The sequence below is a fragment of the Nocardiopsis sp. NPDC055879 genome (genome assembly GCF_053615935.1).
Genome location: NZ_JBSHCT010000015.1, coordinates 1 through 56,055, shown reverse-complemented (window position 1 = coordinate 56,055; position 56,055 = coordinate 1). Strand labels below are relative to the sequence as shown.

Here is a 56,055-nt window from a genome sequence, read left to right as displayed (position 1 = left end):
CGGTGGAACGCGACGGTGGCCACCCCGAGCAGGGAGACGGTGAAGGCCCCGACGGTCAGACAGAGCGAGGTGGGGTCGAGCTCGGGCAGGTCCGAGGAGGATTCCGCCACGGCGTTCCCCATCACGTCATGGGCGGCCGCCGGACCCGCGGCTGCGTGGGCCTCGTGTTGGACGTGTCCCAGCGTGTGCATGGCTCCGAGTCCGAACACCAGCGCGACCAGCGCCAGGACGCGCGCCCACGCGCGTCCCGTGCCCTGCTGCCGCCGTTCGGATCTCGACATGGGCATCACCCTACCCGTACCCCACCGGGGTATGGGATCAGGGGTGTCCGCGCAAGTGTGTCAGCGCGTGGTCCAGGGCCAGGGGCGCGTGGCAGGCCAGATCGGGTTCCAGGCCCGTTCCCTCCCAGCCCTGCCCGCTACGTGGATCCCTGGGGGCTCCGGTGGAGACGAACACGCTCAGACCCGATGAGGCGGCGAAGTAGTCCCCGGGGTTGGCCGCGCCGGCGGTCCGGTGCCCCACCAAGATGGCACGTCCCAGTGTGCGCAGGGCCAGCGCGAAGCTCTCCGCGGCCGAGGCCGTGCCCGCGTCCACGAGCACGCACACCGGTACGTCCGGGCGACGGGTGTTCTCCGGATCCGCCGGAGTCCACGACCGCCACACCTCGCCGTCGCGCGGGTGGAAGGCGACCACCTCGACCGGGGTGTCGGGCACCAGGTGGTCGATCAGGAACTCCACCATGCTGGGAGCGCCTCCCGGGGTGCCTCGCAGGTCGAACACGACGGCCTCGGCCTCAGCCAGGGGCCGCAGTCGTTCCCGGGCGAGTTCGGTCAGCCGTCGCCCCGACTCGGTTTCGGGAGCCAGGTGTGTGAACTCGGCGACGTCCACCACGAGCACACCCTCCCTTTCGGTGACGTCGAACCCCACGTCGTCCACCCGGGCTCGTGAACGGCGGTCCCGGCGGCGGATCTCGGCGGTGGGCACCACCCGGAAGTGGCCGTCGTACGGGCGCAGCACCTCGGTGAGGGCGGCCGCCACGGCGGGCAGCGAACGCGCTTCGCCGAGGGCACGGCCACGGAGCCCGGCCGCGGCCCGCGACGCGATCTCCGGGTGGACGTAGTTCCTCTCGACCAGGTCCGCCACCTCGTCCACCAGGGCGGGCGTGTCGATCCCCTCCGCGTCGGACCCGCCGGAGTCCCGCGGTAGGAAGGGGCGCCGCTCCAGGACGTCCAGCGCGGCGGAGACGGTCCCGTTCAGGTCGGTTCCCAGCTCCCGATCCAACTCCAGGGCGGCCTCGGCGGTGAGTCGCCACCGCCGTTCGACGGCGGGCAGTTGTTCCAGGCAGGACGGGCTCAGTCGCACCCGCCGTTCCCGACCGTCCTCGCTGTCGGCCGGGACGAGGAGGTCGAGCCGGCGCATCTGGGCGACGGTCTGGCTGGTGGCCGAACGCGTCATGCCGGTCTCCCGGGCGAGGCCGCCCACGGACAGGGACAGGTGGCGAAGGAGCGCCCTGGTCACGGGGGTGAAGGCGGCGCGGAAGGCGAGGCCGTCGGCCTCATAGGCGCGGTCGACGGCCCCGTCCAGGGTGGTGACGAGCCGACGAAGATTGGTGCCGAGCGTGGGGGAGGCCATTCACAAATCATGACAGCGCTGTCGCTTTTTGGGAATACCTCGACCGAACATGAGGGGCCCGGTGGTCACCGGGCCCCTCACGCGCTCTTCGAATCGGTTCCTAGGGAAGCCGTACCGCTTCGCCCACCTGGCTCTCGTGGTGCAGGCGGTCCAACGCGGTCACGTAGTACGTGGTGTCCGAACCATCGGAGACGTCGAAGGTCGCCGCCCCGTCCGCGTCGGCGCGCACCGTGCCCAGCATGTTGCGCGGGTCCTCGATGCCGCACTCGCCCTGCCCCGGGTCGGTCTCTCCTTCGAAGCCGTACACCGCGTAGTAGGCGGGGGCCTCACTCGAGCCGGCCGTGATCTCCAGCGTGCCGTCGTCGGTCGCGCTCGCCGCCGGCGACTCGGGCGCGGCCCCGCCCAGGTCCTCCTTGATCGGGATCAGCGCCGGGCTGGAGTAGTGGTCCGCCACCAGGACCTCCATGGCCTCCTGGGCATTGGTGCGCAGCGAGTTCGCGCTGAAGTACACGTCACCGTGCACCCCCGCGTGATCGCGGTTGAAGTCCAGGTGCGAGGAGAGTTCGTTCGGGTCCGACCAGGCACCCTCGTTGCCGACCTTGTAGGCGGCCTGCCCGATGTACAGGTGGGTGTCGGTGCTCGCGGCGACCTCCTCCCACCAGGGGACCAACGCCGCGTAGTCGGCCACGGGGAGTCCGATCTCCCAGTAGACCTGCGGGTTGATGTAGTCGAGCCAACCCTCGGTGACCCACTTGCGGCTGTCCGCGAACTGGTCGTCGTAGGACTGCGAACCGCTGGTCTCGGAGCCCTCGGGGTCGGTGGAGGAGTTGCGCCAGATCCCGAACGGGCTGATGCCGAACTTCACGTGCGGCTTGGTGGCGTCCACCGCCTCGCTCATCTCCCGGACCATGGTGTCGACGTTGTCGCGCCGCCAGTCCTCGATGTCGTCGAAATCGCCACCGTGTTCGGCGAAGGTGTCCTCGTCCGGGATCTCCTGCCCCTCCGCAGGATAGGGGTAGAAGTAGTCGTCGAAGTGGACGCCGTCGATGTCGTAGTTCTCCACCGAGTGCATCATCGCCTCGATCACGAACTCGCGCGCCTCGGGGATCCCGGGGTTGTAGTAGAGCTGACCGTTGTACTCGAAGACCCAGTCCGGGTTCTGTCGGGCGGGGTGGTCCTCGACCAGCTGTGAGGGGTCGTCGTGCATGGCGACCCGGTAGGGGTTGTACCAGGCGTGGAATTCGAGGTTGCGGGCGTGCGCCTCCTCGACCGCGTACTCCAGTGGGTCGTACCCGGGGTCGCCGCCCTGCTCTCCGGTCAGCCACTCCGACCACGGTTCGTGGGGTGAGGGCCAGAACGCGTCAGCGGTGGGCCTGACCTGCACGAACACCGAGTTGAGGCCGTTGTCGACGGCCTCGTCGTAGAGGCCGTCCAGTTCGGCCTTCTGCTCGTCGGCGCTCAGACCCTGTTGGGAGGGCCAGTCGATGTTCTGCACACCGGCGATCCACTCGGCGCGCATCTGTCGTTTGGGCGGCGCCTCGGGGTCGGTCTCGCAGGCGTTCCGCCCCTCCGGGGAGGGGTCCGCGAGGGCCTGGGGCGCGTGCAGGAAGGCCGCGGTGAGTGCGGCGGTCAGGGCACCGGCGAACAGCGCCGTGCGTGCGGCGGTGCGGGGGATCGGAACCGTGGTTGATCCGGTGCGCGCCGTGGGGCGGTTCCGGTTCGGGTACGCCAAGGTTGCTCCTTTGGGCTTTCTGTCGTGCGGGCGGGGCCCGGAAGGTCCTGGTGGGTCCGTTCGGGGTTCCCTGTGCGACGGTCAGCTCGGGCTTAGGAGAAAACCTTCATGATTTGGCCCTTGAATGCAACACTCCTACGCAAGGTTGGTCGCAATGCGTCTTATGAGGCGTATGTGGCATTCAGGATGCTTGTGTCAGTTTTTGTCGTGGTCGGATCGTGTGCTTCGGTGGCGGAAGGTCCGTTCCCGGTTTTTACGCTTCCTGCGTGAGCAACAGGCCGGCCCCGGTCTGCAACCCCGCACCGATCCCCTTCAACGAGAGCTCACGCAGCCGCTCGCCGTCCACCACCCTGGCGAGCCCGTCGAAGTGGTATCGGGCCGGCCGGCCGCCCAGGTGCTTCCACCCCACCGAGGTCACCTCCAGCGCGCCGTCCAACCGCCGGTCCAGCCACGCCTCGAACCCCGACTCGGGAACCGGGACGCGCTTGCCGCTCTTGCCGTCCTCGCCACGCCGCTCCGTGGGGGCCGAGATCAGCTCCCACTCGACCGTCTCACCCGCCCGGTGCAGGGGCATCGGATGGAACGTGGCCGAGACCGCGCCGGGCAGTTTGCCCCAGGCAGGGGCGGTGTCGGAGCTGACCAGCAGCATGTCCGGGGCCAGCCGCGCCCACAGCACCCGGGCCTTCGCCTCCGGGTCGGGTTCGACGGCCCCGCGCACGGCCTTCCCCATCACCGTCCACTCCTGCATTCCGGTGGCGCGATACGGGTCGAGGCGGATGTTGGTCAGGTACAAGGAGATCCGTTCCGGTGTTCGTCCCCGCGGGGAACTCGTGGGGGCGAGGCCGTCCGACCCCGCCACGTCGACCCTCCACTCTAGAGGTCCGGACCGGCCGGGCCGGTTCGGGCCTGGAATGATCCCCGGATGGATCAGGAACCCGAATGCGCCGAATGCGGTGGCACCGTCGCCCCCGACGGGCACTGCTGGGACTGCGGCGCCGACCAGGAGGACTTCCACGCCCACGGGGAGCTCACCGTCGAAGGAGGCGCGGGGGTCACCGACCGGGGGCGTCGGCGTCGGGTCAACGCCGACGCCCTGGCCCTGACCGAAGCGGGCCCCTGGCGGATCGGGGTCGTCTGCGACGGGGTGTCCATGTCCCCCAGACCCGAACGCGCGGCCCGGCTCGCCGCCGACGTCGGCGCGCGGGTCCTGATCGAACGCCTGTCCGTCGGCGAAGTACCCGAGACCGCCTTGACCGACTCCGTCCACATCGCCGGGAGGGCGGTCACCGCGCTGGCCGGACCCGAACCCACCGCTCCGGCCTGTACCTACGTCGCGGGCGTGGTCGGGCCTTCGGGACTGTGGGTGACGTGGATCGGCGACAGCCGCGCCCACTGGCTCCCCGAACACGGACTCGGCCTACCGCTCACCCGTGACGACACCGCCGACTCCGGGGCCATCTCCGCCTGGCTGGGAGCCGACGCCGACCTCCCCGAACCGAGGACGCGCAGCCTCGTCCCGGGTGTTCCCGGAACGCTGCTGCTGAGCACAGACGGACTGACCCGCTACCTGCCCGACGCCGACGCCCTGCGCGACGCCATGCGGGCTTCGGAACCGCTGCGCGGAGCGCGGGCCCTGGTCGACCACGCCCTGTCCGCCGGCGGGCACGACAACGTCACCGCGCTCCTCCTGCGAGTCCCCGCACCACCGACGGAAAACTCTTTGTGAGCCCGGTTCCGATTCGGCGATAGTGGCCCGGACACGAACACCACCCCCAGGAGGTTCGAGCATGTCCACCCTTCGGGTGACCGCCGAGCGACTCACCATCCTTCCGCACCCCAACGCCGACGCCCTGGAACTGGCCAAGGTCGGCCTGTTCCACGCCGTCGTGCCCAAGGGCGCCTACCGGACCGGTGAGTGGGCGCTCTACATCCCGGAACAGGCCATCCTGCCCGAGGACCTCATCGACGAGCTCGGGCTGGCCGGCCGCCTCGCCGGTTCCAAGGCCGACCGGGTCAAGACCGTGCGGCTGCGCGGTCAGGTCTCCCAGGGCATCGTGTGCCGCCCCACGAGGCTGGCGGGCCGGGACCTGGCCGCCGAACACGAGGCCGGCACCGACTTCGCCGACGACCTCGGGGTCACCAAGTGGGTGCCGGAGGTACCCATCCACATGAGCGGCGACGTGCTGTCCGCGCCGGACCTCCTGCGCTGGATCGAGATCGAGAACGTCAAGCGCCATCCCGACGTCTTCGTGCCGGGGGAACCGGTCGTCGCCACGGAGAAGATCCACGGCACGGCCTGCCTGTACACGCTTGTGGCCGACACCGACGAGGAGTTCGTGTCCTCCAAGGGACAGGGCGGCAGAAGCCTCGCCCTGGTCGACGACGGCGAGAACCTGTACTGGAGGTCGGTGCGCGCCCACGCGGTCGGTGCGGCCGCGCGAGCGCTGGCCCGTCGGTTCGGTGCCCGCCGGGTGGGCGTGTTCGGTGAGGTGTTCGGCGCCGGGGTCCAGGACCTGAAGTACGGCGAGACCGCCCACGGAGACCGGCCCGGGTACGCGGTGTTCGACATCGCCCTGGACCTGGACGGCGAGCGGGTCTGGCTGGACGCCGTGGACCTGCGCGACGTGCTCACCGAGGTGGGCCTGCCGGTGGTACCCGTGCTGTACGAGGGGCCCTACGACGAGAAGGCGCTGTTCGAGGCGGCCGATGGCAAGGAGACCTGGAGCGGGAAGGAGACCAACATCCGTGAGGGTCTGGTGGTCCGACCGGCCCGTGAACGGTTCTCCGAGGTACTGGTGGGACGGACGATCGCCAAGTTCGTCTCCGACGTCTACCTGACCCGCAAGGGCGGTACCGAGTACGAGTGAGGCGGCCGGGGCCGACCGCCTCACCCGTCCACGTTCAGGGACGCTCCTCCCCGGCGGGGGCCGGGGAGGGCTCGGCCTCGGAGGTGGGGGACTCGTCGCGGTGCCGCCGCGACAGCAGGTACCCCGCCCCCAGCGTGATGGCGGACCCGATCGCGGTGTACCAGGTGAAGCCCACCAGCTCCGGCTCGAACAGGAACAGCCAGGCCATCGTCGCCACGGCCACCGCGAAGGCGATGGCGGCGTCGGCCTGCCGGGCCCGCCGAACCCACAGACCAAGGAAGAACGCGCCCAGCAGGCCGCCGTAGGTGATGCTGGCGACGGACAGTCCCAGTTCCACCACCGGGTTGTCGGTGCCGGTGAACATGGCGGCCGCCCCGATGAACACCAGCCCCCAGCCCAGGGTGAACAGACGGCTCATCCGCAGTGCTCTCCCGTCCTCCAAGCGGCGACGGGAGAACTTCTCGTACAGGTCGGCCATGGTCGAGGACGAGAGCGCCGACAACGACGACGACAGGGTGCTCATCGCGGCCGCCATGATCCCGGCCAGGAGCAGCCCCGACAGTCCCGCGGGCAGCCCCTCGGCGATGAACACCGGGAACAGTTCATCGGAGGTGCTCATCCCCAACTGTTCCACGGTGGCGCGCTCGAAGTAGGAGTACAGGGCCAACCCCACGGTGAGGAACAGCGCGAACTGGACGAACACCACCACGCCGCTGACGATCACGGCCTTCTGGGCGTCGCGCAGCGTGCGGCACCCCAGGAGCCGCTGCACGATGAGCTGGTCGGCGCCGTGGGATGCGGTGGAGAGCAGGGCGCCGCCCAGTACCGCGGTGACCGTGGCGTAGGGGGCGGAGATCGGGTTCGAGGTGAAGTCCAGGAACCTGGTCTTGCCCTCCTCCGCCGCGACCGTCAGGAAGTTCACGTCGAGACTGGTCGCGATGACGACCAGGGCCACCACACCACCGACGCAGTACAGGCCCATCTGGAGGACGTCCACCCAGACCACCGCGCGGATGCCGCCCACCAGGGTGTACAGGATGGTCACCACGCCCATGGCCGCGACGATCGTGAAGTAGGAGGCCTCCAGCCCGATCGAGTCCAGGATGATCTTCATCGGGATGGCCGCCGCGAACAGACGCACACCGTCGGCGAGCAGCCGGGTGAACAGGAAGGTGACCGAGGCGGTGGCCTGCATGCCTCGGCCGAAGCGCAGCCCGAGGTAGGCGTAGGCCGTGGTCATCTCACCCCGGTAGTACCGGGGCAGCAGCAGGTAGGCGACCACGATCCGACCGATCAGGTAGCCCACGGCGACCTGGAGGAAGGTGACGTCGCCCAGGTAGGCGACCCCGGGAACGCTGATCACGGTGAGCGCACTGGTCTCGGTGGCCACCACCGAAAGGCACACGGCCCACCAGGGCAGTTCACGGTTGCCGATGAAGTAGTCCTTGACGTCGCGTTGGCGACCGGACAGTTTCAGGCCCAACCAGGCCGAACACAACAGGTAGACGATGATGACGACGATGTCGACGGTCTGCACCGGCGGCTCCTCCGGGCGATCATGGTGCGGGATGGACACGACCGCGGGGGCGTGGCGGTCCGGGTCAGCCCCGGGCGGCCTCGATCCGAAGGCGCGCGGGTGCCTGTGTGACGGGTTCGGGAAGGCGCAGGGGCTCGGCGCCAGGGGTGAAACGACCTGCCACGGTCGAGCGGCGGGCTCCCGTGCAGCCGGTGACCACACAGGGGATCCCGTACCAACTCAGGAAACCGATCAGCGCGAAAAGGTACGCCTCCTTGGCGTCCCCGTCCACCCCGATCGCGTCGCTGAAGGTGAGCCGCGCCGGCTCCAGGTGGGCGGCCAGACGCTCCACCAACACGGGGTTGCGGGTGCCGCCACCGGAGGCGATCACCTCCCGCACCCCGTGCGGGCGCAGGGCGTCGGCGACGGTGGTCGCGGTGACCTCGACCAGCGTGGCGAGCAGGTCCCCGTCCTCGGGGCGGCCCACCTTGTGCAGCGCCTCCTCCAGGTAACCGGGGCCGAACAGCTCCAGCCCGGTGCTCTTGGGCGGGGCCAGCCGGTAGTAGGGCTCGGCGAGCAGGTACCCCGACAGCTCCGGATCGGGGGTCCCGGTCCGGGCGAGCGCGCCGTCGACGTCGAGGTCGCGCTCTCCGTCGCTGATCAGACGCATCGCGGCGTCGAGCAGGGCATTGGCGGGCCCGGTGTCGAAGGCCAAGGGTGGGGCTCCCTCGCGCACCACGGTCACGTTGGCGATGCCGCCCAGGTTGAGCGCCGCCGTGGGCTCGTCTCGGTCACCCAGCAACAGGGTGTCCATGACGGCGGCCAACGGTGCGCCCTGACCGCCCGCGGCCACGTCCGCCGAGCGCAGGTCGGACACCACGGGAAGCCCGGTGGCCTCGGCGATCCAGGCCGGTTGACCCATCTGGAGGGTGCCGTGCACGGTGGAGCCGGTGACCCAGTGGAAGAGTGTCTGCCCGTGGGAGACGACCAGGTCGGCGCGGCCACCGCAGAAGGTCCGTATGGCCTCCGACGCCGCCTCGCCGAACTCCTGGCCGATGCGGGCGTCGATCTGGCACACCGTCTCCAGCGTGGTGTTCGCCGGTGGCAGCGCCGCGCGGATCTGCCACCGCAGCGCGGTCGAGTAGGGGCGGGTGAGGTGGCCCAACGGGGTCAGCCGGACCAGGTCGCCGTCCAGTTCGAGCCGGGCGGCGGCGGCGTCGATGCCGTCGGCCGAGGTACCGGAGGACACGCCGATGACGATCATGGTGCTCCTGCTTCGGGGAGATAGGGGGTGTTCGGTGCCGCTCGCGGCCCCGACGCCGGCCCGGACCGTTCGGAGAACTCACCGTGTGCCACCGATATACCGTCCGTCGCGGGTGCGTCAACCTTTTTCGGGACTCGGCCGACGAACGGTGTGCGGACGTCCCGCGAGTCGATCGGTACGTCGTCCGATGGCGGCGGGATGACCAGGCTCACAGCAGCGGTTCGCGATCCGAATTGCATGTTCATTCATAAGGGTGCATGCTTATATTCATGTCCAAGGTACTCACTTCCCTCCCCGCCGGCGAGCGCGTCGGAATCGCCTTCTCCGGAGGCCTCGACACCTCTGTCGCGGTCGCGTGGATGCGCGAGAAGGGTGCCGTCCCGTGCACCTACACCGCTCACATCGGCCAGTACGACGAGCCCGACATCGAGTCGGTGCCCGGCCGCGCCACCGCCTACGGGGCGGAGATCACCCGCCTGGTCGACGGCCGTGACGCCCTGGTCGAGGAGGGTCTGGCCGCCTTGGCCTGCGGCGCCTTCCACATCCGTTCGGGTGGTCGCCCCTACTTCAACACCACGCCCCTGGGCCGCGCCGTCACCGGCACCCTGCTGGTCCGCGCGATGCTTGAGGACGGCGTGCAGATCTGGGGCGACGGCTCCACCTACAAGGGCAACGACATCGAGCGGTTCTACCGCTACGGCCTGCTCGCCAACCCGTCCCTGCGCATCTACAAGCCGTGGCTGGACGCCGACTTCGTCAACGAGCTCGGTGGCCGCAAGGAGATGTCGGAGTGGCTGGTCGAGCGCGACCTGCCCTACCGGGACAGCACCGAGAAGGCCTACTCCACCGACGCCAACATCTGGGGCGCCACCCACGAGGCCAAGTCGCTGGAGCACCTCGACACCGGCATCGAGATCGTCGACCCCATCATGGGCGTCCGTTTCTGGGACCCCGAGGTCGAGATCGCCCCCGAGGACGTCACCATCACCTTCGACAAGGGGCGCCCGGTCGCCATCAACGGCAAGTCCTTCGACTCCGCCGTCGACCTGGTCCTGGAGGCCAACGCCATCGGTGGCCGCCACGGTCTGGGCATGTCCGACCAGATCGAGAACCGCATCATCGAGGCCAAGAGTCGCGGTATCTACGAGGCTCCCGGCATGGCGCTGCTGCACGCCGCCTACGAGCGTCTCGTCAACGCCATCCACAACGAGGACACCATCGCCGCCTACCACAACGATGGTCGCCGCCTGGGTCGCCTCATGTACGAGGGCCGCTGGCTGGAGCCGCAGGCCCTGATGATCCGCGAGTCCCTCCAGCGCTGGGTCGGTACGGCCGTCACCGGCGAGGTCACCCTGCGGCTGCGTCGCGGTGAGGACTACTCGATCATGGACACCACCGGCCCGGCGTTCAGCTACCACCCGGACAAGCTGTCCATGGAGCGCACCGAGGACTCCGCGTTCGGCCCCGGCGACCGCATCGGCCAGCTGACCATGCGCAACCTCGACATCGCCGACTCTCGCGCCAAGCTGGAGGACTACTCCAGGCTCGGCATGGTCGGCAGTGAGCACCCGACGACGATCGGCGCCGCCCAGGCGGCCTCGACCGGCCTCATCGGCTCGATGCCCGAGGGCGGCGCGGAGGCCATCGCCTCGCGCGGTGCGGTCGACGAGGACGAGTGGCTCGACCACGCGGCCATGGAGTCCGGTACCGACTAGGTCTCCCCCTTGCCCGAACACGGTCGGCCGCCCCGAAGACGACGGGGCGGCCGACCGTTGTCCGGTGGGGTCGGCGGGATTCCCGAGGCAAGATGGAAACATCCCATAACTTGACTGACTCCAGAAAACGCTGCACACTGGGAGTATGCCAACCCCTTCGGATTTCGAGCACATGCTGCGCGAGTCCGCTCTGCGGGTGACGGGCCCTCGGATAGCTGTGCTCTCCGCCGTGCACGACAACCCGCACGCGGACACGGAGTCGATCATCGACGTCGTGCGAGGAAGACTCGGTACGGTCTCCAACCAGGCGGTCTACGACGTTCTCAAAGCCCTGACCTCCTCTGGCCTGGTGCGACGCATCCAGCCCCAAGGCACGGTCTCGCGTTACGAGACACGAGTCGGGGACAATCACCACCACGTCGTGTGTCGCTCGTGCGGCGCCATCGCCGACGTCGAGTGCGCCGTCGGCCACGCACCCTGCCTCACCGCCTCCGGCGGCCACGGTTTCGCCATCGACGAGGCCGAGGTCGTCTACTGGGGCGTGTGCGGCGAGTGCTCCTCGACAGAGGTTTCCTGAGCGTTCCCGCCGGTCGGGCGGATGTCGCCCAGGTGGGCCGAGCACAGGTCCGGTTCGACGCCACCTAACGTCCGGTGGTGGTCGCCGGAGCCCGGGAGGCGGCCCGGCGGGCGATCACCGCGCAGACGAACAGTTGGATCAGGTGGAAGATCATCAACGGCAGCACGTACATCCCCACCTGTTCCGACGGGAACAGCAGGATGGCCATGGGAAGCCCGCTCACCTGACTCTTCTTCGAGCCGCAGAACATCAGGACGATCCGGTCTGCCCGTTCCATCCGCAGCACGTGGCCCAGTCCGGTGAACAGGGCGAGCACGATCGCCAGGAGCACACACGAGACCAGGACGACCATGAGCAGCTGCGTGGGTGGAACGACCTGCCACAACCCCTGAGTCACACCGACGCTGAACGCCGCGTACACCACCAACAGCACCGACCCCTGGTCGACCACCGACACCGCGCGAGAGTGCTCCTTCAACCACGGCCCGATCCGTCGGTGTAGCAGCTGACCGGCGACGAAGGGCACCACGAGCTGCCCGAAGATCCCGAGCAACGACTCCGGGGTGATCTCCACCGCCGACCCCAAAAGGAACGCGGCCAGCAGCGGGGTCAACACCACTCCGAGCACGTTGGAGATCGACGCCGAACTCACCGCCAACGCCACGTTGCCACGGGCGATCGAGGTGAACGCGATGGAGGACTGCACGGTCGACGGTAGGACGCACAGGAACAGGAAACCCGTGGCCATCACCGGGTTCAGCACCGAGGACGGCAACGCCGCGATCCCCAGGCCGAGCAGAGGGAAGACCAGGAACGTGCAGGCCAGCACGAGCAACTGGAAGCCCCAACGGGAGAACCCTTGCCGGGTCTGCGCGGGAGAGAGCTTGGCCCCGTGCAGGAAGAACAGCAGGCAGATCGCCACGACCGTGATGTGGTCCAAGGCATCCGCCGCCACACCACGCGCCGGCGCGAACGTCGCCACCACGGGCAACAGCAGCAACAGCAGCAGGAACGGGTCGATGGCGCGGCGCAGACGGGAGAGCATGTTTCCACTCTCCCGGCCGAATGGTCATTCGGAAACAGGGATACCGTACTGACTGTATTCAGCTAACGTGATGACCATGCGCGACGAACTCGACCTGGTGCGGGTACGCACCTTCGTCACGGTGGCCGGACAGCTCAGTTTCTCCGGGGCGGCACGGCGACTCGGCCTGAGCCAGTCCGCGGTGAGCCAACACGTACGGCGCCTGGAGACCACGCTCGGGCGGACGCTGCTGGAGCGCGACACCCACGCCGTGCGCCTGACGGCGGCCGGAGAGGCCTTCCTGGGATACGCTCAACGCATCCTCGACCTGAGCGACGAGGCGATCGGCGCCGTGGTCTCCTCCGAGCCGCGCGGACGCGTGCGGTTCGGTGTCTCCGAGGACTTCGCCCTGACCCGCCTACCGGACTTCCTGCGCCGCTTCCGCGCGCTCCACCCGTACGTCGACCTGGAGTTCACCGTCGAGCTCAGCGTGACGTTGCACCGCCGACTGCGGGCCGGGGAACTCGACGCCGTACTCGCCATGCGCCTGAACGCCACCACGGGTGTGGACGCCTTTCGGCCACGAATCCTGTTCCACGACCCGTTGGTGTGGGTCTCGGCCCCCGACGTCCGCATCGACGAGGACGAGCCGGTCCCGTTGGTGCTCTACCCCAGACCCAGCCTGACCCGCGACGCCGCGCTGGACACCCTGATGTCCGCCGGACGCGCACATCGGGTGACCTGCACTTCGGGGAGCCTGAGCGGACTCCGCGCCGCGGCCCTCGCCGGCATCGGCGTCATGCCGTTCGCGCGCTCCCTCATCCCGGACGGGTTGGTCCACCGAGACCACGGACTGCCCGATCTACCCGAGACGGCCTTCGTACTGATGACCCGAGGCACCACGTTCCCTCCAGCCGTGCGGGCTCTCGTCGAAGCACTCCAGGACGACCACCGCGTACTGCGGGGCGATGGGGAAGGGGCCGCGCTCAGGGGCGGGGACCTCCAGTGACCTCCTCCGCCAGCGTGACGGCGTCGCCCTCCTCGACCGGCCGTAGAGAGCCGACCAGCGCGCGCAGCTCCGTCAGGTCGGCGCCCTCCCATGATTCGATCTCGACGAAGACACCCGGCAGCCATTCCAGCCGTACGAGGAGATCGAGGTGGCCCGAGTGGCTCTCCTTCTCCTCGACGAGCATGACGGTGTGCCCGGCCTCCTCGACCTCTTCACAGACGTGGCGATCGATGGCCGACCACTCCTCGGATTCCAACAGGGCGGCCCGGTCCGGGTACTCGGAGACCGTCAGCACCACCTTGTCGAACGCTTCCCGTTCGTCCTGGACGACCAAGGCCCAGTCCATCGCGATTCGCAGGACGACCACCACGACGACGATCGCACCGGCCCACCGAAACCCCCGATCGTCGCTCAACACGAACGTGATCGGTACGGCGAAGGCGAGGAACGCGGTGGTGACGAAGGCCGGGATGACCGGGTCGGGCTCGGGAGGGGGATCCTCTTAGACGGCGCCGATCCCGACGAACATCGCGGTGAGCCCGGGAACCAACAAGAGCAGGAACATGTACGACACTCCACCGATGAGTAGGGCGGCGATCGGACTACACCCGAAGGGCGGGCTGGAATCGTCGAGTGAGCCGGTGGAGGCGGGGGAGCCCACGGTGCGGTGACCTCTCCTGCGGAGACGCGGGGTGAGTGGGTGGCCGCACCTTGGGACGCGCGGACCGACCCGTCGGGTTCCGCTTCATCCCAACGACCAACGAAGGGCCGGCCCGAGAGTTCGGGCCGGCCCTTGTACGTCTGCGCGGGGTATGGGGTAAGTGGTTCGGGGCGTGGGGTCAGCGTTTGCCCGCACGCAGGTCGCGCACGGTTCCACGGATGCTGTCCTTGAAGTTCGAGGTGCGCCGGATGGCCTTTCCCTTGAACTGTTCGAAACGGCCACGGGAGCGCATCCGGGAGTTCCCCGTCGCCCGCCCGGCCAGTTCCCTGACCCTGCCGCGTACCTGGGTGGCATTACCCCTGAGTTTCTCCGACCGGCTCATGAGCCCTCCTCCTGAAGGATCGGTGGCGTCGCTTGCCTGTCTCACTCGGGTACCTGCCACTTCTGTGGGATTTCATGCGGACATGCCCTGGAGAAATCGACGTGGCATGGAGCACACTCACGCCTCGTTCGTGGACCAAGCCATTGGCATGATCGGAGGATCGAAATGGAACCCAAGCGCCTGAACTGCGCGGTTATCCGATAGAGGAACAATGGGTTGTTCGGGGATTTCCTCGAAGGGCCGGAGAGATCTCCGGCTTGGAGGAATGGGCATCGGGGCTTTGGTGGTGGGGGTGTTGGGTGTTGCTCGGGTGGTTGGTCGGGCCCCTGCCCGAGGCGCCCCACGCACTGACCTTTCACCCACAACCTCGCCCTGAACTTCTGCTTGTCGCGATCTTCTTTCGCTCTTCCTCCTCCTCACCCCCTCCCCACCTCCGCCCCCTCCGCGCCACCCCCGAGCTCCGCGTTTCCCGAGGCTTCCCGCTGATTTCACCGCTTCCACATCGCTCGATGAGCTCGCCGTGTTCACGAGCGCGGAGAATGCGAGGTCCAGCGGTTCACGTGCGATCGAGCCTGTCGGCTGCGTCGATGCGGGTGACATGTTTGGATGGTTCTTTGGGCGGGCTCGGGGATGACTCCATGAACGGGGGTGTTCTACCGACCTTCGGTGGTCGCCCGCTCCGCCGCGACGTCGTAGTGATTCAGGGGGGAACGGTGCGCGTCATCCTGGTCGTGCTCGGTGTGTTCGCGATGTTCGCACTGGCCCTCTGGGCGCTGCTTTGGTGGCCGCTCAGCCTCGTCGAGTGGTGCTTCGTGACCCTCGCCGGTGTGGGGCTGGTGTGGGTCACCGCCGGGCTCATCTGGGAACGCCCCCGAAGACACTGAGCTTCGCAGGCGGACACTGGGCCTCCGAGGTTGTTTCAGGGTGTCTAGAGGAGTCCGGTGAGAAGTGGGTGCCGGTCTGCGGTGGTGGCGGTGGTCAAGTAGGACGTGTTGGTGTGGGCCGTGTCCCCTGAGGAGTGTCGGCGGCGCAGTTCGGTGCGGGCGAACAGGGTCACCAGCCCGTTGAGAAGTCCGATGGTCTCCAAGCGGGCCGATCGGGACAACGACGTCGGTTCCAGTACCTGCAGGGCCCGCACCAGGTAGTCCATGCGCCGGGGACCCACGGTGGGTTCCGCGGGGCATGTCGAGCATCCAAGGGTGGCGCAGGTACACCTGTTTCTGGCGCCCGGCGAGCGTCGCCAAGTCCTCGACAGGGTCTCCGCTCGACTGGACGTCCAGGTCGATCTCGCCACTGACGGCGTCGGCCACGACATCCCCGGGCCGGTGAGGCACGGGGTCGCCGCGGAGATACGTGCTCTGGCCGATCACGCGCCGGGCCCGGTCGGGCCACGGTGACGGCTCATGTCTCCTCCCGGTGAATCTCCTCCCGGCGAAAGAGGAACAGCCCGTACCCGGCTTCGGAATCCACCCACTGGGCCCGCGGGGTGAAACCGTGAGCCCCCACTTCGTCGGCCAACCCCCGTTCATCGAATTTCACCGAGTAGCCGACGTTGACGAACCGCCCGCGCGGCAGGTCCAGCGTGATCCCGAGTCCTGGCACGTGCACCGTCCGATCGGCCCGCGCGCGCAGGCGCCCCTCCACGGTGGAGGTCTCCGGGTTGTACCAAGCCTCCGGGACGAAGTCGTCGAGCACGAAGTCGGCGCCGTAGCGTTCGTTGAGCCGGGTGAGGTAGTTGAGTCGGAAGTCGGCGAAGGCCGAGTGTCCGGGTGGATCGTTGTAACAGGTCTCCAGGGCCTCCCCGCCCTTGTCCAGGTCGACGGAGACGAGGAAGCTCTCACCCGGCCTCAGACAGCGCGCGATCTCTCCGGTCAGCCCATCACGTTCCTCCCGTGTGGCGTTACCGAAGCTGCTTCCGAGGAAGACGACCGAGAGCGGTTCACCGGAGCGGGTGCGCAACCATTTCAGCCCTGCCTCGTAACGCCCCCACAGACCGGTGACCGCCAAGCCGTCCAACTCCGAGCGCAACGTCGCGGCGCTGGAACGCAGCATGCCCTCGTCGACGTCGATCGGCAGATAGGTGGTCGGGCGCAGGCGTACGCGGTTCTCCAACAGCAATCGCGTCTTCTTCGCGCTGCCACTGCCCAGTTCCGCGATCCGCCCGCAGCCGAGTGCCGCGGCGATCTCCTGTGCGTGGTGCTCCAGAAGGCCGCGTTCGACCCGGGTCAGGTAGTAGGTGGGCAGCTCGGTGATCTGTTCGAAGAACCGGGAGCCGACCGCGTCGTAGCCGAGCCAGGGCGGCAACCGAGGCGGTGTCCCCCGCAGGGCGTCGCGCACGACGGTGTCCTCCGGCACGGCGTCGCCAGGGTCTGGGAGCCGGACGACGCCGGTCCGCGTCTCCGATGGTTCGGCGAACGTCATGGGGTCTTCACTCCCGCCTCGGGGCGGAAACTCGACTCACCACGGCGCCAACGCTGGAACAGGTACTCCTCCAGCCGGCCGGCCAGGAACAGACTGCTACGGATCCCGAAGACGACGTCGGCGGTCAGTTCGGGCTCCGCCTGGAGCAGTGGCGTGATCACCTCACGACGGATGAGCTGCTCATGCACCGCGTCGGCCTCCACGTGTTCGGCGTAGAAGCGGATGGCCGCCGGACCGCAGCCCAGCTTCCGCATGGCCTTGACCAGACGGTCCGAGCCGGGGGACGAGGTGAGTTCGACGGTGGCGAACTGCCCGATCAGCGCCGCGCGCAATCCACGGTGCAGCCCGCACAAGGACATGAAGTTGACCTCGGCCAGCATCGCGGGGGGAGCAGAGTCGACGTAGGCGCCGTAGACGTCGGAGAGACCGAGTTCGGCCATCATGTCGGCGAAGAGCTTCGAGTGCGTCCGCTCGGGGTCGCCGGCGCCGTACTCGTCGTGCTGCACCGTCACCAAGGCGGCTTTGGGCGGACCGTCCAGGCGCGGGACGACGAAGGTCTGCGGGTCGGCCTCCTTCAAGTGGTAGAGCGAACGGTGAGCGATGTACTCCCGCAGCTGCCACAATTCCCCGCGCCGGCGTAGATAGTGGGAGATGCCGAACGCGTCGAGGTTCTCCACGAGGAGTCCGTTGAGCTCGTCGTCGATGTCCGTGCCGGTGGGCACGTCGTGCCTGAGCGCGTTGAGGAAAGCCCCCTCCAACTCGGCGCGGACCGCCAACAACGCGGGATCCCATTCACGGTCGTCGTCGACTCCGTCGAAACCACGGTAGTGAAGTTCGTAGCAGCAGTAGAGCGCCAGTTGAAGGTCGTCTCCATAGGGCGCGGAACCTTCCACCGCGGGAACTTCGTTCGGGTTTCCACGTAGTGCGGACAGAACCCCCTCCGAGATGGGGCCGCGAGGGGCCGGAAGCGTCGGCGCCCTCGACCTCGTCGTGGTCATGATGTGTTCTCCTTCCCCTCTTCGTCACGTACACGTCGACGGTGGCTGGTGTCGCAGAACGGGCGGCGTCCACTGCGGCCGCACGCGCACAACGCGGTGACCGCTCGGTCGCTGAGCACACGTGTTCCATCCGACATCTCCACGTCGACCGGGCCGTAGACGAGGATCGGACCCTCGTCGGTGACGATGACCCGGCGACGGGACTCAGCCATGGCACGCCTCGATGACCACGAGTTCCTCCTCCGTCTGGTCGGGGCCGAGCAACCCTCGGGTACGCAGTTCCGGGACGCGCGTTCGTAACACCGGCCCGAACGGGATGCGGGCTCGTGCCAGAACCTCCGTCACCAGCCCGGCCTCCGCGAGCCGGTCCAAGGTGGCCTGTTCGTCGGAGAGGGTGGACTGCACGAGGAGGAGCGCGCCGTCCTCGCTGAGCACCGAGGACACCCCCGAACAGATGCGGTTCAGCAGGACCCGACCGTCCGGTCCCGCGTCCCAGCACCTCGCGGCCCGGTGCCGGGACGGCATCGGACCGACACCGGGTACGTAGGGCGGATTGGCGAGCACGAGGTCGAAGCGACGCGCGGCCACGGGGGCGAACAGGTCGCCGCGCCGGACCGTCGCCGAGATCCCGTGGATACGGCTGTTGAGCCAGCTCGCCACGACCGAGCGTAGGGACAGGTCGATCGCGGTGAGGCTGGTCGCCCCGGCGCGGAAGGCCTCGATGCCGAGGGCACCGGTGCCCGATCCGACATCGAGAACCGAACGGCCGGAGAGCCGGCCGCGCCGACGCAATACGTGACGTAGTAACGAGGTGTCCTCTTGCGCTCGGTAGACACCAGGAGGTCTCACCAACAACATGGCTGTACCACTACCCGACCGGGAACCGGACAATCGTTCCCTTGGGGCGCCTCACCGAGCTCGGTCTCCTTCAGAGACGGTCGACCAGGATCCGTCCATCGGTGGTGTGCTGTCCGGCCAGGCCACCGCCGTAATTGGCTTCGACCCGCGAACGTTCGGCGTCGTTGGGCGAGGAGACGGTGCAGTCCACGCCACCGGTGGAGCCCGACATCAGCGAGGAACAGGGGCCGGGCTTGGCGTCGGGCAGGCCCAGGCTGTGGCCGAGCTCGTGCGCGGCGATGCGCACGGCGTCGTAGCCTTCGGCGGTGCCCTGGCGGCCCATCCAGACGGTGACCTGCCCGCCCGGACGCACCGGGCCCAGGTGGGCGCGGGGCCAGTCGTCGTCGGCGATGATCAGGATCTCCGAGTGCTGTCCGTCGGAGGCGGGTTCCAGGCGCACGTTGTCGACGCTGGAGTTCCACACGTCCACGGCCGATGAGACGGCGGAGGTGTACTCCGCGGCCTGGCTGTCGTCGTAGTACAGGACGGTCTCGTTCGCGGCCATGGCCGGCGCGGTGCCCACCAGCATCAGTGTCAGCGCGCTCAGTGCGAACAGCGGGGAAGTGAGGATACGTCTCAGCACGGGGGTCTCCCTGGGGTGAAGGCGCCGATGTCGTCGGTGACCCTGTGGGGTCGGGGTGATGCTATGCGTAGCGTCGTATCGCCACAAGGAGTGCAGAGCCATCGATATCCGCCGGCGCCGAACGACTCCTGCCCCTGCGATCGGTGCTGCGCCACGCCACTGCCGAACAGGTCCGTCAGGTCGGCCTGCCCACCGAGTGGATGCGCGCCGCGTCGAAAACGGGTCACTCCACCGGCCTCCTCGACCACCGCGACGGTGGTGAACACCAAGAAAAAGTGACCGTCCTGACATCGAATGAGGCTCGGGTGAGGGGGTCTCGGGGGGAGGTGGGGGAGGGGGAGGGAGGCACCGCGGGCCCGGCTTCCGCTGTGGGGCGGGCGATGCGGGGCGGATGTGCCGCGCATGCGATCCGGCCGAAAGGTTGCTCCGGCTCGGTGTTTTCTTTCTTACCTGGTCAGAGCGGCTACAGGCCTGGTCAAAGTGCTTGACCGTCACATAAGTTGCACTCATGAATTTTATCGAACTGATACCGAAGAGTGTGTTTACCGCAACCACGGGCCTGGTCCTGACCGGCGGGATCCTCCTTGGGGGCCCGAGCATCGCCTCCGCCGAGGACAACAAGGACTCCGACAACCCTGAGAAGGGATGCGTGGCGCTGAGCTCCGAGGAGAGCGGCGAGGAGTACACCGAGGACGACAAGGCGGCCGCCGAAGAGCTCAACGACAAGTTGAACGACGACATGGCCGGCAGCATGGACGGACACCGTGCCTCCTGTGCCCGTGCGGTCGTGGAGACCGCGAAGGAACGCGGACTCGACGAGCAGGCGGCCGCCATCGCGATGTCGACGGTCATCGTCGAGACCCACCTGGACAACCTCACCGGCGGCGACCGCGACAGCGTCGGCCTCTACCAGCAGCGTGACCACTACGGTTCCTCGGACGACCGCCTCGACCCGGCCACGGCCACCGACGCCTTCTTCGACGAGCTGGAGGTCGTCTACCCGGACAACAGCTGGGAAGAGGCACCCCTTGGTGACGTCGCCCAGGACGTCCAGCGCTCGGCCTACCCCGACCGTTACGGGCACCAGGTCGAGGACGCCAAGATCCTCGTGGACCACTTCTGGTGATGGAACACCCAGCGGTCCCATGCCCGGTGAGCGGAGACGTCGGGGCGGGTCGACCGGTTCGGTCGAACAGGTGACCCACCCGACCCCGCCGAGAACGAGGGCACTCAGCCGGATCGCGTGAAGCAACGGGGGATGAAGGTCGTCCCCCCTTTCTCTTGGGGCGGAGTCGGTATCGATCATCCGATAAGCCCCCGACACACCCTTGACGGGTTCTGACAACTGCTTCCACCTGCGGCGACGCAGGTGGTTGACTTTTCCCGGTGCCGGCCACCCGAGCGCGATCACCAGCGCCTATCCGCCGCAGCGCCTTCGTCATGAACCCGTAAGGAGACCCATGTCCCTCGTGCGTGCCTACACGGCCACCTCGCCGAACGCGTCGCTGACGCCGGGCACCATCGAGCGCCGAGAAGTCGGCCCCCGGGACCTCCTCATCGACATCGCCTACGCCGGTGTCTGTCACACCGACATCCACGTGGCCCGAGGCGACTGGGGCGAGGTTCCCTACCCGCTGACCGTCGGGCACGAGATCGTCGGCACCGTCGCCGCGGTCGGGCCCCAGGTCACGCGACACCGGATCGGCGATCGAGTCGGAGTGGGCTGCATGGTCGACTCCTGCCGAGAGTGCGCCGACTGCCGGGCCGGTCAAGAGCAGTACTGCCGGCTCGGATGCACCGACACCTATGCGGGCCTCGACCGCGACGGCTCGATGACCCAGGGCGGCTATTCGGAGCGCATCGTGGTCGATGAGCACTTCGTGCTGCGCGTCCCCGACTCCATCCCGTTCGAGAGGGCCGCGCCGCTACTGTGCGCGGGGATCACCACCTACTCACCACTGCGCAAGTGGAACGCCGGCCCCGGCACGAAGGTCGCCGTGGTGGGCCTGGGCGGTCTGGGGCACATGGCGGTCAAGATCGCCCACGCTCTCGGAGCAGAGGTGTCGGTGCTCTCCCAGAACCTGAAGAAGTGGGAGGACGGCCTGAGGTTCGGCGCCGCCCACTACCACACCACCGACGACCCGGCCGTCTTCGAGCTGTTGGCCGGCACCTTCGACCTCGTCATCAACACGGCCGGCGCCTCCATCGACCTGAACGCCCACCTGAACCTGCTGGCGGTGGACGGCACACTCGTGAACTTGGGCGTCCCGTCCGAACCGGCATCGGTGAACGTGTTCGGTCTCATCCTCAACCGGCGTTCCCTCTCCGGGTCCAAGACCGGCGGGATCGCCCAGACCCAGGAGATGCTGGACTTCTGCGCCGAACACGGCATCGTCCCAGAGGCCGAGGTCATCTCCGTCGAGCAGGTCAACGAGGCCTGGGAGCGCGTCCTGGCCTCGGACGTGCGCTACCGGTTCGTCATCGACGTCGCCACCCTGCGCCGAGACCGACCACAGGATGCCAGGCCCGGGGTCCTTCGGTGATCTCCTCCGCCAAGGCGACGCCGTCACCTTCCCCCACCGGACGCAGCGGGCCCACCGAGAGGAGTCCACGGTGAGGCTCCCCCTCACGGAACGGCGCTGTGCGGCGGTGCGGTGCCGTGGAGCTCGGCCGCTGAGCGGACGAGTGAGGCGACCGCCGGTGAGCGGCTGTTCGGCGGCCACGCGATCACCGTGGTGACGTTCGGCGCGTCGATGACCGGCACAGCGACGTGATCGGGCCACTGCCAGGCACGGCTGGAGGCGGGGATGACGAGTAGCGTCCTGCCGAGCGCCACGAGCTGAGCGAGCTGTGACTGGGTGCGCACCTGCGGACCGGGCCCCTCCGGGTAGGACCCGTCGAGCCGGGGCCATCGAGCGATCGGTAGATCCGGTACATCGCTGACCTCCGCCAAGGTGAGCCGATCGTGTGAGGCGAGCGGGTGCCCCGAGGGAAGGAGCGCGACCTGGCCCTCGACCAAGAGATCCTCGGTGTCGAACCCCGCGAGATCGTCGAAGGGCCGGTGCATGAGTGCCACGTCGGCGCGCCCGTCGCGGAGCAGCCCGGCCTGCTCACCGACCTCACAAAGGAAGACCTCCACCGGTGCCGCGCCGGGTTCGCTCGCGATCGCGTCGAGGAGCCGCCGCAAGAGCGTATGAGACGCCCCTGCCTTCGTCACGAGCACGAGCGGCCGCTTCGAGTCCCCGGCACGCCGTGTCCGACGCCCGGCCGCGGTGATCCTCACCCACGAGTCGATCGATAACGGTGTCCGTGCCGGTCAACTCGGCTGCACCTCCGCGGCGACGAGCAGGACCGCACCTCTCTCAAGAGGTACGGTCCTGCTGATCAGCCGAGTCCTGCCGCTCACAGTGCTTCCCCATGCTCTGTGCCGCGGGCTCTGTCAAGAACTACGGCCACCCGTCGCCAAAGGATGGCGAACAGCACCAAAATGATGCGTCAGCGGAAAACCGCCTCCGTTGGTTCGGGGAGGATGAGCTCCTGCCACTGAGCGACTCCCTTGGAACGGATATTCGCGCGGGGACCGAATCGGATCCAGGCCAGCTCCCTCGCCCGGCGCCGGTCGAGTGCGAGCACACTGCGCGCGCCCGGCGCGAACGCCGCCGGCCGGTGCCGGGTGGCGGCGCGCAGCCGGCGCCAGCGCCGCGAATGCGCCCGATGGCTGCGCTCGGTCACCCGCCGCCCTCGGGTGTTCTGCCCCTCCCGGGCCTCCTGCGGAGTGGCGTCGATCATCAACACGTGCATCTCGTATCGGCGGAGTCGGCAAAGCAGGGCGAGCAGCACGCGGACCGGGCTTCGAGTCCCGCACTCGTGCACCACCACCGGGCCGCCACGCAACGCCGCGGCCATCCGGGCCAGGTGTAGTACGTGCACCACCCAGCGCCACAGTGGGTAGGGGACCCGACCGAGCAATGCTCCCAGGTGGTATCGCGACTGTAGCGAGTCGATCACCCGCACACCCTCCGCGGTGAGCACGGTCCGGCCCTCGTTTCCGCGGAGTCCGAACAGCCGCCGCAGCAGGGTGCTCTTCCCGGCCCCGGGTACCCCGGCGACCAGGACCAGCGACCGCCGGGGGTAGACCGCGCCGCGCACTGTCGCGTCATTCGCCGTGGGGACATACCGAGCCGGCCCTTGGAACATCTTCGGTAGCTCCTCAAAGCCGACCTTCGTGTCGGTGAGGCGCGGCCCCACCGTGGCCGCTTCACCAATGTCATGACGCTACCGGGCAACGACGATTCCGAGAAACGCAGGAGACACCAGAGGTGCGCAAGCGTCTGGGGGCGGGGACCGATGTACGCGAGGAAGCCCTCTGGGCGGTGTGTCCCAAGGCGTGGATTCAGGCGCGTCTCGGCTCAGCGCCCGGCCCGGCGCTCTCCACCCCCGTTCATTCCAAGCCCAGGATCCGCAGCGCCGCTTCGCTCCGCCGCTGGGGCTTTGCCGCGTGCCTGCCGTCGGAGCCCGGACACGGACGCCGTAGCCGCCGACGTCCGTCGGGCACTCGCCGAACGCGGCGCGCGCCTGGGCTGACCACGGCACCCGTCCCTTCCCTCCCAAGGCGGGCCCCTTCCCGGCTCTCCACCTCACTGGAGTGAACTGCTCCCCGGCACTCGACACCCGGCGTCCGCCTGTGTCCGGAGGTGACCCGTCAGACCTTCAGGTAGCGGCGCAGGGTGAGGAACGAGGTCACGGTGCACAGGAGCACACCGAGGACCATCGAGACGCCGATGACGGACAGCAGCGATGCCGTGCCCAAGGCCACGTCGAACTGGAACCACTCCTCGATCTGGGTGAGCAGCGTGAACCTGGTGGTCACGATGAATCCGGACGCGATCACACCACCGATGAAACCGGCGATGGCTCCTTCGAGGAGGAAGGGCAGCTGGATGTAGAAGTTCGACGCGCCGACCAGACGCATGATGCCGGTCTCCCGACGACGGCTGTAGGCCGACAGCCGGATGGTGTTGCCGATCAGCAGTGCGGCGGCGGCCAACTGCACGCCCGCGACCACCAGGGCGGCCCACTTGAGACCGTCGAGCAGACCGAAGAACTGTTCGAGAACGTCTTGGCCGTTGGAGACGGAGTCGACGCCGTCGGCCCCGTCCACGGCCGCGCGCACCGCGTCGTAGTGGTTCGGGTCGGTGAGCTGTACCCGGTAGTTGTCCGGGATGTCACCCTCCTCCGTGGCGTCCGCGAGCGCCTCGTTGGAGGAACCGACGCCCTCCTGGAAGTCGGCCCAGGCCTCGGCCGCGGTCAGGTAGCGGAAGTCCTCGACCTCCGATAGCGACCTGAGCCGGTCTTCGAGGGCTTCACGGTCGCCCTCGCCCGCGGCGCCGTTCTCTTGACAGGTCGAGGTCGGCGAGATGTCGTTGCACATGTAGATGGTCAGCGTGATCCGCTGGTCCCAGTAGTCGCGCATCTCGGCGACCTGTTGGTTGACCAGTAGACCGGCGCCGAACAAGGCGAGGGAGATGGCCACCGTCGTGATGACGGCGATGGTCATCGTCAGGTTGCGACGCAGGCCGATCCATGTCTCGGAGAGAACGAATTGTGCTCGCATGATCTGTTAAAGGTCCATCCTTCGGGGCTTCGCCATGCCGGTGGTCTCGGGGTCGCCGATCGACCGCCTGGCGACGAACAAGTCAGATGTCGGTACGCCTGGCCGTAGACGCCACTCATCTGGTCGCGCACTACCAAGCCCTCCTCAAGCTCGATCACACGCTTGCGCGTGGAGTCGACGATGGCGGCGTCGTGCGTCGCCATGACGACGGTCGTTCCCGTGCGGTTGATGCGGTCCGGCACTGTTCCGTGCCGGGTGTCATGGCGGCATTGAAGCGTGTTGGGATCGCCTCCCCTCGATCGATGGGACGGCTCTCGGCCACCTGTGGGTGGGCCGGCGGGTGGTGGTGTCTCCGGTCTGCGGGGTGCTGAGGGCGACCGGGTGGGCCGAGCCGCCCGACACACACGGGAACCATGCCGCACCCATGACTATGCACTCGGAGTATACATAGAGTGTATAGTCGGCCTCATGTCACTCGGACAAACACTCCTGGGCCTGTTGGAAACCCGGCCCCAGCACGGATACGACCTCAAGCGAGCCTACGACGAGCGCTTCGCCACCAAGCGCCCGCTCGCCTACGGGCAGGTGTACGCCACCCTGTCCCGGCTCCTGAAGAACGGGCTGGTGGAGGTGGACTCGGTGGAGCCCGGCGCGGGCCCCGAGCGCAAGCGCTACACCGTGACCGACGCCGGGATCACCGACGTCGAGAAGTGGCTCTCCAGCCCGGAGAGCCCCGAGCCCTACCTACAGAGCATCCTGCACACCAAGGTCGTGCTCGCCCTGCTCACCGGCCGCCCGGCCGACGACATCCTCGACGTCCAGCGCGCCGAGCACCTGCGCCAGATGCGCGTGCTCACCCGCCGCAAGGCCGACGGGGACCTCTCCGACCAGCTCATCTGCGACCACGCCCTGTTCCACCTCGAAGCCGACCTGCGCTGGCTGGAACTGACCGCCGCCCGGCTGAACGACCTCGCCGGGGAGGTCCGGAGCCGATGACCCACTCCGCCCCCCGAACCACACCGGCCCCGGAGAGCGCCGGCACCCCGGAGGAGACCGTGGAACCGCTGCTCGTCGGCTCGGGACTGCGCAAGTCCTTCGGCCTCACCCAGGCTCTGGAGGACGCCTCCCTGAGCCTGTACCCCGGTGAGATCGTGGCCGTCATGGGCCCGTCCGGCTCCGGAAAATCCACCCTGCTGCACTGCCTGGCCGGGATCGTGCGGCCCGACGGCGGCCGTGTCGGCTACGGCGAGATCGACCTCACCGAGGTTTCCGATTCCCGGCTCAGCGACCTGCGCCGCACCGAGTTCGGCTTCCTCTTCCAGTTCGGCCAACTCGTCCCCGAACTCTCCTGTGTGGAGAACGTCGCGCTGCCCCTGCGGTTGGGCGGGGAGTCCCGTCGCCTGGCCGAACGCACCGCCGTCGACTGGCTGGAGCGGCTGGACGTGGCCGAGGTCGCCCGGAAGACCCCGGGTGAGTGCTCGGGTGGCCAGGGCCAGCGGGTCGCGGTGGCCCGGGCCCTGATCACCCGCCCCCGGGTGGTGTTCGCGGACGAACCGACCGGTGCCCTCGACTCCCTCAACGGGGAGCGGGTGATCCGGCTGCTCACCGACGCCGCGAGGGAGAGCGGGGCCGCCGTGGTGCTGGTGACGCACGAGCCCCGGGTGGCCGCCTACGCCGACCGTGAGGTCATAGTCCGGGACGGCCGCACCCGTGACGTCGGAGGGCTCGGATGAGCCTTCGCGAAAACACCCCCGAGAAGGTCTGGCAGGAGCGAGGCCGCCTGTCCTTGCTCAAGGACCTCTGGCTGGGCGCCCGGCTCTCCCTGCGAGGTGGCGGGGAAGTCGTACTGCGGACCGTACTGACGGCGATAGGGGTGGGCGTGGCCACCGCCGCCCTGCTTCTGGCCGCTGCCCTGCCGACCGTCATGGCCCACCTGAACGAACGGCACGCGGACCGCTTCGACTACCAGGTAGCGGAGTACCCGGCACCCCCAGCGGGCGAGGACACCCTGCTGTTCAGCCTCGCCGACAGCGACTACGAGGGAAACCCGATCCACGGACGGATCGTCCGGGCCGAGGGGTCCGATCCTCCCCTCCCTCCGGGGGTGGACGATCTCCCCGGACCCGGGGAGATCGTGCTCTCCCCGGCCATGGCCGAGCTCCTCGATGACCCGGAGAACGAGGTACTCCAGCGCAGGTTCGACCACACCGTCGTTGGAGAGATCGGCCCCGAGGGCCTGATGGGACCGCACGAACTGGCCTTCTACCTCGGTGACGGGGAACTGACCCTGGACACCGCCGGGAACCGGATCACCGGCTACGGCGGGGAGCCGAGCCCCGGCGGGCACGAACCCATCATCATGCTGCTCGGCGCGGTGGGAGTGGTCGTCATGCTCACCCCCGTGGTGGTCTTCCTCGGCGCGGCGGTGCGCTTCGGCGGCGAGCAGCGTGACAGGCGCCTTTCGGCGCTGCGACTGATGGGCGCCGACCGCGGGACCACACGGCGTATCGCTGCCGGTGAGACCCTCCCCGGGGTCGCGCTCGGCCTGGCTCTCGGAGTGGGGTTCTTCCTCGCAGGGCGCCCGATCGTGGAGTCGGTGCCGATCTCGTCCGGGTTGTACACCGCCGACGTGACACCGCACCCGGCGCTCGGCCCCTTGGTGTTCGTCGCGGTACCGATCCTGGCCCTGTGGGTGGTGCTCGGCTCCCTGCGCGGTGTGGTGGTCGACCCGTTGGGCGCCGTACGTCGGGCCGAGCGGCCGCGTCCCAGACTGTGGTGGCGACTGCTCCTGTTCGTGCTGGGAATCTCCCTCATCGTTTTGAGCATGCGTCTTAGCCCCTCCGGAGGCCAGTGGGTCCCGATGGTGTCGGTCGGGCTCCTGGCCGCCCTGTTCGGCACGACGGCCGTGCTGCCCTGGTTGGTCGACCGGTTCTTCGGTCGTGCCTCGGGCGGTCCCCTCTCCCTTCAATTGGCCCTGCGCCGTCTGGGAGCGGCGGGCGGTGGGCCCACCCGCGCGGTCAACGGGATCGTGGTGACCGTGGCGGGCGCCATCGCTTTGCAGAGCCTGTTCGCGAACGCCTGGGACGATTCCACGGTGGAGCTCGCGGAGACCATCGAGGAGGTGTACGCGGCTCAGGAGTTCGGTGCGTCCGGGTTCCAGCTCCAGACCGACCTGCGGTCGGTCCCGGTCGGGAGCGACCCCACCGGTGCCGTGGCGGAGGTGCGGGGGGTGGAGGAGGTCCTGGCCTACAGCGGGGTGAACGGCGTCACCGACGACGGCTCCGAGGTCCGCGTCCTCGTCGCCGAGTGCCCCTCCCTGCGGCTGATGGCCGACCTGCCCGAGTGCTCCCCAGGGGACGCCTTCAGCGGGGTACCGGGGCTGGAACCCGGTGGGACGCTCATGGTCGGGGGCGGCGACGAGGTGAACGCGGCCCCCTGGACCGTGCCCGAGTTCACCGAGTTCGACGGACCCCTGGTCGAGCACCCCTGGTACGGGTCGGGGCACACGGCGAAGGACGCCGTGCTCGCCACTCCGGAGGCGGCCACACTGCCCGAGGGGATCGCGGTACCGGGCTCGCTCTGGATGCGGGTCGACCCGTCCGCTTCCGGAATGGAGGAAGAGCTCAAGGCCGCCGTCGCGGCTCTGGATCCGACGGCCCGGGTGCAGGTCCCGTTCGCCAGCGCGACCCTCCCCACCATGGTCAGGATGCGTGACGCGCTCACCGCCGGAGCCCTCGCCAGCCTCACCGTGATCGCCGCCGGACTGGTGGTGGGCACGGTCGAGCAGATCCGCGAGCGCAGGAGGGTGCACGCGGTGCTTACCGCCTTCGGCACCCGGCGACGCACCCTGGTGGCGTCGGTGCTGTGGCAGACCGTGCTTCCCGTACTCCTGGGCATCGCACTGGCCACGGTGGTCGGGATGGGTCTGGGAGCCCTGATTCAGCGAATGGTGGGGTTCTCCGTGGCCTTCGCCCCAACGGAGATCCTGACCATCATCGGCGCCGGTGCGGGGGTGGCCGTCCTGACCACCCTGCTGGCCTTGCCCCCGCTCCTGAGGACCATGCGCCCGGAGGGGTTGCGCTGGGAGTGAGTGGCCCGGTGGATCCGCCGTTCCGGGCGGACCTCTGACCCACCGCCTGGGTCCGATCCCTTCCGGCGGGCGGGCCGGTGCCGGCCCTGACGAGTCGGTGCGTGAAAGCGGGTGAAGTTTCACTGCGGAGCCGTGGCATGCTCTGGTCGTGACGATCAAGGTCAATCGTGCGGCCCTGGCCCGCCCTCGGGCAACGGCCGTCGAGGACCACCGGGATCGGGGTGGTTCGAGGAAGCGGGCCGCCGGGGCGGGTGCGAGGCGGCGGAGGCCGGGGAGACCACCGTGCTGCTACGCGGTGCGGCGGCTCAGTCTGAGGTGAGCGACCTGGCCCCGTTGCGGTAGCCGGTTCAGGGGAGCACACCAGGAGCCCCCACAAGGCCTTCAAACACAGACGATGCTGAAGGCGCACCCCACCTGGCCTGGAAATCCCTCGCGTCGAGGGGGTGTGGACCATCGGATCAAAGGTCCGATGCCCCGGTCAGTCCAAAGACATGTCAACCCGCCACTTCTGAGAAGTCCCTTCGCTGCCTCTTGCACGAGGAGGCTTGGGGCTGAGCACTGGAGTCTGGTCGTGTAGCAGCTCAGTGCGAAGTCGGGGCGCTTTTCGTCTACCCCCGAAACATGAGTCCAGGAGAGGTCGGCGCCCTCAGCGCCATCAGTGGTTCCGTCTTCGGCCCCGAACCGAGACCTCGTTGTGAACAGCGCCGGCACGGACTTGACCCCGACGCGACGTCATAGTTTGAGCTTGTCCCGTGAAACGGATCATCTTCTTCTACCTGACTTCCTTCGGCACCTCGTTGTTGGGCAACTCGATCACCGCGATCGCTCTGCCCCTAGTGGTGCTGTTCACCACCGGCAGTCCATTGAGCGCGGGTGTCGTGGCGATCGCCGCCGCGGTGCCCGCGGCCCTCGCGGGACTGCTCATGGGCTCGCTCGTCGACCGGATCAACCGTCGCACTGCCGCCATCCTCTCCGACGTCATCTCGGCGGTGGCGCTGCTGATCTTGCCGATCGTTGATCTCACGAGCGGGCTGAGCCTGGGCTGGTTCGTCGCCGTGGCCATTCTGAACTCGTTCGGAGACGTACCGGGCATCACCGCACGGGAGGCGATGCTGCCAGCGATCGCAAAGGCCGCCGCGATGGACCCCTCGCGACTCATCGGACTGCGGGAGTCGTTGGCCGGGGTCTCACTGCTGCTCGGCCCGGCCATCGCAGGGATCCTGGTCTCCGCTTTCGAGCCGGTCACAGTGCTATGGATCACCTCCGGCCTGGCAGCGGCGGCGGCCCTGCTCACGGTCGCCGTCCCCAAGCGCGCGACTGTGCTATCCCGTGATCACACGGAGCCCTCCACCACACAGCCCGCGAGGTCCATGTTCCACGGCTTGGGGGTCATCGTCCGGTCACCATTGCTGCGCGGACTGGTCCTGCTGGGAATGGCCCTGGCCATCGTGCTGGCCGCGACGCAGGGCATGGTGATCCCGGTCCACTTCGCTTTCCAAGACGAGCCCCGGTTCGTCGGATTCGTGCTCAGCGCACTCGCGGCCGGCTTGTTGGTCGGCGGCGGATGCTTCGCGGCTTTCGGCCATCGAATCCCGCACCGCGTTTGGTTCATCACCGGTCTCGTCCTCGTCGCGGTGGGCTTCTCCATCATCGGCATCCTCGGCCCGGTGTGGTCGATCTTCGCCGGGGCGGCGATCGTCGGCCTCGGTGGCGGCTCGATGAACGCCGTGATCGGACTCGCGTTCATCGAGAACGTCGACGACTCCCAACGCGGCACAGTACTGGGCGCGCAGAACGCCATCATGACATTGGTCCCCGCAGGGGGCATCGGTATTGCCGCCCTGCTCATCGAGGTCAGCGGACTGCCCCTGGCGACGACCGCTCTCGCGACGCTGTGGATTCTCGCGGCCCTCGGCGCACTGCTGACCCCGCGCCTTCGCCGCTTGGGTCAGGGCAGGGACTGACGCACCGTGGAACTCATGATCTGCGGCGGGCGGTCACTCGGACTTCTTTCCGAGGCGTACCCGAGCGCACGCCCGTTTCCATAGTGAGCGCACTTTCCTCACTGACACAGGCCTGCCTGGCCATGGCCCGTGATGACAACGGGAAGCAGAAGGGAGCGATTGGCTTCACCATCACGGTCAAATGACAGTTCAACGATTCGCGTCCATCACATGTTAGGAAATAAATCCATGCGGATGTACGTAAACTTCCGAACCGTGCTAAGCGAGAACTGGAGGACGTACCTTCTTCTCAACGTGGTCGTCTACGGTACCCTCGCCGCGACGATGATCGTGACCCCTCTCATCCCCGGGATGTATGAGTGGGGGCTCAAGAACATCGAAGGCTTCCTCGATGCGCCGGGCGCGTCCATGGTCGTCGATGCTTATGAGAGCGGCGACATCGTGACAACAACGCTGTTGACGTTCCTTGCGAACCTCCTGTTCGCCGCTCTGCTGACGACGACCCTGCCTTCGCTCGTGATTCCCTTTTTCGGCGTGGCCGCGACGGTATGGCGTGCCGTCTATATCGGTATTCCGTTCTCCCCTACGTCGCCTGAAGAGGCGATCGCGGTCATCGCCAGTTCCCCTGTTCTCGTGATCGAGTTCCAGGCCTATGTCCTGGCGATGCTGGGGTCCGTCGTCCTTTGGAAGTCGACCTTCGGTTACCGGCGGCGCGAGCTCCCGTCGGCTTGGGCAGGGTACCGAGCCGGTATCAGAGACAATATCCGTCTCTACCCGGGCATCGTCGTTGTGCTCTTCGGTATCGCGCTGACCGAGGCCATTACGTACAACCTCCTGTACTGAGCCTTTTTCATCCTGAAGGCACTGGTCACAGCCGTGTGCCGACCATGCGGGAGCACCCCTGAAAGCAAGAAGCCCCTGGAAGATGGGTTAACGACCAAGAAAACCTCCCACACCAAGGGCTCCGATGCGGTTCCACCGTTCCGCGCTGCCGTTGTCACGCCGGACCTTGAACCTGGCCGCCCGCACCATCCGCGCCCACCGCAAGAACACCGGTTCCCGATGGCGGCGCCTGGACCCCGCGCAACAGGCCCTGCTGGTCCTGGTCCACCTGTCTTGGCGCCCACCTCGGCCTGGGCGAGGGTGACGGGGCGGTAGTGGGTGATGGCGGAAAGCAGGTGGCGGCAGCGTTGCCCCAGGCGGGCTGAGCCTTTGAGTGCTTTGCCGTCCAGGGCGATCGCGGTCCGCCTCGGCCTCGGGGTGTCCGCGCCTTCGGTCACCTCAGCGGTGGCTTGGTGTTGGTCGGCGAGGTAGGCGCCGATGGCGGCATCGAGCGCGTCACCGTCGATGCGTGCCAGAACGCGGTCGATGGTGGGTGCGGAAGGTGAGCGACGCCAGACCAGGGGGTGGGGTCGTGCTCCGAGGGTTGCCAGGACGCTGGGGTGTGCGCGTTGGCCCCACTCGGCGAGTTCGTCGATGCTCTTGGCGCCGGAGATGGTGGCACACACGCACACGAGCAGGATGCAGGTCAGGGAGTGCCAGCGTCCCCGTGGGGAGCGTGGGTCGGCAACGGCGTCCAGGTAAGGGCGGAGGTCGGTGATGGAGTCGGGGTCCAGGGGGCCGAGTTTGGCGAGCACGGCCGGGATCGGCGAAGATGAGCAGGCAGGCACGGCAGACTTTCGTGATCATGTGGCTTAGACACCTTCATGATCTCGGGTTCCGTGCCTGCTTTTGTGTGTATCGTTCCAGGTCAAATCGGATGAACTGCGTGATCCAGGAACTTGAACGAGACCTGGACCACAGGGGCATGCCCGGGCTGCTATTCGTGGCCGGTGACAGGGCCGGTCAGGCTCGAATCACCAGACTTTGCCGGAGCCCTGGGTGCAGGACTGTGACCAGCACCCACAGGATGAAAAAGGCTCATTGATGTGCAGGGGAAAGTCCGCCGTACCAGGGGTGCGGGCGGCACATGTGTCGCTCTCCCGCACGGCCGTCCCTGTCCCTGGTATCGGTGTTGCAGTTGTGGCGTAATTTGCTTTACGGGCAGATTCAATGGCACTATCCGAACGGCTCTTCCGGGTCACCGGCGGCGGGGAAGTTTTCCGTCCTTGCAGCGTAGGCGTGCTTTTATTTTCACGTTTTACGGGAATGCCGCAGCAACCTTGCGGGGAATTGCGCTGACGGCACCCACGGGCTCTCCCACATTCTAAGGACGCAAGCGCAAACGGTCAGGAGGAGGGTCGTTGGTCCCCGAGAGCCAGACGGACACCGTTGTTTCGGTGGGGCGGATCGCGCCCTTCGACGCCACACCCCACCTGTTGCTCAGGGTGAACCTCACACCCGCGGTTCCACTCCGGTCCGCGCACGCCGACCAAGACGCCCTGCGCTTGGCGGAGATGGCCGCCGTCCGGGCGGAGCAGGACCGGGCCGCGCCGGGGTTGACCGACCTGCTCTACGACACGGCGGGGCAGGTCGGGCGCGAACTCCGGCACAAGGTGGTGCTCCCGCTGCGGAGGGCGGTGCACAACCGCCGGCTGCCGAAGGGACTGGACCGCGGGACGGTCCGGGCAACGGTTCCGGAAGCGCTCGCCTGGTTCGACCGGCAGGTGCTTCTGGAGGAGCTGCGGGCTGGCGTCACCGACGGCCACGCGGACGCTTTGCGGGAGGAGAGGGCCGGTCTACGTTCGCTCCTCGAAGGCGAACATCTGCGTCGCTCCCTGGCGGTCTCCAGCGAGTTCCTGCCCGCCGCCGCGGACAAGTACAAGTCCGTCGTCTGGGAAGAGGCCAAGAAATCGGTCCGCAAGTCGGAGGAGCCGCTGCTGCGGTACGCGATGCGGGCCGGTACGAAGACGAGCCCTTTCAGCCTGTACACCGTCGCGGGTTTCCTCGACCGGAGCGCCGTACCGGGCGGGCGGCTGGAAGTCTCCTCCACCGTGGAGGCCAACCGCGGCCTGCTGCGCCGGTTGGAGGCACGGCTTTCCCGCTTGCCGGTCACCCGCGAACGGATGTACTTCCACGTCTCGCCGGGACTGCGTCTGGAGGAGGGCCGGTTCATCGCGACCGGCAACCGGGAGCGGCTCGGTGAGGAGGCCGCCGTCATCACCGAACGTTACGGCGAGGCCAAGGTGACTGTTCCGGCCAACCCCGCCGCAATGGCGCTGCTGGACTGGCTCCGTGACAGAGAACGCGGCCGTGCGACGTTCGCGGAGATGGTCGAGGTGATCGCCCGGAACGTTCGTTCGGCCGACCGCCGGAAGGCCACCGACTTCGTGTCCCGGCTCTGCGACATCGGCGTCCTGGCGGCCGAGCCCGTCATCGACGACATGACCCCCGATGTGCTGCGGGAACTTCATGCGTGGCTGGCCCCCTCGGCCGGGGACGCGGCCGTCGACTCGCTCCGAGGTGAGCTGGCGCGGCTGTGCACGAGCCAGGACGCCTTCCCCTCGGCCGATCCGCACCGACGGGTCGAGCTCATCCGGAAGGGGCGCGAGCACCGTGACCGTGCCCTGGGTGCGCTCGGCGACGACACGTCCCGTAGGCCGGCACCCGAACCCATCTGGTTCGAGGACGGACGGGTGAACGCCTCGGCGGTGACCGGGGCCGAGGACTGGAAACCGATCCTCCAGGACTGCGGACGACTGCTCTCCGTTCTCCAGGTCTTCGACGAACAACACGTCTTCTCCCGCGTGCTGACCTACCGCTTCACCCGGCGTTTCGGACAGGGCGGCCAGTGCGACGACCTCGACGCCCTCGGGGAGGTCTTCATCCCGGCGTACGAGGACGCGCTGCGGATCACGGAGGGATTCGACCACGAACTGGCGCACAACGATCCGGTGCTGTCCCGGTTGGTCCCGCTGCGTTCCGAGATCGTGGGGGACGTGGCCAGGCAGCTGCACGGGCCCGGGGCCACCGGGGGACCCGCGGAACTCGACCCCGCGTGGGCCCGGTACGTGGACGAGCACGCGCCGCAGTGGGTGCCGGACTCCCCCGCCTCCTACGGGGTCTTCCTGCAACCGCTCGGCGGTTCCCCGCCCACCGGGGCGGTGCTGAACAAGATCTACAACGGCTGGGGCAACTACATCAGCCGGTTCCTGACCGGCGCCGACCCCCGCATCGTCGAGGGCGTGCGCGACCGGATATGCGAGTACCAACCCTCGGGCGACGTCGTCGGCGAGATCCGGGCGGTCCAGGGGTTCAACGCGAACATCCATCCACTTCTGGGCGAGGTGGACATCGACTGGGACGAACGCGGCGAGCCGGGCACTCTCCCGCTCAGCCGGTTGCGCGTACGCCACGACCCGCTCACTGACCGGATACTCCTGTGGGACCCCGCTTCGGGCAGGCGCGTGCACCCCCTCTACCTGGGCTTCCTCATCCCGTACTACCTGCCGTCGCGGCTGCTCCCGCTGACGGCGATGGGCGGTAGCGGGTCGATCTTCTTCGAACCGCAGGTCAGCGCGGACAGGTCGGCCACGGTGGACCGCTCCGGTGTGCGGCACTACTCCGGTATCCGGTTCGGATCACTGTGGTTGGCCCGGGAGCGGTGGCACGTACGGTCGGGGCTCTTTCCCCGCCCGACCGCCGGTGAGCCCGAGGCCGACTACTTCCTGCGCCTTTGCGAGTGGCGCACCGAGCAGGGGATACCCGAACACGTCTTCGTGCACCCCCCGGCCCCGGAGCTCCACCCGGGCCAAGTCGACGACTACTTCGGCTCCTACATGGACAATCGCAAACCCCAGTACGTGAACACGCTGAGCCGGTTGCACGTACGCCACCTCAATCGGCTGCTGGCGGACCAGCCCGGCGCCGACATCGTCATCGAGGAGGCGTTGCCCGGGCCGGACGAACACTTCCCCTTGGCCGAAGGCCGTCACGCAGTCGAGCTGGTGGCCGAGTTTTACCGGAAGGCGGCACGGTGACGCATCTGTCCCGAGCAAGTATCGCGGTGGCCCACCACGCCCCGACGAAGCGCCGGTTCGTGGCTGCGGTCCTCATGCCCGCGGCCGAACGCATCAGAGGCGCCGACGGAATCCGGCACGTGCACATCACCAGGCACTGGAGGTTCGGCCCGCACCTGCAGATCGTCGCGTCGGGCGAGTCGCACGCCGATGTCACGGCCGCACTCCACGCGGAGCTCAATACGCTCCCCGAACGGATAGCCGGACACCGCTCCGAATACCAGCTCGACGAGGACGGGTACCTGGCGATGTCGGACCAGCTCGGCCAGGCCGAACTGGTCCCGCCTCCCTACGCCCCGATCTGGCCGGACAACAGCGTGCGGCTGTTGGACCCGTCCCTCGAACCGGGGCTGATCGAGGACCCTGCGGCACGGGACCTGCGCGATGCCTTCAACGAGGCGCTGCTGGAACCGTTGGAACACATCATGGCGGCGTCGGAGGAACACCGTGCCGCACGGATCCAGGGCGCGGCGACCCTCATGGTGTTGCTGGCCGCGACCTACCCCGACCGAGGGCTCTACCACGGATACCTGTCGTACAAGTCCCATCTGGAGGACCACCTCCAGGACTACGACCGGGACGGTTCCATGCTGGCCGACTTCGACGCCCGGTACGGACCCGCCCGCAGGGCCTTCGAGAACCTGGTCGGCTCCGTGGTCGGAAAGGTCTCCGAGCCGAGCCGGTACCAGGGGGAGGCCCCGGTCCTGCACCGGTGGTCCGACGCGCTCCAGGGGTTCTGGGAGCGGGCGATGGAACTGGCTCGGACGGGCAGCATCGCGCCACTGCTGCACGAAGGTTACACCGAGCGGGCCAAGGACCTGAACGACCATCTGCGCCGCAAATACGCGGTGGGCGACGACCGCGAGTACAGCGAGTTCCACGCCGCCCTGCGCGACCAGGAGTACACCGACCCCCTCGGCGGGAGGTGGTTCGCCTCCTACCGGTTCATGGTCAACCTCCTCTACGCGCAGTTGCTCGTTCTGGACGTCTCACCGGCGGAGCGGCTGTTCCTGGCTCATGCCATCAGCGAGGCCGTGCAAGCGGTGACCGGTGTCTCGTGGCGCGAAATTCTCAAGCCAGGCGAGGGCACGGAGGCCGTTCGATGACCATGACCAGAACCCGTGCCCGGCTGCGGGGCGCTGTGCACGTCACCCCGGTCGAGGGGGGCCTGCTCTTCATCGGCTGGCAGGAAAGCCTGGTCGTGAAGGGTTCCCCCGCGCTTGCACGGTTGTGGGAGGCCCTCTTCCCCCACCTGCACGAGGGCGTCGCCCTCGACGAGCTGGTCGGGGCGCTGCCCGAGAGCGCCCGGGGCGCCGTAACGCAGCTGTTGGAGGAGCTCCTCGAAAAGGGGTTCCTGCTCGCCGAACCCTCTGCGCAACAGCGCCGGGCCCTCGTCCCGGAACACCCTGACCACGACCGGACCTTCGCGTTCCTCGAATCCGCGGCACCCGACCCCGTCGCTGCCTTCACCAGATTGCGCGAGCACCCGGTAGTGGTCCACGGGGAGGGGCCCGTGGCGCTCGCGGCGACCCGGTGCCTGCTGAACCTCGGGGCGGGGACCGTCTCGGCCACCGACCGCACCGTCGTGGCCGAACTCGGCGGCTTGGCCGAGGCGACGTCGGCCCGGCTGGACCACTCCGTGGACCTTTCAACGGACGGCGGGCCGGTCCGGTTGTTCGTCGACCCCGCCGTCCCGTACGCCGAGGACGCACCCTGGACCGGGGCCGCGAGCGTGGGCGTGGCCCAGATGGGCCGCTACGCCGTGATCGGCCCGGTGCGCTCCGCCCCCGAGGCCCCCGATCTCGGTTGGGCCCTGTACCGCCTGCATGCCCGGACGCCGGACGCCGAGCCGGCACCCGTCCCGTATGTGGCGGCCACCATGGCGGGCAACGTGGCCGCGCTCCAGGTCTTCTACCACCTGACCGGGGTGGTCACCGAGTACGACGGCATGGCCTACGTTCTGGACACCGAACGGCTCCAGACCACGTCCAGGCCGGTCTGGCGGGCAAACCCGGTGCGCGCCATCGCCCCGGACGAGGGCCCCTCCACCGCCACCGACCCCGACCGGCTGATCGACCTCTGCGACGACCGCACCGGCATCCTGCCCGAGGCCGTCCCGGGCGAGCTCCCGCAGATGCCGCTGGCCCTGGCCATGGCACGCCTCCCGGACCGGATCGACAGCGCCGCGGCCGCGTTCGGTTGGGCGCACACCGGCGACGTCGCCCGGTACCGCGCCGGACTGGAGGCCGCCCGCAACCTCGTCGGGGACCCGCCCGAGGAGCTCTGGCCGACGGGGCCCTCCGAGAGCGGGAACATCCGCCCTTCGCGAGCGGTGGCGTGCGCCGGCAGCGGCATCGAGGACATGATCGGCGACGGTGTCCAGCGGCTCCTGGCCGAGTGGATCTCGGATCCCGAAGAACGCGGGGCCCGGTTCGTCACCGAGAGCACGCACACCTTCCCCACCCGTGGGGGAGGGCGGATCGTCCCTTACGGCGACCCGTCTGTCGACGAGCGGCTGCGCTCCGCGCTCGGGCAGGCCGGGGTCGTGACGGACACGCGGCTCACCGTCGAGGTGAGCCGGCCCCGGTCCGCACCCGGGGCGGTCGCTCTCGTCGAGGTCTACGAGGATGGGCGTGTGCTCGCACGTATCGCACACGCCGACACGGGCTTCGCGGTCCTCTCCGCGGTACAGCACGCGGCCGCCGTGCTCCAAGCAGGCGGTGAACGGCCTCTCGTCCCCGTGCTCGCCGTGCCCCCGGGCGCCGTGAGAGACACGAGAGTGCCCGACTGGCCGGCCCGGGAGGTGCTGGCCTCGCTGTGCCTGCCCGGTGAGAGCCCTGTCGCCGGCCGGTGGTCGGCCGAACCCGCACTCGACATGGTCGGTTCCTTCGGCTGGGTGGGCGTGGCCCGTGAGGAGGACCGATGATGGAACCGACCACGTGGCTGGCCGGCTCGGGCGAGCTCTACGACACGATCGTCGACCGCCTCGTACTCGACGGCGGTGCGGTCGCCGTGGACTCCTTGGCCGAGGCGGTGGTGGCGGAGGGCGACACCGTGGTGCTCGCCCGTGACGGCTGGGAGCCGCAGCGGGACGCCGAGGAGCAGGCAAGGGTCCGTGGTGTGGCGAGGCTGCTGCCGCTACGCCTCATCGGTGACCTCGGCGTGGTGGGGCCGTGGGTCGTACCCGGCAGGCCCGGCTGCCAAGTCTGCGCGGAACGCCGACGCCACCTCTGGCGGCGTCAGAACTTTCGGGAGGAGCCACTGGAGGCACCCGTGCCCGGGCTCGCCTTCACCCGTGCGCACCTCGACCACTTCAGCCTCCTGGCCGAGCAGGCGCTCTCGGGAAGGTTGCTCGGCGAACGTGAGATCCACGTGGTGCGCGGCGACCTGACCAGTCACACGCACACGATGGTTCCGTTGCCCAACTGCCCCGGTTGCAGCGTTCTTCCCGTCGATTCAGCCGAACTCGCCGCCATGGCGCTCCAGCCCCGTCCCCAGTCCGACCCCGAGGCGTTCCGCGCCGAGACCGCCGGCCGTCCCCCCGAGCTCCTGCGAGCACAAATACACGACTGGCGTTACGGTCCCGTCGGCCACATCTTCCGCTCCGAGAACTCGGTGATGGCTCTGAGTAGTGCCGAGCTCGCGCTGCCCAGCGGTCACCCGGGGGAAGGGGGGCACGGGCGCGCGGCCACCTACGGCCGGGGCGAGACCATCGCCCTCTACGAGGCCATGGAACGGCTCGCTTCAGCCACCCCCCACGGAAAGCGCACCGTCGTCCGCGGGGCGGAGAACGAGCTGGACGAGGCCGTCGACCTCAAGGAACTCGGCCTCCACGACCCCCGGTGCTACTCCGACCCGCTCTTCGCCTTCCACCCCTATGACCCCGACGTGCCCACGGACTGGGTCTGGGGCTGGAAGCTGGGGGAGGGCAAACCCGTCCTGGTCCCCGAACACGTCGCCTATTGGAACATCGACGGCTGGGGCCGTACCGGGCACGCCCCGCGCTTCCTGTACGAGAGCTCCAACGGCTGCGCTTTGGGCGCCTCCCCGGAGGAGGCCGCCCTCTACGGCCTCTTCGAGGTCGTGGAGCGGGACGCTTTCCTGCTGACCTGGTACACGAAGCGCCCTGCGCATCCGTTGCGGGTGTCGGACGAGGAGGTCCCGGAACTGCGCGGCATGCGCGCCCTGCTCGACACCTTCGGCTACGACCTGTCGCTCTTCGACATCACCACCGAGATCGGTATCCCGGCGGTGCTCAGCCTGGTGGTCCGGCGCGACGACGAGGGACCGGTCGCGTTCTTCGCCGCGGGCGCGCACTGCGACCCCCGCCGCGCTGTCTCGTCAGCGGCCATGGAGGCGGTGACCAACGCGGTGATCCGTGAGCGGCTGCCGGAGAAGATGCGCCACGAGCAGGAGGAGAAGGCCCGGCCTCTGCTCGACGACCCGACCCGGGCACAGACCCTGCACGACCACACGGTCCTCTACAACTTTCCCGAGACGCGCCCGTGGTGGTCCTTCCTCGACCCGGACCGCCCAGCGCGGACCCTGTGGGAACAGTTCGGCGACTGGCGTGCCAGGTGGGTCCGCGACGACCTCACCGACGTCCTGCGCACAGCCGTCTCGGCGCTCACCGCCAACGGGCTGGACGCGATCGTCGTGGACCAGACCGACCACTGCCTCACCGATCCCAAACCCGCGACGGTGAAGGTCCTCGTCCCCCAAGCGGTCCCCATGACCTTCGGGCACGCCCACCGCCGTACCCGCCACCTGCGGAGGTTGACGCAGCTACCGTCCCGGCTCGGCTACCGCAGGGCGGACGAGCCGGCCGTCGACCCCGACCTCGTCCCGCCACACCCGTTCCCCTGAGGAGGCACCGATGGAAGCCTTGCAACATCCGTCCCCCTTCTCCCCGGGAACGGCGGACGGCCTACTGACCTTCGCGCTGCGCCAGGCACGTCCGGGGCAACTGGACATCGCGCCCGAGGGCGACGGACGCACACCCGTCCCGGTGCGCCCCACCGGCCGAGCCGTCGACCTGCCCCGCGGCCTGCACCGGCTGTTGTCCGGGGCCGCCTACCCCAACGGGACGGTGCCGGAGGCCACACCGGTCCTCCGCCGCGTCCTGGGAACCATCGCCGCATCGGGACCACAGCGTTTCGAGGTCCGCAGCGCCGTCAACCCCCACCGCGCCTACCCTGCCTCCCATTGCTTCTACACCGCACAGGTCTTCCTGCTCACCGATGGCGCCGCGTGGCACTACGACGTGGCCGGTCACAGGCTCTGGCCGGTCGGGCCCGGCCCCGTCGGGGACCTGGAACGCGAACTCGACGGAACGGGCGGCGCGGCCCTGGCCGTGATCGTCCATGTGCCGAGCCTGCCCCTGCGCTACCGGGAACTGCGATGGGCGCTGAGCCTGTGCGAGGCCGGACACCTCACCGAACTGCTGGCCGAGGTCGGGCACGCCCACGGGCTCCCGGTACGCGAGTACCCGTGCGACGGAGAAGCCCTGTTCGAACGGCTCGGGCTGGACCCCGGCGACGGTTGGATACAGGTGGGCGTCGTCGGGCTCGGCACCCGATCCACACCGCCCGAGGGGGCCGCCGGGCCGGTCCGGGAACGGGGCCGCTCCGGTGTGGCGGCGAGCACGTCGAACTGGGCGGAGGTCCTGTTCGAACGGTCGGCCGGCCGGGCCAACAAGGGGTTCGGGGCAGCGCCCGGGCCACTGCCCGAAGGGGTGGCGGAGGCCATCGGTCCGGCGCTGGAACAAGCTCTTGGCCCTGCCCCCCGTACCCCGGACCGGGGCGGAGCGGACGTCCTCCTCCTGGCGCAGCGTGTCCCGGGACTGGACCCGGGTTGCTACCGGGTACGCCCCGGCCTGTCCCCCGAGCGGCTCGGCCCGGGCCCCGGGATGGAGGCCGTACAGCGGGCCTACAGCTACCCGCCCACCCAGATGGACGTCGCGGGCTGCCCAGCGGCCCTGCTGTTCGTCCACGACTTCGAGGCCCAGGTCGCGGTAGGCGGGGAACCCCTGATGCGCGAGGCCCAGCGGCAGTTGGGAGCGGCGGCCCAGGCCGTGGGGATGGCCATGACCGCGCTGGGGGTCTTCCTGCGCCCCGCACGGAGTTTCGACCCGGACCTGCTCGCGGCCGCGTTCGGCCTTCCAGAAGCACGGCTGCCGAGCTACCTCGCTCTGCTCGGTGTCAACCGCTACACCGACCTACTCCTGGATGTGCGCCCATGAACCAGTCGCTCGAAGCAACGGCGGGAGCCGAACGGGAACAGCGGGACGGCCCCCGGCTGTGGCGTGCCCTGTACGCCTACTGCCACCGGGGCCGCGCCGCGACCGACAGGCTCGTCGTGGAGGCGGTGGCGCCCACCGCCAAAGCCCTGCGGGAGCAGGGGCACGTGGACGGCTGGTTCTTCATCCGTTACTGGAAGGGCGGCCCGCACGTGCGGGTACGTCTCTGCGGGCACGACCCCGAACGGCTCGGCACGGCTCTGCAGGCCATGCGTGAAGCTCTGGAGACGTTCCTGGCGCACTCTCCGCCGCCCGAGGAGGAACTCGAACCGGCGAACTACTACCGCCGGTTCGGGGTGGAAGGAGAAGAGGCCGAGGCGCTGGGCTGGTACCCGGACGGCGCCGTACGCGAGGCGGTGTACGAACCCGAGGTGGAACGGTACGGCGGGCCGGCGGCCATGGGCCTGGCCGAAGAACTGTTCCAGGTCTCCAGTGACGTCGCCGCCGCTGCCATCGCCCGTACGGAGGGGGAGAAGGAACGGACCGGTGTGGCCCTGGACCTGTTGCTCGGTTTCGTCGGGGCGCTTTACGACCGGTCCGCCGACGGGGTCCGCTGGCTGCGCGAGTACACCATCATGTGGCGCTACCTGGACCAGGTGGTGGCGGCCCGCTCCTCCGACGTGCGGGCCGCGGCCGAAGCCACGTTCGTCGGTTCCGCCCCGGCGCTGCTCGGTCGGCACGCGGCGTTGGCCGAGCGGGCACCGGGCGGTTACCGGTACTGGTGGTCCGCGGTCACGGCGACCATGCGAGAGCTGCGCGGGCTCGAACGGACGGAGGGGTTGACCGCGGGGCCGGAGGCGGTCATGGTCTCCCAACTGCACATGCTGGCCAACAGGTTGGGGCTCACGGCCTCGGACGAGGTCTACCTTGCGTGGCTGGCGTCCTTCGTCCTGTCGGCGCCCGGCCAGGCAGCACCGTCCTACTTCGACGACGACGCGGCAGCGGCTGACCGGGCTTACCACGAGTACAGCAAGTTCCGTCCCTCCGCCTTCCCCGCCCAGCGACCGAGGCCGGGCCGGCCGATCGTTCGGACGCTGGAATTCGCGAGTGACGAACCCCTTGAGCTGCCCCGGCCCGACCCGGACGCCCTGGCGTGCCCGCTGGCCGAAGCCATGGCCGGACGCCGCAGCGCCAGGGGCGGGTTGTCCGGCGAGGTCACCATCGAACAGTTGTCGACGCTCCTCGCCTTCGGCGCCGGGATCGTCGGCTCGGAGCCGTTCGAGGCCGGCGGCGAGACCATGCGGCGCGGCGTACGGGCCGCACCGAGCGCGGGGATGGCCTACCCGCTGATCCTCCGGGTCGTCCCGTTCGCGGTGCCGGGACTGCGCCCCGTCCTGTACGAGTACCTGCCGGAACGGCACTCGGTCCAGCAGGTGGGCGGACCCGTGGACAAGGACGCCCTCAGCCGTTGTTCGCCGTTCTTCGAGGGTGACAGGCCCCGGATCGACGTGGCACGGACCCCGCTGCTGCTGTTCGTCGGGGCCGACCTGGGAGGTCTGAGGCAGCGGTACGGCCTGCGCGCCCACCGCTTCGCGATGCTCGAGATCGGCCACATCGCCCAGACGCTCCTGTTGGCCGGTACCGCTCTCGGGCTCGCCTCGGTGCCGGTGGGCGGTTTCTACGACGACGCGGCGGCTGAACTCGCCCACCTGGACGGCTACGACGAAGTCCTCGGTTACCTGATCCCGGTCGCGGGCCGGGCAGGTACCGATGTTCCGCCCCTTGACGCAGGAGGTCCGCTCACATGACCCAGCGAACGAACGGAAGGCCGGACCCGGAACCCGGACCGGCGATGCTCCTGAGGGGGGTATCGAAGAAGTATGGAGAGCTCAGGGCCCTGAACAGTCTCGATTTCGAGGTCGGCCGGGGGGAGGTCTTCGGCCTCCTCGGCCCCAACGGCGCCGGGAAGACCACGCTCGTGGAGATCCTCGAAGGCCATATAGCGCCCACCACTGGGACCGTGGAGGTCCTCGGCATGGACCCGATGAAGGCCGGTGCCTCCGTGCGCGACCGCCTCGGCGTGGTGCCGCAGAAGGCGAGTTTCGAGCTCTATCTGACGGTGCGTGAACACATCGCGCTGTTCGGCGGCTATTACAGCCGTTCCTATCCCGTCGACGAAGTGATCGAGCTCGTGGGCCTGGAAGCCAAGCGCAACACCAGGACGGGGCGGCTCTCCGGCGGTCAGCAACGGCGGCTCGACCTGGCCCTGGCCCTGGTGGGCGATCCCGACGTCGTCTTCCTCGACGAACCGACCACGGGCCTGGACATCGAGGCACGGGACCGGTGCTGGGAGACGGTGGGCGCACTGCGTGCGGTAGGCAAGACGGTTCTCATCACCACGCACAACATGGACGAGGCCCAGCGCCTCTGCGACCGCGTCGCGGTGCTCCACGAGGGGAACGTCGCCGCTATCGGAGAGCCCCAGGCGCTCCTTCCGGACGAGCGCGGCGGAACAATCTCCTACCGCGACGGCGGTGCGGGGACCAGCGCACTGCCGCCCGAACTGGCCCAGCGTGCCCGTGAGACCGCCGGGCGGGTGCTGCTGCACACCACCGAGATGACCAGGGACCTCAACGAGCTGACCCAGTGGGCGGTCCGCAGCGGAGTGGAACTGCCCGACCTCCAAGTGCGCCGCCCCGAACTCGAAGAGCTCTACCTGTCCATCCTGGCCGACCGGGAGCGGAGCACCCAACGGAACGGAGTCCTCTCGTGAGCGCACCGACCACCCCTGCGGTGACCCTGCCGTCGCCGGTCCCCAACCACCGGACCGGTAAGATCCGCCTCCTGCTGCACGACATGCGTTTCGGGCTCATCACCGCCGGGCGCACCCCGTTCCCGCTGCTCATCGCGCTGTTCTTCCCCCTGTTCTTCAACGTCATGTTCAACCTGCTCCAGTCGGGAGAGACGGTCGGCGGGACGGCGGCGGTTCAGAGCACCACCGCGGCGATCATCGTCTTCATCATCACCGCGGCCGGGTACTTCAACATGGCCACGGGGATCGTTATCGCGCGTGAGAAGGGCGTACTCAAACGTGTGCGCCAGACCCCCATGCCGAAGGTGCTGCACATGGGTAGCCGCATCGGGGGCTCGGTCCTCCTGAGCGGAGCCTCCATCGTGATCATGCTCGCGGTCTCCCTGCTGGCGTTCGGCCTCGAACTCCGGCCCGCCGCACTGCCGAGCCTGGTCATCGTCTTCCTCCTCGGCAGCGTCGCCTCGTGCGCGATGGGCCTGGCGGTGACCAGGCTGATCCCGAGCGTGGAAGCGGCTCTGATGGTTTCGACCGCGACGTTGTTCCCGCTGCTGTTCGTCTCCGGGGTCTTCTTCCCCCTGCCCCTGCCCGGCCCCGTGCAGACCGTCGTCGACCTGCTGCCGTTCGCGCCGATGGTCGAGGCCACACGCACGGCGCTGGACCCCGCGGCAACCGGGCTCGCCCTCGACCTACCGAGCCTGGCGATCATCGCGGTCTGGGGGGCGGCGGCGATCCTGGCCGCTCTGAAGACCATGCCCTGGGAGCCCCAGAACTGAAGTCCGGAGGGGCCCTTCGCGGGCCCCGACCGGACCCGGTGCGATGCAGGACACGCCAGGAGAGGAAGACAGGGATCATGTCGTTCGAGTCGGTGAGCGCCGTCGCCGGGATGGTGACCCAAGCGGTGCTCTGGCCCGTGGCCCGGTTGTTCGAGCCTCTGCCGGGAGGTCTTGCCTGGGGCTGGTCGGTACTGATCACGGGGGCCCTGTGGCGGGTGCTCACCTGGCCGTTCCTCGTGCGTTCGGCCAGGGCACGGATCACCCGGCAGTACGTCGCCTCGGTCATCACCGGGGGGAGGGACCCCCGCGACCGGGACGTGCGCGCGGAGGTCGCATCGGGGGTCCGGGCCGAACTCGACCTGCTCGGGCTGCGGAGCAGGGCGGCCACGGCCGCAGGGATCGTACAGGCGCTGCTCGTGGTGAGTATCGCGGTGTGGAGCCGTACCGGCGAAGCCGCCGGGAGCGCCTCCTTCTACGGTTTGCCGAGTCTGGCCGTATCGCCCGTCACGCTCGGTCCGGGCGGATGGGCGTGGGCGCTGTGCCTGGCCGTCGCGGCCACGGCCACAGGCGTGGCGGTGATGAGGGCGGCCGGGGTCACCGACCGCCGACAGCGGTTCCTCACCACTCGGATCTCTCCGGTCGTCTTCCTTTCGCTCGGCCTGTTCCTCCCCGCGGCCATGGTGCTGCCCTTCGCCGGAACCATGGTGCTCAACCTGGCCGCCGCGCTCGTGGCGACCAGGGGTGAAGAACCGATCGTGAGCTCCTCGTTCCGGGAACGCCCCCGCGGCGTCCCGGAAGGGGGTGCGACATGAGCAGGGTGGGAAGACTCCTCGTGGCGAGGCTGCGTCGCGACGATTCGGCCGGCGTGTCCTTCGCCGCCGACCTGGACACGGCTGAGGCGTGCGCGCGGGCCGCCGTCTCGGGAGCCCCGGTCCGTCTGCTCCTGACCCGTCCGGTCGGCACGATCGACGAGTGGGCGGCGGCGATGCTCCGGCAACGGCCCCGAGCCGTTGCCCTGTTCGCCGACGCTCGGACGCACGAGGCCGCCGCCCAGACGGCGGCGCGGTTGGCCGGTTCGGGCGTTTCCGTGACCACGGGGACGGTCGATGCGTCGGCCGGTCACGTCGTACGTGGGAGTGGAGAGGGGGCCGATGAACTCTTCGCGCACGGGACGGCCCCTGCCTCCCCCTACCGACACGGGGTCGTCCCGGTCCGGCTGGCAGAGACGGTCGGGGTGCGGGTGCGCGCCGAAGCGTCGGGCCTTCGCCCGATGGAGGAGGTCGTAGCGGACCTGGACCACATCGCCGGACGCGCGACCGCCCCCATGTCCGTGCCGCTCATCGGTGGGCAGGGGGCCGACCTGGGCGGAGGTGACCTGGCCCGGGCCCTCACCTCGGGTCTGCACCGGTTCGCTCGGCGCGGTGTCACCGTCGAGCCCCGGCTGTCGGCCACCGCTTTCGACGGCCCGTCGGCCCGCGACCTGGCCGGGGTCGGGTTCCGGAACATCACGCTGACCTTCTCCCCCGGGGCCGGGGCTGCGCAAAAGGTGCGCGGGGCGCTCTCCTCCTGCGCGGCGTACGGGCTCCTCCCCAGGATCATGATCCTCGTGCCCGAGGGCGAAGAACCCCGTGCGGCCCCCGGTGTGGCCGAACTCCTGAGGGCCGTGCCCGACGCCGACGTGGACACCGACCTCGTGGGGCTCCGGCGCTTGGCGGGCGCGGGGGCGTTGGCCGGGGTGTCCCCGTGGAGTTCGGCGGTGGTCCGGTTACGCCGCCGTCGCCGTGAGGACGCGGCAGGGGTACGCCGGTCCCACACCGGCAGGTACCACCGGGCCCCCGTCACCGCCGCGCCGCACCACCTGTGGTGGGAACACCGCCGGCCCCCGTCGGAACACCGGGCGTGGATCGGGTCGGCGGTCGCCTCGGGCGGTTCCGTGGTGGTGCCCGGAGGCAGCACCGAGACGACCGCCGCCCACGTGCCAGTGGTCGCCGCATCGTCCACCGTGGTCGCGTACGCGAAGGCCGAGCGGCCCTTGCGTGCGGGGCACCTCCTGCACATCGGGTCCCCCGCCGACGCGGATGACCTGCTCACGGACGCGGAACTCGCGTGGCGGGAAGGCGCGCTCGGCGTCCGGCTCTTCCAGCCCGAGGTGCAGATCTCGGGTTTGTGCCGGGTCGGTGCCGGCCCGTGCGCGGGTGCCGCGGGGCTGAGGCTCTTCGTCGACCCGGACGGCCTGGTGCGTACGGGCTCCGGTGGTCCCGTGGTCGGCACCGTCGGTGACGATCCCGCCCGACTGCGCGCCGCCGTTCGCGCCATCGCCCCGCAGGAGGACCAGGGCCGGGACGACGGATGCCGTTGTCGTCCGGCGGGGTGGCCCGCACGGAGGGACCCCGTTCCCCCTTGGCTGGACCGGGTGCTAGGCGCCGCGGCGGCCGTGACCGCGCTCAGCGGCGAGTTCCCCGAACTCGCCCGCGGCGGCATGGGCGGACTGCGGATCAGCGGCTGCGGCGGGCCGATCACGCACACGGCGGACTCCGCCCACCGGTGGAGTAACGGGGCGGTGCTGCTCCGCCACCGGGCCACTTTTTACCTGTACGCGGGCGACACCGGGCGCTGCCACCGGGTCTCTCCGTCCCTCGCCCTGCTCACCGAGGTGAGGTGGGACCTGGGGGAAGCGGCCCGCGAACACCTCGTCCGACAGCACGGACTCGGCCGGGCCGACGCCGATGAGGCCTTGCGGCGGAGCGGGCAGGCCCTGCACGGACTCGTCGGTCCGGACATGCCCGATGCGATGAGGAGAGCGACATGACACACACGGTGGGAACCGACCCGGCTGATTACCCCTTGTGGCACCCGATGACGCAGATGCACGGATACCTCAGGGCCCCGGTGACGATCACGGGCGGCCACGGCTCGTGGGTCACGGACGACAGTGGACAGGAGTACGTCAGCGGCAACGCCGGACTGTGGAACATGCACTGCGGGTACGACGAGCCGCGCATAGCCGATGCCCTCAGGGAACAACTCGACCGCCTCGCTTACGGCACGCTCTTTCGCTACGGGAACGACCCGGCGCTCCTATTCGCGCGTCGGTTGGTGGAGATCGCCCCGGCCCCCGACCTGACCCGTGTCTACTACGGGACCTCGGGTGCGAGCGGGGTGGACGCCGCACTCAAACTGGCCCGCCGGTACCAGAGGTTGATCGGACGGTCGGCCCGCCGGACCGTCGCGGCCCTGGCCGACTCCTACCACGGCACCCTCTACGGCCCCGCGTCCGTCACCGGTGAAGACCTCGAACAAGAGGAGTACGGGGTCGACCGGTCCTCCGTCCTGCACGTGCCCACCCCGGTGGACGCCGCCGGTGCGGCCGCCTCGTTGGAAAGGCTCACAGCCGAGAGTGACAGCCTGGCCGCCGTCATTGTGGAGCCGATCCTCGGCTCGGCCGGTGTCGTCGTCCCCCACGCCGACTTCTTCCGAGGGCTGACGGAGCTGTGCCGTACCCACGACATCTGCCTCATCGCCGACGAAGTGGCCACAGGGTTCGGCCGTACGGGCCGAATGTTCGCCTCGGAGTGGTTCGGCCTCTCCCCGGACCTGCTCGTGATGTCCAAGGGCATCAACAGCGGTTACCTCCCCATGTCGGCCGTCCTCGTCCACGAACGGGTGTGGGCCGCCTTCCACGACAGCGGAACCTCGTTCCTGAACGGTGAGACCCAGGCCGGCAACCCGTTGGCCTGCGCCGCGGCCTTGGCCACCCTCGACGTGATCGAGGCCGACGGCCTGGTGGAGCGGTCCCTGCGCACGGGCGAGGACCTGGCCGCACGGCTGACCGCGCTCGCCCCCAGAGCCAGGGGGCAGGTCCGCAGGGTCACCGGTCGTGGCCTCATGATCGGTGTCCACTTGGAGGGAAGGTCTGGACCCATCACGATGGCCGAGACCAACGCCCTGGTCGAACGCTTCCGGTCCCTCGGCGTGCTCGTGCACCCTTCGCCGTTGGGGTTCAGCCTGTTCCCACCGCTCGTGATCGAGGACCAGGACATCGAGCTGGTCCTCGGGTCCGTCGGCCAAGTCTTCGACGAACTGGAACTGTGATGACGACCGCACCACAGCACACCGAAAGCCTTCGGAGCGCGGGCTCGGCCCGCCCCTTCACCTGGCGAGTGCCGACGAGATTACGTTTCGGTACGGGCGTCAGTGACGAGATAGGACCGGAAACGGCTGCGCTCGGCGGAACCCCCGCGATCGTCGTCGACGCCCGTTTCGGCGCCACCGAGCGCGGTACCGGACTCCTGTCGTCGATGTCGGTGCACACGGAGCCTCCCCTGGCGGTCGTCGACGTCACCGGCCCGCCCACGTTCGACAGTGTCGAACGTGCGGTGCGGGCGGTCGCCGGGGCCGGCAGCGACACCGTCGTGGGCATCGGCGGCGGCAGCGCGATGGATACCGCCAAACTGGCCGCCCTGATGGTGACCAACCCCTGGTTGCTCTCCCCCGAGCAGTGGTCGGCAGGGCCACTGCTCGACCTGGACGAGGCGCCGTCGGTGAATCCACGGCCCGCTCTGCCCACGCTCCTGATACCCACGACCGCCGCGACCGGCTCCGAGGCCAACGGCGTTGCCGCCCTCTCGCACGCGAAACGCAGGCGCCTCCTCGTCTCCGGGCATCTGCTGCCCAGCTGCGCTCTGATCGACCCCGACCTGACCTCCACCCTGACCGGGGCGGCTCTCGTCGAGGGCGGTGTCGAGACACTCGCCCGGATTCTGTGCCCCTACCTGGCCGGGGACGACGCCCTCGATGTCACGGACGGGCTCGCGGAGACGCTCATCGCGCGGTGCATGTCGGCCGTCGACCGGCTGTACCGCTCCCCGGAGGACGGCGCCGCCCGCGCCGAGTTGGCCTGGACGGTCACCGTCTCGGCCAGTCACCTGGCTGGGCTGGGGCGGGGGCGCTGGGCGCATGTGCTCTGGTACCTCCAAGACGCGGTGTGCACCGAGGCGGGCGTGCCCAAGGGAAGGGCCATGTCGGCACTGTTTCCCGCGTACCTGCGTGAGATCCGCTCAGAGAGCGGACTCGGTGCGCGTTTCGGTTCGTCGGCGCGCATGCGCCGGCTCGAATCGGTTCTGTCCCCTCTACTCGGCGCGGGCCCGGGATTGGAAGAGTCGCTGCCCGGACGTCTGGGCGCATGGGAGATGCCGCGCGGCCTGACGGACCTCGGTCTGAACGCTTCCGCGCCCGGGCGGCTCGCCGCGCACGCCCATGAGGGGTGGAGCGGAGCGGGTCGGCTCTCCGGTGTGGACCGTGCCGTACTCAAAGACTTCTACCGGAGCGCAGGCCGGGTCCCTTGACCCGTACCGGCTCCGAAAAACCGAAGGGAAAGGAGGTGATTGGGATGCAGAAGGTGGAGATTGGTTTCGGCGACTTGGACCTGGAGGACCTGTCGTTCGATGCCGTTGAGGTTGCCACGGTGCGTGATGCTGTGGCGTTGCCGGAGACGGGTGCTTCGTCGGGTGCCAGCTCGTGTGACTCGTGCTCGTGCTGCGCGGTGACCTCGTGCTGCTCGTTGACTTCGACCTGATGGGTCGGGGTGTCGGGATCGTTTGTGGAGGGAGGTGATTGGGATGCAGAAGGTGGAGATTGGTTTCGGCGACTTGGACCTGGAGGACCTGTCGTTCGATGCCGTTGAGGTTGCCACGGTGCGTGATGCTGTGGCGTTGCCGGAGACGGGTGCTTCGTCGGGTGCCAGCTCGTGTGACTCGTGCTCGTGCTGCGCGGCGACCTCGTGCTGCTCGTTGACTTCGACCTGAGGTCACTGAGTGAAACGGTGGTTCCGGGACGGTGCAAGCGTCCCGGAACCACCTTCCTGTGATGGAACCACACCGTTGATCCACGCGGGCCACTACGCTCCGAAGTAAGCGCGGTGCGATCCCGGTACCGCGTGGCGGCCCTCATGCGTGCACGAGAGACCGACCCCAGCGGCAACGAGGGAGCGGACACCATGACACCGGTGATTGCGGTTCACGTCGTGTCGGGACTACTGGCGGTCTTCGTTGGCGGAGTGGTCCTGTTGCTGCCCAAAGGCACCCGCCTGCACAGATACGCCGGCCGCACGTACGCCGCGGGCATGGTGGCCATGCTGGTCAGCTCGTTCGGTATCGCATCGGCGGAGGACGCCTTCTTCGGGGTTTTCCACGCGGTGTCGATCGCCGCGACCCTCCTTTTGGCCGCCGGGCTCTCGCTGCCCGTCCTGCTGCGCGGGAAGGTCGGGAACTGGCTGCTGTGGCACCAGCGCCTGATGTCCACCTCGTACCTGACCCTGGTGCTGACGATGGTGGGGCAGTTCTTCGATTCGTTGCCGTTGCCGCACGTCGTCCTCAACATCGTCGTCTTCCTCCTGGCGCCGGCGGTGGTCGGCTTCACCCTGATCGTGCGCTCCGGGCAGCGGACCCCTTCGGTCCCCGGGCCGCGTCCGGGGGCCGAAGTTCCGTAGGTCCGCGGGTCACGTGTAACGCTTCCCCTCGTCCCGCCGGTAGGCCCACACCGCGAGCGCAGCCGTCAGCACCGTCCACCCGATGAACGAGGGGGCCGCCCAGAACGAGACATCCTGGCCGGTCACCGCCCAGAGCACCATGTCACGGACAGCTCGCGTGGGGAGTGCGATCGACGCCGAGTCGACCCAGCCGGGGAGCATCTCCGGAGGGAGGAAGAGCCCGCCCACGAACGCCATCGGGAACATGATCCCTTGGGCCACCGGCAGAGCGGCCTTCATCGGCATGGAGTAACCGATCGCGAGGCCGCCGAAGAGGAACGGCAAGGAGCACAGGAGCACGACCAGGAAACCGAGGATGAGCCGGCCCGGGCTCGCGGTGGCCTCCGTGAGGAGGGGCGCGATGATCAGCACCGGAATCACGGCCATGACGACGAAGGCCATTCCGTTCATGATCCTCCCGGACATCCGGGACATCGCCCCCACCGGGAGGGAACGCAGGAACGGCTCCCAGGAGCGGCTCCGCTCCTCAGCGACACCGACCCCGAAGTTCAGGAGGCAGGCGTTCATCACGGCGAAGACGGTTAGTTGGATCGTGGCTGCCGTGGCCGCGCCGGGGTCACCGGAGATGGCCTCGTTGGGCAGTACGAAGAAGAGCAGGAGGACGGCGGGGAAAGCGACGTTGAAGACCAGGGCGATGGGTACGCGCACAGTCTCCAGGAACAGGATTCGTGCGTGGTTGAGAGCGAGGGACATCTGGTTCTCCTACCGGTCGGTGGGGGCCGGCCCCTAGGCCGCAGCGCTCGTGGATCCGTCGATCTTCAGGAACGCGTCCTCCAAGGTGGGGCGGCGCACCTCCAAGTGCGTGAACTCGACCCCGCTGTGGATCAGTTCGCGGACGAATTGGTCGGAGTCGCCCGTGCGGATGGTGTGGAGGTCACCCGTCTGCTCGTGGTGCTCGATTCCGGGCAGCTCGGGGAGTCCGGGCGCTGTGAAACGGACCTCCTGCATCGTCACGGACGCCTTGATGGAGTCCAGGTCGCCGTCGGCGACGATCCCGCCCGCACCCAGCACCACGATCCGTTCGGCGAGCGCTTCGATCTCCTCCAGGTAGTGGCTGGTGAGCACGATGGTCCCGCCCTTGGCCGCGTGCTCGCGCACGCCTTCCCAGAGCGCTTTGCGCGCCTCCACGTCCAGGCCCGTGGTGGGCTCGTCCAGGAGCACCAGCCGGGGCCGTCCGATGAAGGCCAGCGCCACCGCGAGCCGACGCTGCTGCCCGCCGGACAAGCTTCCGGCCTGCCGTCGCTCCAGGTCACTCAGGCCGAACTGCTCCAATATCTCCCCGGAGGGGACGGGGGAGTGGTAGTGCCGAGCGACGAAATCGGTGAACTCGCGGACGCGCAGGGTGTCTGGCAACCCGGTCTGCTGCGGGGTCATGCCCAGGTGACGGCGCCGGGAGGCGTCGGTGGGCGAACCGCCGAACAGCTCCACCCGGCCCGTGGAGGGGCGGCGCAACCCCACCAGCAGGTGGAGCAGGGTGCTCTTGCCGGCACCGTTGGGCCCGAGGAGCCCCAACGTGGTTCCGGCGGCGACGTCCAGGTCGACGTGATCCAGGGCGACCGTCGAACCGTAGTACCGCGAAACATCGATCAGTCGTGCGAGGTGTTCCGTCATTCTGGTTTCCTCACTTCCGTGGTGTCTTCGGCCCAGGTCCGGTGCCGTCGAGCAGGTCGCGGAGCGTGTCCACGTATGCCTCCAGAGCTCGTCTGCCTGCCTTCGTCAGAGAGAGGTAGGTGACCGGTGCACGTTTGTGGTGGGTCTTGAGGACATCGACGTAGTTCGCGTCCTCCAGCTTGCGGATGTGGACCGACAAGTTCCCCGCGGTCATCCCGAGGAGCTGCTGCAAGCGTGAGAATTTCATCTGGTCCCCGTACGGGAGCTCTTGGAGCGAGACCATCACTCGTAGGCGTGCCTGCGCGTGGATCACGGGATCGAGTTCGGGCAACGAGTTCATGAGTGGACCCCGATCTTGCGGGCAGGTCGGCTACTGGGGCTTGTGGCCACGACGCCGGAAGAGGATGTGAAGGCCGGCGCCCACGAGGAAACCGCCGCCGCCGGCCAGCGACAGCACCAGGTAGGCCGTGGGCATGCCCGTCAGCATCGCCGTGGTGTCCGTGAAGACGATCCATGCTCCGAGCAGGAACTGGAGCCGCGCGCGTTCGAGCGCGGCCGAGGTCATGTAGACCAGCCCTACGACGAGTAGGGAGAGGGCGGGCAGGGAGAGGGCCGTGACGGATTCGGGGGCGCCGGCGCGAAAGAGTGCCAACGTGATCGTCAGCGCCCCGCCGAAGCCGAGCAGATAAGTCCAGCCGAGCATCGAGTTGGCCGTGGCGGAGACGCCGCGCAACCCTCGGGTCACACGCGAGGTGTGCGTGGCCGTGACGGTCAGAGCCATGAGGATGAGCGCGAAGAGGACGAGTCCCGCCACGACCGCCGGGACCGAGTCCAGTGCCGTGCGCTGGAGGTAGAGCCCCCCGAAGCCGAACAGGAACGCAGAGCCCCACACCCCGTAGATGAGCCGCCAGTCGAGTGAGAGCTCGTCGTTCGCCGCGGCCCGCTGCTGCTCGACCAGGGCCAAGGTTTCAGCGGGTGGGAGGAACTCACCTTCTTCCTCGTCGGGACCGGGCATCTCGGGACCGGACATGGTCTCGCCTCTTCGTTCGGTCGAGTTCAGAAGACAAACAACTTTATAACACAAACTAGTTGGTGGAACAATAGACAGGTCCGGTGCTGAAGTGTCGGAACAACGCAGAACACCAGGGGGTCAGCGGTGCGGACACCGGCGGGCCGTTCGTCCGGGATCCCGGATACCTCTCCGGTCAGCCGCGGAGCCGTACGTGTGGTTTCCGAGCACGGCGGTGCGGCCGGGGCGGGCGTGCCCGTTCAGGACGGCGCCTCCCGGCTCCGGGGGCGCCCCCGGAGCCGGGCCCGGGGCCAGAGGGTCCTGTCACCGGACCACTGAAGGCATCACGAGGGCGCCCCTTTGAACGGACCGCCCGGAGGCGGGGCAGGGTGGTGTGCCGGTCAGTGCGTGCCCTCGGGCCTGGGCGGCAGCGCCCGGGTTGCGGGCCGCAGTAGCGGTGTCTTCTCGTTCGTCCCGTCGGAACAGGAGCAGGTCGTGGCCAGGTAGCCGTTCTCGCAGGCATAGGTGTGCATCTGGGCCCTGGTGGTGAGCCCGAGCTTCTGCTTGAGCGCCGAGCGGACGGACTCGGTGGTCCTGTTGCTGATGTGCAGTCTCTGCGAGACCTCCGAGGTGGTGTGCCCGGTCGCGATGAACCGGAGCACATCGGTCTCACGTTCGGTGAGTTCGCAGGTCAGGCGCCTTTCGACCAGTTGGGTGCTGAGTCGGGGGTCGATATAGGTACCCCCGTTGGCGACGGTGCGCGCGGATTTGACGATTTCTTCAACATCGGCATCCTTCGTCATGAACCCACGAACTCCGCACTCCAGGGCGAGATGGAAGCTCTCCTGGATCCAATAGGCGGAGAATGCCATGACGGGTACGGTGCGCGAAGCGCTTCTAATGTCCGGCGAGACATCTTCTCCGGTGAATCGCATCTCTGTGACGAGGATGTTGAGCGGGCGTTCTCGGACGATATGCAATATCTGCTCGGGGTCGGCCTCCACTTCAGTGACAGTGAAACCACTGACCTGTTCGAATAAAGCCCGGAGTCCCAACCGCGTCAGAGTGAGGTGATCTCAGTGACTGGGAATCTGCAGGAACCCGACAATCAAGACGAGGGGTGCATTCATGGGTGAACTTTCGTTCCCCTGACACAGGCGT

53 protein-coding genes and 3 pseudogenes (1 of these 56 only partly in view) are annotated in these 56,055 nt (G+C 68.8%); 30 read left to right on the top strand and 26 right to left on the bottom strand.

The features are described from left to right. From ACWGKS_RS18920 to ACWGKS_RS18905, 4 genes are all read right to left on the bottom strand, one after another. A protein-coding gene (locus ACWGKS_RS18920) for a hypothetical protein (RefSeq protein ID WP_358508353.1) crosses the window boundary here: on the bottom strand, positions 1–281 show its 5' portion. 112 nt of this gene lie to the left of the window's left edge; only the first 281 of its 393 coding nucleotides appear in the window; its start codon is at positions 279–281; its stop codon lies beyond the left edge, outside the window. 37 nt (positions 282–318) lie between these two features. Continuing rightward, the gene (locus ACWGKS_RS18915) at positions 319–1,632 is read right to left on the bottom strand and encodes a S41 family peptidase (protein WP_358508351.1); all 1,314 of its coding nucleotides are present in this window, start codon (positions 1,630–1,632) and stop codon (positions 319–321) included. A gap of 100 nt (positions 1,633–1,732) precedes the next feature. Beyond that, positions 1,733–3,364: a glycoside hydrolase family 10 protein gene (locus tag ACWGKS_RS18910; RefSeq protein ID WP_358508349.1), complete on the bottom strand. Its 1,632-nt coding sequence runs from the start codon at positions 3,362–3,364 to the stop codon at positions 1,733–1,735. Between the two features lie 253 nt (positions 3,365–3,617). Further along, positions 3,618–4,157: a type I-E CRISPR-associated protein Cas6/Cse3/CasE gene (locus ACWGKS_RS18905; RefSeq protein ID WP_358508347.1), complete on the bottom strand. Its 540-nt coding sequence runs from the start codon at positions 4,155–4,157 to the stop codon at positions 3,618–3,620. Positions 4,158–4,286: 129 nt separating this feature from the next. Here ACWGKS_RS18905 and ACWGKS_RS18900 point away from each other — a divergent pair, with 129 nt between their 5' ends. Next, complete coding sequence (locus tag ACWGKS_RS18900; protein WP_358508345.1) at positions 4,287–5,090, top strand: PP2C family protein-serine/threonine phosphatase; 804 nt, start codon at positions 4,287–4,289, stop codon at positions 5,088–5,090. 61 nt (positions 5,091–5,151) lie between these two features. Next, positions 5,152–6,231 (top strand): RNA ligase (ATP), encoded by a 1,080-nt coding sequence (locus ACWGKS_RS18895; protein ID WP_358508343.1) that lies wholly within the window; start codon positions 5,152–5,154, stop codon positions 6,229–6,231. A gap of 34 nt (positions 6,232–6,265) precedes the next feature. Here the strand turns inward: ACWGKS_RS18895 and ACWGKS_RS18890 are convergent, their stop codons facing one another. Then, the gene (locus ACWGKS_RS18890; RefSeq protein WP_452523369.1) at positions 6,266–7,768 is read right to left on the bottom strand and encodes a sodium:solute symporter; all 1,503 of its coding nucleotides are present in this window, start codon (positions 7,766–7,768) and stop codon (positions 6,266–6,268) included. Between the two features lie 64 nt (positions 7,769–7,832). Then, positions 7,833–9,011, bottom strand: coding sequence for an anhydro-N-acetylmuramic acid kinase (locus ACWGKS_RS18885; RefSeq protein WP_452523367.1), 1,179 nt, complete (start codon positions 9,009–9,011; stop codon positions 7,833–7,835). Between the two features lie 269 nt (positions 9,012–9,280). On the opposite strand from ACWGKS_RS18885, the gene argG reads away from it, so the two are divergent. Continuing rightward, a complete protein-coding gene (argG, locus tag ACWGKS_RS18880) occupies positions 9,281–10,726 on the top strand; it encodes an argininosuccinate synthase (RefSeq protein WP_358508337.1) in 1,446 nt (481 codons plus the stop codon). 145 nt (positions 10,727–10,871) lie between these two features. Next, a complete protein-coding gene (locus tag ACWGKS_RS18875) occupies positions 10,872–11,303 on the top strand; it encodes a Fur family transcriptional regulator (RefSeq protein ID WP_358508335.1) in 432 nt (143 codons plus the stop codon). Between the two features lie 64 nt (positions 11,304–11,367). Here the strand turns inward: ACWGKS_RS18875 and ACWGKS_RS18870 are convergent, their stop codons facing one another. After that, a complete protein-coding gene (locus ACWGKS_RS18870) occupies positions 11,368–12,348 on the bottom strand; it encodes a bile acid:sodium symporter family protein (protein WP_358508333.1) in 981 nt (326 codons plus the stop codon). Between the two features lie 76 nt (positions 12,349–12,424). Between ACWGKS_RS18870 and ACWGKS_RS18865 the strand changes: the two genes are divergently transcribed. Then, positions 12,425–13,336 carry a LysR family transcriptional regulator gene (locus ACWGKS_RS18865; protein ID WP_358508332.1) on the top strand — a complete coding sequence of 304 codons (912 nt, stop codon included), beginning with the start codon at positions 12,425–12,427 and terminating at the stop codon, positions 13,334–13,336. On the opposite strand, the gene ACWGKS_RS18860 is transcribed toward ACWGKS_RS18865, so the two are convergent. The 3 genes from ACWGKS_RS18860 to ACWGKS_RS18850 all read right to left on the bottom strand — a co-directional run bounded on the left by ACWGKS_RS18860 (position 13,314) and on the right by ACWGKS_RS18850 (position 14,379). Next, the gene (locus ACWGKS_RS18860) at positions 13,314–13,751 is read right to left on the bottom strand and encodes a hypothetical protein (protein ID WP_358508330.1); all 438 of its coding nucleotides are present in this window, start codon (positions 13,749–13,751) and stop codon (positions 13,314–13,316) included. The genes ACWGKS_RS18865 and ACWGKS_RS18860 overlap by 23 nt on opposite strands. An 87-nt stretch (positions 13,752–13,838) precedes the next feature. Then, positions 13,839–13,997, bottom strand: coding sequence for a hypothetical protein (locus tag ACWGKS_RS18855; protein ID WP_358508328.1), 159 nt, complete (start codon positions 13,995–13,997; stop codon positions 13,839–13,841). A gap of 178 nt (positions 13,998–14,175) precedes the next feature. Continuing rightward, on the bottom strand, positions 14,176–14,379 hold the full coding sequence (locus tag ACWGKS_RS18850; protein ID WP_452523363.1) for a CsbD family protein: 204 nt from the start codon (positions 14,377–14,379) through the stop codon (positions 14,176–14,178). Between the two features lie 638 nt (positions 14,380–15,017). Here ACWGKS_RS18850 and ACWGKS_RS18845 point away from each other — a divergent pair. Then, positions 15,018–15,263, top strand: a complete 246-nt coding sequence (locus ACWGKS_RS18845; protein ID WP_358508324.1) for a hypothetical protein — start codon at positions 15,018–15,020, stop codon at positions 15,261–15,263. Between the two features lie 44 nt (positions 15,264–15,307). Here ACWGKS_RS18845 and ACWGKS_RS18840 read toward each other — a convergent pair whose 3' ends face one another. Beyond that, on the bottom strand, positions 15,308–15,544 hold the full coding sequence (locus ACWGKS_RS18840; RefSeq protein WP_358508322.1) for a hypothetical protein: 237 nt from the start codon (positions 15,542–15,544) through the stop codon (positions 15,308–15,310). A gap of 34 nt (positions 15,545–15,578) precedes the next feature. On the opposite strand from ACWGKS_RS18840, the gene ACWGKS_RS18835 reads away from it, so the two are divergent. Further along, on the top strand, positions 15,579–15,776 hold the full coding sequence (locus ACWGKS_RS18835) for a hypothetical protein (protein ID WP_452523360.1): 198 nt from the start codon (positions 15,579–15,581) through the stop codon (positions 15,774–15,776). 4 nt (positions 15,777–15,780) lie between these two features. Here the strand turns inward: ACWGKS_RS18835 and ACWGKS_RS18830 are convergent, their stop codons facing one another. From ACWGKS_RS18830 to ACWGKS_RS18810, 5 genes are all read right to left on the bottom strand, one after another. Then, on the bottom strand, positions 15,781–16,800 hold the full coding sequence (locus ACWGKS_RS18830; protein WP_452523358.1) for an L-histidine N(alpha)-methyltransferase: 1,020 nt from the start codon (positions 16,798–16,800) through the stop codon (positions 15,781–15,783). Continuing rightward, positions 16,797–17,798 (bottom strand): iron-containing redox enzyme family protein, encoded by a 1,002-nt coding sequence (locus ACWGKS_RS18825; protein ID WP_358508318.1) that lies wholly within the window; start codon positions 17,796–17,798, stop codon positions 16,797–16,799. Before ACWGKS_RS18825 ends, ACWGKS_RS18830 begins: the two co-directional genes overlap by 4 nt. Next, the gene (locus ACWGKS_RS18820; RefSeq protein WP_358508316.1) at positions 17,795–18,010 is read right to left on the bottom strand and encodes a CDGSH iron-sulfur domain-containing protein; all 216 of its coding nucleotides are present in this window, start codon (positions 18,008–18,010) and stop codon (positions 17,795–17,797) included. Before ACWGKS_RS18820 ends, ACWGKS_RS18825 begins: the two co-directional genes overlap by 4 nt. Further along, on the bottom strand, positions 18,003–18,647 hold the full coding sequence (locus ACWGKS_RS18815; RefSeq protein WP_358508438.1) for a HemK2/MTQ2 family protein methyltransferase: 645 nt from the start codon (positions 18,645–18,647) through the stop codon (positions 18,003–18,005). Before ACWGKS_RS18815 ends, ACWGKS_RS18820 begins: the two co-directional genes overlap by 8 nt. 79 nt (positions 18,648–18,726) lie before the next feature. Beyond that, positions 18,727–19,278, bottom strand: coding sequence for a snapalysin family zinc-dependent metalloprotease (locus ACWGKS_RS18810; RefSeq protein WP_358508314.1), 552 nt, complete (start codon positions 19,276–19,278; stop codon positions 18,727–18,729). A 508-nt stretch (positions 19,279–19,786) separates the two neighbouring features. On the opposite strand from ACWGKS_RS18810, the gene ACWGKS_RS18805 reads away from it, so the two are divergent. Next, complete coding sequence (locus ACWGKS_RS18805; protein WP_358508312.1) at positions 19,787–20,404, top strand: hypothetical protein; 618 nt, start codon at positions 19,787–19,789, stop codon at positions 20,402–20,404. Between the two features lie 334 nt (positions 20,405–20,738). Beyond that, positions 20,739–21,821, top strand: coding sequence for an NAD(P)-dependent alcohol dehydrogenase (locus tag ACWGKS_RS18800; protein WP_358508310.1), 1,083 nt, complete (start codon positions 20,739–20,741; stop codon positions 21,819–21,821). Positions 21,822–21,904: 83 nt separating this feature from the next. Here the strand turns inward: ACWGKS_RS18800 and ACWGKS_RS18795 are convergent, their stop codons facing one another. The 4 genes and pseudogenes from ACWGKS_RS18795 to ACWGKS_RS18780 form a co-directional block, all read right to left on the bottom strand. After that, on the bottom strand, positions 21,905–22,495 hold the full coding sequence (locus ACWGKS_RS18795; RefSeq protein ID WP_452523440.1) for a LysR substrate-binding domain-containing protein: 591 nt from the start codon (positions 22,493–22,495) through the stop codon (positions 21,905–21,907). A 278-nt stretch (positions 22,496–22,773) separates the two neighbouring features. Further along, positions 22,774–23,475, bottom strand: a complete 702-nt coding sequence (locus ACWGKS_RS18790) for an AAA family ATPase (protein ID WP_358508309.1) — start codon at positions 23,473–23,475, stop codon at positions 22,774–22,776. A gap of 505 nt (positions 23,476–23,980) precedes the next feature. Then, the gene (gene ftsX, locus ACWGKS_RS18785; RefSeq protein ID WP_452523355.1) at positions 23,981–24,892 is read right to left on the bottom strand and encodes a permease-like cell division protein FtsX; all 912 of its coding nucleotides are present in this window, start codon (positions 24,890–24,892) and stop codon (positions 23,981–23,983) included. Between the two features lie 92 nt (positions 24,893–24,984). Further along, positions 24,985–25,134, bottom strand: a pseudogene (locus tag ACWGKS_RS18780) (cell division ATP-binding protein FtsE); the annotation flags it as partial. Between the two features lie 226 nt (positions 25,135–25,360). Between ACWGKS_RS18780 and ACWGKS_RS18775 the strand changes: the two are divergent. The 6 genes and pseudogenes from ACWGKS_RS18775 to ACWGKS_RS18750 all read left to right on the top strand — a co-directional run. After that, positions 25,361–25,888, top strand: a complete 528-nt coding sequence (locus ACWGKS_RS18775; RefSeq protein WP_452523354.1) for a PadR family transcriptional regulator — start codon at positions 25,361–25,363, stop codon at positions 25,886–25,888. Beyond that, complete coding sequence (locus ACWGKS_RS18770) at positions 25,885–26,625, top strand: ABC transporter ATP-binding protein (RefSeq protein WP_358508304.1); 741 nt, start codon at positions 25,885–25,887, stop codon at positions 26,623–26,625. Before ACWGKS_RS18775 ends, ACWGKS_RS18770 begins: the two co-directional genes overlap by 4 nt. Continuing rightward, positions 26,622–28,982, top strand: a complete 2,361-nt coding sequence (locus ACWGKS_RS18765) for an FtsX-like permease family protein (protein WP_452523351.1) — start codon at positions 26,622–26,624, stop codon at positions 28,980–28,982. Before ACWGKS_RS18770 ends, ACWGKS_RS18765 begins: the two co-directional genes overlap by 4 nt. A 752-nt stretch (positions 28,983–29,734) precedes the next feature. Then, the gene (locus tag ACWGKS_RS18760) at positions 29,735–30,946 is read left to right on the top strand and encodes an MFS transporter (protein ID WP_358508300.1); all 1,212 of its coding nucleotides are present in this window, start codon (positions 29,735–29,737) and stop codon (positions 30,944–30,946) included. Between the two features lie 255 nt (positions 30,947–31,201). Then, positions 31,202–31,789, top strand: coding sequence for a hypothetical protein (locus ACWGKS_RS18755; RefSeq protein WP_358508298.1), 588 nt, complete (start codon positions 31,202–31,204; stop codon positions 31,787–31,789). A gap of 124 nt (positions 31,790–31,913) precedes the next feature. Next, a pseudogene (locus ACWGKS_RS18750) lies at positions 31,914–32,060 on the top strand (IS5/IS1182 family transposase); the annotation flags it as partial. Between the two features lie 208 nt (positions 32,061–32,268). On the opposite strand, the pseudogene ACWGKS_RS18745 reads toward ACWGKS_RS18750, so the two are convergent. Further along, positions 32,269–32,583, bottom strand: a pseudogene (locus ACWGKS_RS18745) (transposase family protein); the annotation flags it as partial. Positions 32,584–33,189: 606 nt separating this feature from the next. On the opposite strand from ACWGKS_RS18745, the gene ACWGKS_RS18740 reads away from it, so the two are divergent. The 15 genes from ACWGKS_RS18740 to ACWGKS_RS18670 all read left to right on the top strand — a co-directional run bounded on the left by ACWGKS_RS18740 (position 33,190) and on the right by ACWGKS_RS18670 (position 52,214). Then, positions 33,190–35,865 carry a lantibiotic dehydratase gene (locus ACWGKS_RS18740; protein ID WP_452523349.1) on the top strand — a complete coding sequence of 892 codons (2,676 nt, stop codon included), beginning with the start codon at positions 33,190–33,192 and terminating at the stop codon, positions 35,863–35,865. Next, positions 35,862–37,010, top strand: a complete 1,149-nt coding sequence (locus ACWGKS_RS18735; protein ID WP_452523347.1) for a hypothetical protein — start codon at positions 35,862–35,864, stop codon at positions 37,008–37,010. Before ACWGKS_RS18740 ends, ACWGKS_RS18735 begins: the two co-directional genes overlap by 4 nt. Continuing rightward, on the top strand, positions 37,007–38,830 hold the full coding sequence (locus ACWGKS_RS18730; RefSeq protein ID WP_452523345.1) for a hypothetical protein: 1,824 nt from the start codon (positions 37,007–37,009) through the stop codon (positions 38,828–38,830). The genes ACWGKS_RS18735 and ACWGKS_RS18730 overlap by 4 nt, the downstream gene beginning before the upstream one ends. Beyond that, complete coding sequence (locus ACWGKS_RS18725; RefSeq protein WP_452523343.1) at positions 38,827–40,770, top strand: TOMM precursor leader peptide-binding protein; 1,944 nt, start codon at positions 38,827–38,829, stop codon at positions 40,768–40,770. The genes ACWGKS_RS18730 and ACWGKS_RS18725 overlap by 4 nt, the downstream gene beginning before the upstream one ends. Before the next feature lie 10 nt (positions 40,771–40,780). Further along, positions 40,781–42,145, top strand: a complete 1,365-nt coding sequence (locus ACWGKS_RS18720; RefSeq protein ID WP_452523342.1) for a hypothetical protein — start codon at positions 40,781–40,783, stop codon at positions 42,143–42,145. Beyond that, positions 42,142–43,950 (top strand): thiopeptide-type bacteriocin biosynthesis protein, encoded by a 1,809-nt coding sequence (locus ACWGKS_RS18715; protein WP_452523341.1) that lies wholly within the window; start codon positions 42,142–42,144, stop codon positions 43,948–43,950. Before ACWGKS_RS18720 ends, ACWGKS_RS18715 begins: the two co-directional genes overlap by 4 nt. Then, positions 43,947–44,915 (top strand): ABC transporter ATP-binding protein, encoded by a 969-nt coding sequence (locus ACWGKS_RS18710; RefSeq protein ID WP_358508286.1) that lies wholly within the window; start codon positions 43,947–43,949, stop codon positions 44,913–44,915. The genes ACWGKS_RS18715 and ACWGKS_RS18710 overlap by 4 nt, the downstream gene beginning before the upstream one ends. Further along, positions 44,912–45,727, top strand: coding sequence for an ABC transporter permease (locus ACWGKS_RS18705; RefSeq protein WP_358508284.1), 816 nt, complete (start codon positions 44,912–44,914; stop codon positions 45,725–45,727). The genes ACWGKS_RS18710 and ACWGKS_RS18705 overlap by 4 nt, the downstream gene beginning before the upstream one ends. Before the next feature lie 77 nt (positions 45,728–45,804). Beyond that, positions 45,805–46,539 (top strand): hypothetical protein, encoded by a 735-nt coding sequence (locus ACWGKS_RS18700; RefSeq protein WP_452523338.1) that lies wholly within the window; start codon positions 45,805–45,807, stop codon positions 46,537–46,539. Continuing rightward, the gene (locus ACWGKS_RS18695) at positions 46,536–48,536 is read left to right on the top strand and encodes a hypothetical protein (protein ID WP_452523336.1); all 2,001 of its coding nucleotides are present in this window, start codon (positions 46,536–46,538) and stop codon (positions 48,534–48,536) included. Before ACWGKS_RS18700 ends, ACWGKS_RS18695 begins: the two co-directional genes overlap by 4 nt. Beyond that, a complete protein-coding gene (locus ACWGKS_RS18690) occupies positions 48,533–49,819 on the top strand; it encodes an aminotransferase family protein (RefSeq protein ID WP_358508278.1) in 1,287 nt (428 codons plus the stop codon). Before ACWGKS_RS18695 ends, ACWGKS_RS18690 begins: the two co-directional genes overlap by 4 nt. Then, positions 49,819–51,072 (top strand): iron-containing alcohol dehydrogenase, encoded by a 1,254-nt coding sequence (locus tag ACWGKS_RS18685; RefSeq protein ID WP_452523334.1) that lies wholly within the window; start codon positions 49,819–49,821, stop codon positions 51,070–51,072. The genes ACWGKS_RS18690 and ACWGKS_RS18685 overlap by 1 nt, the downstream gene beginning before the upstream one ends. A gap of 44 nt (positions 51,073–51,116) precedes the next feature. After that, a complete protein-coding gene (locus ACWGKS_RS18680) occupies positions 51,117–51,302 on the top strand; it encodes a thiazolylpeptide-type bacteriocin (protein WP_452523332.1) in 186 nt (61 codons plus the stop codon). A gap of 43 nt (positions 51,303–51,345) precedes the next feature. Beyond that, a complete protein-coding gene (locus tag ACWGKS_RS18675; protein ID WP_452523331.1) occupies positions 51,346–51,531 on the top strand; it encodes a thiazolylpeptide-type bacteriocin in 186 nt (61 codons plus the stop codon). A gap of 191 nt (positions 51,532–51,722) precedes the next feature. After that, positions 51,723–52,214 carry a hypothetical protein gene (locus ACWGKS_RS18670; RefSeq protein WP_452523329.1) on the top strand — a complete coding sequence of 164 codons (492 nt, stop codon included), beginning with the start codon at positions 51,723–51,725 and terminating at the stop codon, positions 52,212–52,214. Between the two features lie 9 nt (positions 52,215–52,223). On the opposite strand, the gene ACWGKS_RS18665 is transcribed toward ACWGKS_RS18670, so the two are convergent. The 5 genes from ACWGKS_RS18665 to ACWGKS_RS18645 form a co-directional block, all read right to left on the bottom strand. Then, on the bottom strand, positions 52,224–52,967 hold the full coding sequence (locus tag ACWGKS_RS18665; protein WP_452523328.1) for an ABC transporter permease: 744 nt from the start codon (positions 52,965–52,967) through the stop codon (positions 52,224–52,226). A gap of 33 nt (positions 52,968–53,000) precedes the next feature. Then, positions 53,001–53,885 carry an ABC transporter ATP-binding protein gene (locus ACWGKS_RS18660; RefSeq protein ID WP_358508267.1) on the bottom strand — a complete coding sequence of 295 codons (885 nt, stop codon included), beginning with the start codon at positions 53,883–53,885 and terminating at the stop codon, positions 53,001–53,003. A gap of 10 nt (positions 53,886–53,895) precedes the next feature. Further along, positions 53,896–54,225, bottom strand: coding sequence for a transcriptional regulator (locus ACWGKS_RS18655; protein WP_358508265.1), 330 nt, complete (start codon positions 54,223–54,225; stop codon positions 53,896–53,898). A 30-nt stretch (positions 54,226–54,255) separates the two neighbouring features. Next, positions 54,256–54,915 (bottom strand): hypothetical protein, encoded by a 660-nt coding sequence (locus tag ACWGKS_RS18650; RefSeq protein ID WP_358508263.1) that lies wholly within the window; start codon positions 54,913–54,915, stop codon positions 54,256–54,258. A gap of 380 nt (positions 54,916–55,295) precedes the next feature. Continuing rightward, complete coding sequence (locus tag ACWGKS_RS18645; RefSeq protein WP_452523325.1) at positions 55,296–55,949, bottom strand: response regulator transcription factor; 654 nt, start codon at positions 55,947–55,949, stop codon at positions 55,296–55,298. Between the last annotated feature and the right edge of the window lie 106 nt (positions 55,950–56,055).

What these genes read in the sequence shown, in the direction of transcription:
- ACWGKS_RS18850 (WP_452523363.1), bottom strand. Translation starts at nt 14,379, where the DNA reads ATGAGCCGGTCGGAGAAACTCAGGGGTAATGCCACCCAGGTACGCGGC.
- ACWGKS_RS18700 (WP_452523338.1), top strand. Translation starts at nt 45,805, where the DNA reads ATGTCGTTCGAGTCGGTGAGCGCCGTCGCCGGGATGGTGACCCAAGCG.
- ACWGKS_RS18725 (WP_452523343.1), top strand. Translation starts at nt 38,827, where the DNA reads ATGATGGAACCGACCACGTGGCTGGCCGGCTCGGGCGAGCTCTACGAC.
- ACWGKS_RS18765 (WP_452523351.1), top strand. Translation starts at nt 26,622, where the DNA reads ATGAGCCTTCGCGAAAACACCCCCGAGAAGGTCTGGCAGGAGCGAGGC.
- ACWGKS_RS18830 (WP_452523358.1), bottom strand. Translation starts at nt 16,800, where the DNA reads ATGACGTTCGCCGAACCATCGGAGACGCGGACCGGCGTCGTCCGGCTC.
- ACWGKS_RS18675 (WP_452523331.1), top strand. Translation starts at nt 51,346, where the DNA reads ATGCAGAAGGTGGAGATTGGTTTCGGCGACTTGGACCTGGAGGACCTG.
- ACWGKS_RS18670 (WP_452523329.1), top strand. Translation starts at nt 51,723, where the DNA reads ATGACACCGGTGATTGCGGTTCACGTCGTGTCGGGACTACTGGCGGTC.
- ACWGKS_RS18825 (WP_358508318.1), bottom strand. Translation starts at nt 17,798, where the DNA reads ATGACCACGACGAGGTCGAGGGCGCCGACGCTTCCGGCCCCTCGCGGC.
- ACWGKS_RS18715 (WP_452523341.1), top strand. Translation starts at nt 42,142, where the DNA reads ATGAACCAGTCGCTCGAAGCAACGGCGGGAGCCGAACGGGAACAGCGG.
- ACWGKS_RS18775 (WP_452523354.1), top strand. Translation starts at nt 25,361, where the DNA reads ATGTCACTCGGACAAACACTCCTGGGCCTGTTGGAAACCCGGCCCCAG.
- ACWGKS_RS18885 (WP_452523367.1), bottom strand. Translation starts at nt 9,011, where the DNA reads ATGATCGTCATCGGCGTGTCCTCCGGTACCTCGGCCGACGGCATCGAC.
- argG (WP_358508337.1), top strand. Translation starts at nt 9,281, where the DNA reads ATGTCCAAGGTACTCACTTCCCTCCCCGCCGGCGAGCGCGTCGGAATC.
- ACWGKS_RS18875 (WP_358508335.1), top strand. Translation starts at nt 10,872, where the DNA reads ATGCCAACCCCTTCGGATTTCGAGCACATGCTGCGCGAGTCCGCTCTG.
- ACWGKS_RS18695 (WP_452523336.1), top strand. Translation starts at nt 46,536, where the DNA reads ATGAGCAGGGTGGGAAGACTCCTCGTGGCGAGGCTGCGTCGCGACGAT.
- ACWGKS_RS18720 (WP_452523342.1), top strand. Translation starts at nt 40,781, where the DNA reads ATGGAAGCCTTGCAACATCCGTCCCCCTTCTCCCCGGGAACGGCGGAC.
- ACWGKS_RS18655 (WP_358508265.1), bottom strand. Translation starts at nt 54,225, where the DNA reads ATGAACTCGTTGCCCGAACTCGATCCCGTGATCCACGCGCAGGCACGC.
- ACWGKS_RS18690 (WP_358508278.1), top strand. Translation starts at nt 48,533, where the DNA reads ATGACACACACGGTGGGAACCGACCCGGCTGATTACCCCTTGTGGCAC.
- ACWGKS_RS18660 (WP_358508267.1), bottom strand. Translation starts at nt 53,885, where the DNA reads ATGACGGAACACCTCGCACGACTGATCGATGTTTCGCGGTACTACGGT.
- ACWGKS_RS18820 (WP_358508316.1), bottom strand. Translation starts at nt 18,010, where the DNA reads ATGGCTGAGTCCCGTCGCCGGGTCATCGTCACCGACGAGGGTCCGATC.
- ftsX (WP_452523355.1), bottom strand. Translation starts at nt 24,892, where the DNA reads ATGCGAGCACAATTCGTTCTCTCCGAGACATGGATCGGCCTGCGTCGC.
- ACWGKS_RS18730 (WP_452523345.1), top strand. Translation starts at nt 37,007, where the DNA reads ATGACCATGACCAGAACCCGTGCCCGGCTGCGGGGCGCTGTGCACGTC.
- ACWGKS_RS18805 (WP_358508312.1), top strand. Translation starts at nt 19,787, where the DNA reads ATGAATTTTATCGAACTGATACCGAAGAGTGTGTTTACCGCAACCACG.
- ACWGKS_RS18685 (WP_452523334.1), top strand. Translation starts at nt 49,819, where the DNA reads ATGACGACCGCACCACAGCACACCGAAAGCCTTCGGAGCGCGGGCTCG.
- ACWGKS_RS18915 (WP_358508351.1), bottom strand. Translation starts at nt 1,632, where the DNA reads ATGGCCTCCCCCACGCTCGGCACCAATCTTCGTCGGCTCGTCACCACC.
- ACWGKS_RS18845 (WP_358508324.1), top strand. Translation starts at nt 15,018, where the DNA reads ATGAACGGGGGTGTTCTACCGACCTTCGGTGGTCGCCCGCTCCGCCGC.
- ACWGKS_RS18900 (WP_358508345.1), top strand. Translation starts at nt 4,287, where the DNA reads ATGGATCAGGAACCCGAATGCGCCGAATGCGGTGGCACCGTCGCCCCC.
- ACWGKS_RS18790 (WP_358508309.1), bottom strand. Translation starts at nt 23,475, where the DNA reads ATGTTCCAAGGGCCGGCTCGGTATGTCCCCACGGCGAATGACGCGACA.
- ACWGKS_RS18865 (WP_358508332.1), top strand. Translation starts at nt 12,425, where the DNA reads ATGCGCGACGAACTCGACCTGGTGCGGGTACGCACCTTCGTCACGGTG.
- ACWGKS_RS18665 (WP_452523328.1), bottom strand. Translation starts at nt 52,967, where the DNA reads ATGTCCCTCGCTCTCAACCACGCACGAATCCTGTTCCTGGAGACTGTG.
- ACWGKS_RS18680 (WP_452523332.1), top strand. Translation starts at nt 51,117, where the DNA reads ATGCAGAAGGTGGAGATTGGTTTCGGCGACTTGGACCTGGAGGACCTG.
- ACWGKS_RS18770 (WP_358508304.1), top strand. Translation starts at nt 25,885, where the DNA reads ATGACCCACTCCGCCCCCCGAACCACACCGGCCCCGGAGAGCGCCGGC.
- ACWGKS_RS18800 (WP_358508310.1), top strand. Translation starts at nt 20,739, where the DNA reads ATGTCCCTCGTGCGTGCCTACACGGCCACCTCGCCGAACGCGTCGCTG.
- ACWGKS_RS18895 (WP_358508343.1), top strand. Translation starts at nt 5,152, where the DNA reads ATGTCCACCCTTCGGGTGACCGCCGAGCGACTCACCATCCTTCCGCAC.
- ACWGKS_RS18650 (WP_358508263.1), bottom strand. Translation starts at nt 54,915, where the DNA reads ATGTCCGGTCCCGAGATGCCCGGTCCCGACGAGGAAGAAGGTGAGTTC.
- ACWGKS_RS18870 (WP_358508333.1), bottom strand. Translation starts at nt 12,348, where the DNA reads ATGCTCTCCCGTCTGCGCCGCGCCATCGACCCGTTCCTGCTGCTGTTG.
- ACWGKS_RS18710 (WP_358508286.1), top strand. Translation starts at nt 43,947, where the DNA reads ATGACCCAGCGAACGAACGGAAGGCCGGACCCGGAACCCGGACCGGCG.